Below are 57,671 nucleotides of genomic sequence, written 5' to 3' on the forward strand. Positions count from 1 at the left end.
AGAATATGAACAATCTGAGAATTATATTTGGCTTACTCATCGGTTTGGCAGCAATGTTTGCGCATGCAGACTTATCTGACAATGCTCTTGTTCCAAAAGAAGAAATGGAGTTTGCTAAAGCCTACCTTAGTGAAATTAGGGATAAAAATTATGAATATGTCTTGAGTCATATTGATCCTGAGTTATCGAATCAAGTATCTGAAGAGAAGCTTGCAGAGATAGCGTCCTATTTTCCATCAGGCAAATTGCTTTCAACAGAATTAATTGGTTCACAAATAAATACAATTAATGAAACATGGCAAGGAAACTTTACCTTCGAATGCCAATTTGAGGCGGGCTGGGCGGTCGCCAACGTAGTTATGAAGCGTATAGCCAGTAAAACTACAGTAATTGGTTTTAATGTATATAGAACTGAAGCATCTCAGAAAGAGCTCAACAAATTTGAGTTAGCGGGGAAATCAGCTCTTCATTATCTTGTCTTATTGTTAGCATGTATTGTCCCTATGTTTATTCTTTTTTCGCTTGTTTACTGCATTAAAACTCCTATACAAAAAAGGAAGTGGTTGTGGGTGCTATTCATCCTAGGAGGCATAGGAACCATAAGCATAAATTGGAGCACTGGTGTATTTGGTTTCAAAATTCTTCAATTTCAACTCTTTGGTGCAGCGGCAATGGCTTCTAATGAGTATGCCCCTTGGGTAATCACAGCAGGCTTTCCTTTAGGGGCAGTAGTTTTTTGGTTCAAACGAAAATCCTTTATCGAGCAGGGCAAGACGAACAAGTCAATCCAGCAGGACACCAGCGAAGCTGGTGCCTCTGCTTGAGGCGTTAGAGGTGACTTCAAGTGAGTCGGAAATGCAAAAAGTGCGGCTGCAAGATTCATCCGATTGAAGTAGAGCTTCGTGGAACTAATTATCCAGGTTACCAGTGCCCAGTGTGTGGTTCTAATATATCAATGGGTAGAACAAAGGCTGTAGTGGTTTTTATTGGCTTAGCATTTATCACATACGCGGTGACATACTTTTATGTACATTATGTCAGGTAAAGTTTTTTCCCTGTGGCTACAGAACATAACAAGCAAATTTTATCGCCAGCAAAAAACGCTGGCTGCGACGTCAACCCGCTGCGCGACTTTCCGCGCTAAATTTGGGCGTTATGTTCTTAGGGTAGTGCAGTGAAAAAAGTATTATTGGTAGTAATATCTATTTTAGTTCTAGCCCCTTTTGGTTTCATGTATTTATATATTTTACTGTCGGTTTTAACTGAATCAGAAAGTCTTAATAATGGTTTTGAGTATATGAATAGCGGCCGATACGATTATTATCATATCAGGAAAAATGAAAAAATTGTCGTTGAGAATGCAGTGGTGGATATAGCCAAGTCTGACATTTATATAGCGGGGATCAGATTGCCAGGATGTTCAAATACACATGAACAAGAAATTGTCCTAAGCAATAAAATATCTTACTTTGTTTTAAACACTGAAACTGGTTTTGTGAGCTATTACTCATCAAGAAACGAATTTGAAAACAACTTAAATAGGCTTGGTATTTTAGAGCGTACAAAGTTGGATTATGAATCTTTATATAGATTAAGGGATAGCTTATACAAGCGTTACAATTCATACTCAAAATTCAAAGAAAAGTTAGAGTACTGCAATAATGTTGAATACCAACACCTCACAAGCAATGTTGCAAGTGTTGGAGCATAACAAACAAATGTTAATCGCCCATGCTTCGCATGAGCTGCGACGGTAAAACGCATGCGCGTTTTACCGCGCTAAATTTGGTAGTTAGGCCTAAAGGAGCTAAGCACCATCAAAACACCGCTTTGCGGCTAGACTCGCAACAAGTTGCTCGCCTGTGATAGTTAAATGCCAAGAGGGAAATGTGCATATATCTAAAAAAACCGCACTCGCGATTTGTGCTTTGATGCTGCCGGGGATTGTTTACGCTAATGCTGGTGTTCCGATGTTATTTTTGGCTATGCCTGCTTTTTTAATATCGATTGTTCCGATCATTGCTATTGAAACATTTTATATATCAAAAGGATTGGGGCTTAGCATTTCTCAATCACTAAAAACGGTAAGTGTTTCCAATATAGTTTCTACCATTGTCGGCATTCCTGTTACCTGGTTTTTGCTTGTTCTCGTTCAAATGCTCACTGGAGGCGGCGGTGCGTACGGACTTGATTCCTACATGGGTAAAGTGTTGGCCGTTACCTGGCAGGCACCATGGCTAATACCATATGAAACAGATCTAAACTGGATGATTCCAGCCGCTGGGCTGGTACTGTTGGTTCCCTTCTTCTTTGCTTCGTGGTGGTCTGAGTACCTGGTATCAAAGGAAATGCTTCAGGCATTGCCGTCAAATATTCTTAAAGTTAAGGTTCGCAACGCAAACTTAATTACTTATTGTATGTTGGCAAGTTGGCCTGTTGGCTTCTGGGTATTAAACAGTGTTATCAAGTAAATATTTAACAAGCGGTTCAATGAAGACGCTCACAATTTTGCGCTTAAGTGGGAAGTTATACGGGAGTCTCTAATTTGAGTTCGATAAAATTATCCAGACATGTTTTTTGACTGTGTTTTATTTTGTGCTTTCAGATTTTATTGCTATGGCAGCATTCTTTCCTGTATTTAATAAAACGCCGTTCGGTATGCTTGGTTTATTATGTATGGCAACTGCAATATTTTTAATGGGCTTGCAAAGAACCCGTCGGTTTTCCATCGCTAAGGTCCATTTTGAACATGGTATGCGGTTGTTATCTCTGGCTGCAGGGATATGTGCAGCTGGTACTATTATCTATGCTGCTTACATATAAAAGCCAATACACCGCGCCTGCTGGCTCTGCTTGCAGAAAATTGTCCGCCTGTGTGGCGGACCCTGTATTATTTAACCATTGGAGTGTAAATGTTAAGTTCCTTTAAAATATTAATGTTTTTATTGATTTTATTTTTTGTTTCCGGATGCGCCAGCACAGCAGCATTCGTAGAAAGGAAAAACTATTTTCCCTGGGAAAATGATGTTGGTTATTCCCAGGTCGTTAAACATGGCAATATTTTATATATCTCTGGCATTCCCAGTGAGAAGGCGACTTTTGATGAGCAAGTCGATGATATTTACACTCAGATCAAAAAAATTCTGGCGGACTATGATGTTGGTACAGAAGCTATTGTAAAAGAAGTTATTTTCACTACAGATATTGAAGCTTTAAAAACAGCTATTCCAGCACGTAAGGTGCACTTTAACGGCAAATATCCAGCTGCAAGTTGGGTTGAAGTGAAAAGGCTTTGGAGTAAATCAAACTTACTCGAAGTTGAAGTTATTGTTGCCTTACCTTAGCTATCACAATTTTAGATATCCGGCATGGTTTTTCGCTGCACTTTCAATAAATCGCAGGTGTAAGTCTGGAGTAAGAAGGTAAATATTGTTTATGGAAGAACTGTTTAATCATTATGCTGCTGCATTTGATGGGTTAAAGCCGGAGCTCATTGCAGCTTTATATCGCTTGCCCTGTGCTATCTCAGATGCAGATGGTGTACAGGTATTTACTGATACAACTTCTTTGCTGAGTAAATTTACAAAAAATTGTGATTCATTGCGAAACCTTGGTTACCAAAAAGCGTTATTTAATATTCTTAGTGTTGAGCCGCTTGGTCAAAAAGAATTGTTAGTTCATGTTGGTTGGCGGGTACATACAATAAATTCGGCAATTGACTTTCGTGCTTTGTATATTTGCCACCATATTGCACAAGATTGGTTTATCTACAGTGCCAATGTTTATCCTGGTACATTTGGCCATATTTAATCATAAAATATGGCTGTTGCCGCCAGTTGTCATTGTGGTTTTCCCTGGTTCAAACCCTTAACCTTAGGAGTATTTATCATAAGCCTGGTAAATCTAAAATCAGCGGTTGTGCAGTCTGAAGCCTGGAAATCCACTGTGCTTGCTCAGGTTGGCGGCGCTAACCTGAAAGTTATGCGGATGGACGAAACGCCTTACCCAGAAGAATGCCACCATTATCCGGAGGGTCTGTTGGTGATTGATGGCCAGCTTAACCTCACAGTGGGAGCAGATGTTATTACTGTGCGTGCCGGTGAGATATTTATAGTTCCTGTGGGGGTGTTACATGCCGTGGCGCCGGGCAGTTGTGGCACTCTGGTTATTTTTGACGTGTAAAACCAAACAAAATTTGTGAAAGCCAGCGCCGCTTCGCGATCTGGTTTTATTCAGCTTTAGAGTACTCAATGAACAGATTCAAGATTTCAACAACCATTATTGCGATGGTTTTTTCGCTCAGCAGTTATGCAGGCTCAGGTAGTTTTGTCGATCTCACTCAGTATCAATGGCAACCTGAGCAATCATATTTTGGCCGGACGCCATTTGAGTTTTGCAAAATTACCATCAGCAAAAACACCATTGCCTTTTCCGACGCTGCACAAACACTTTTAACTTATCGTCTCGCTCATTCGGCGCCAGACTTTATTGTGCTTGAGGTAGATGCCCATAAAACTGACAAAACACAATGTATTCATCCGCGGGCAAGTGGAAAGGCCTATTGGCGGTTTGACACAAAAAGCTATTGGTTATGTGAGGCCTGGAAGCCAGATGCCAAAAATTGCCCACAAGCCTTTGGTGGCTGGGACAGCCGGAAGTTTGAGATTAGCATCTTCGGCAATATCAATAACGCAATCAACTATGCAACTGAACCACTTGATGTTCATGGATATTATCAATACAAAGAAGAGAAGGAATAGCACTCACAAGGTGCTGTTGTCGGGCAAAGGTTCTGTCTGGCTGCATTATCGATGACCAGCATAACGTTATATTTGGGGCTTTTTGCCTTATTGTATCGTTGAACATTCTGCAGTAGCAGAGACTGAGTGCTATTACCTTTTAAACAGTCGTTGTGAACGTTGGAGACAACCAATTACAAAAACCAGAGTTGCACTCCGGCGGCTCTTTTGTTGCTGTTTATCGCAGGCGGCTGTTAAATGATCTGCTGACATGGCGGAAAGTATCAAACAAGAAGGGCTATGGTTATGTGGCAAGAGGTATGGAATACAGTGGTGTTGGAGTTTTCTGACATACCCGATGCAGCGCAAGTCACAAGGATCACATTGCGCTTGTTGGTGGCTGCCATCCTTGGCGGTTTATTGGGATATCAGCGTGAGCGGCAGGGGAAAAGTGCCGGCGTGCGAACGCATATGCTGGTTGCCATCGGTGCGGCGCTTTTTGTGTTGATTCCGCAGCAGGCCGGTGCATCAAGCGCAGATTTAAGCAGGGTGTTGCAGGGGTTAATTGCAGGTGTGGGCTTTTTAGGTGCCGGAGCCATTATTATGGGCACTAAAGACGTCGAAACCCGCGGCCTGACAACAGCCGCAGGTATTTGGGTAACGGCGGCAATAGGGATGGCGGCAGGCATGGGTCGCGAATCAACGGCTGTGCTGAGTACGGTGATCGCCCTTATTGTCCTTTCTGTGGTGCCCTGGGTTTACCGGGCTAAAAAAGTCAACAAAGAGTGAAGCACAACCAACATGGCCGCTACTCCTGCGAACAAGGAGCAATAAAATGATTTCCTGCGAGCTGCACGACCATATTGAAATTGTTTGTCTGTATCGTTACAGCGTTAAATTAACGCTGAAATCGGGTGAGGAAGTTGCAGGCATAGCGCTGGATACCAGGCGTAATGCGCAGCGGGAAGAATGCCTGGTGCTGAGCCACATCGACCATCTGATAGTGCTGGACTCCATTGCCAAAATGGAAGTATTGGTGGAAAACCCACATTTTAAACAAGTTATTTTTTGATAAAAGCCAACAAACGAGGTTGTTGGTGCTGTGCGCGCAACAAGTGGTCCGTTTTTCCGGCGGGCTTAAAATCACAAAAATACATGGAGGCTATTTTGAAAAAGGTATTACTGTTGCTGATGCTGTTGTGCTCTCAGTTCACTTTTGCTCAGCAAACAACAAAACCATCCACCTTTCATCGTTTGTTGGTATTTAATGACAAAAATGAATTGCTGGTGGTTAAAGTCAAAAATTCAGAGCGCTGGGTGACGCCGGGTTGGTATCAGGACAACAATCTGACCATCAAAGATGGACTGGATCAACTTGCGCTCAGTTATGGCTTAACAATTACCACGCCAACTTTAAGAGGGGTATTTACCCTCAAAACTGAGCAAAATAACGAACTCTCAACACGGTTGGTTTACAGCACCAACATTAAAAGCGGTGAGATAAAAACACCTGAAATGATTGAAGAAATCAGATGGTTGAGCACAGAACAAGCGGTGAAACTTATCACTTTTCCGCACATTAATGCACAAATAGAACAACTGACGAGGTTCCCCGGCACCTTATGGGGTGGCTCGCAGCTGATGTATCAGGAAGCCGGTGTTTATAAAGCTAAATTTATTGAAAATTTTTATCCATTAACCCCAGCGCCGATATGAAATAAAGCCTGCACACCGAGACATTTGCTTTGTAGTTTCAGCATTAAAATAACCCGACGCCTGCCCTGGCGCGGCTTTATGCTGGTTTTTGCTGCCATCAGCAGCTTTAGTAGCGCCATACCCGCCGCCCGAATTGATAACAAAAGCAGGCGGCTGTTAAACGAAAATTTGTTGGCTGTTACACCAATAAGCCCCAATCGTTATAAGCATCTCTGGCCAGCTGTTCGCGAAATTGCGGGGCAGCGATGTTTATCAGCGCTTTAGCACGTTCAGTTAAACTTCTGGCACGCAGGTTGGCCACGCCATATTCGGTGACCACATAATGCACATGAGCACGGGTGGTCACTACGCCGGCGCCTGGTGCCAATAATGAGCTGATGCGCGACACTGTGCCGCCTGCCGCTGTTGCCGGTAGGGCTATCACAGCACGGCCGCTTTCAGATAAAGCTGCGCCACGGACAAAATCCATCTGGCCGCCAACGCCGGAATAAATTTTGGTGCCTAAAGAATCAGCACAGACCTGGCCGGATAAATCCACCTGCAAAGCGCTGTTAATCGCCATCACCTGCGGGTTTTGCCTAATCACGCTGGTGTCGTTGGTGTAAGCCACATCCAAAAACACCACTTCAGGGTTGTCGTCGACAAAGTCGTACAAAGCCTGACTGCCCATGGCAAAAGTGGTGACTATTTTGCCCGGGTGTTTACGTTTATTGCGGTTGCTAAATACCCCTTTAGCCAGTAGCGGCAACACACCATCAGAAAACATTTCGGTATGAATCCCCAGGTTTTGCCGGTCACCCAGGCAAGCTAAGGTTGCATCAGGTATAGCGCCTATGCCCATTTGCAGGCAGTCGCCGTCGCGCACTAAGCTCGCCACATTACGGCCAATCTGGGCTGTGATGGGGTCTTGTGGCGCTGGTAAATGCAAAGGAATGTCGCTTTCCAGCTCGACATAAGCGTCAAAGTCACTCAGGTGCACAAAAGAGTCGCCATGGGTGCGCGGCATTTTTGGGTTAATTTGCGCGATAATTTTTTTCGCCGATTGCATAGCGGCTCGGGTGGCTTCCACCGAAATACCTAAACTGCATAAACCATGTTTGTCCGGTGGTGACACCTGAATAATGGCGGTGTCGACTAGCTGCTCACCACTTCGGAACATTTTTGGAATTTCCGATAAAAAAGCCGGCACATAATCGGCCAAACCACATTGCACTGCAGGGCGGGTCGGGCTACCCACAAAAAACACTCTCTGGCGTAAATGGCCTTGTAACTCTGCGGCGCACAAGGCCTGGCTATGTTCAGTGTGCAGGCTGAGTAAAGTTAAATCGCGTTTTTCCAGCGCAACGATGGCCAAGGCGTTGAGCATGGAATAAGGGGTGGCCGCCATCGAATGGCACCATAAGGTTTCACCGTTTTGAATCAGGGCTAAAGCTTGTTCCGCAGTTTGAAATTTCATCTATTGCTCTCAGTCACATCTGTTGTTCTCAGCCTAAGGGGTTTTGGCGTTTGCCAGGCTGATGCGGATCAATGAAACCGCAAAAACAGTGGCTGGCACTGCTTTTGTGGTGAGTCAGGTTGCAGGACAGTGCAGGCGCTGCAGTAAAGCGGCAACAACACTAAAAACGGTATGTTGTTAATGTTGCTGCTGATTGAGTTTGCCAAGGGTGTCGGCCAGGCTACGTAATAAGGTTTGGTTCTGACTGACAACTGAGTTAATTTCACCGGCCGAAGCACCCGCTTTGGACGCCAGATTACGCACCTCGTCGGCCACCACCGAAAAACCACGGCCAGCGTCACCGGCCCGAGCTGCTTCTATGGCGGCATTCAGCGCCAGCAAATTAGTCTGGTCGGCAATTGCATTAATGCTGGACACCATATTGTTAATACTCTGGCCTGAACTCATTAGCGCCGACATCATGGTTTCGCTGTGTTGCACCACTTGCTGGCGGCTGGTGATATCGGCGCCATATAAAAAGATTTTTTGAATTTTGCCGTAAGGATCTTTAATCACACTAAAAGTGGCGGCTACCACTATAGTTTTATCCCCCAGCTCAAGCAGCAGCTCTTTGCTGACACTATTGCCTTTGTTCAGCTGTTGTTGCTGCTCAGCTGTTAAATACTGTTGCCATGGGCTTAGCAGACTGCGGAATTTTTCGTTGGGTATTTTCAGCACCTGTTCCGGGAACTGATTGATATCACAAAGTTCGCCATTTACATGCCATTCCAGCAGCAGGTTGGTTTGGCTAATGGTGTCAAAACGGGTTTTAAATTCCAGAGCGGCTGATTTAACTTTGGTGATATCAGCCAGAATGGCGATATAACTCTGGTGTTGCCCTTTTTCATCCCGCACCGGGTTGCTGGTCACCGAAATCCATAACGAGCTGCCGTCGCGGCGGTGAATTTCAATTTCATCATAAAAAGCATTAGGCGCAGCCAGTTCAGCTTCAATTCTGCTTTTGGTGTCAGGGTCGGTTTTTGGCCCCACCAGCACTTCACAGGCGCTATGCCCTAACATTTCTTCCAGCTGATAACCTGTCATGCGACTAAAACCTTTGTTTATATACTGAATTTTTCGCTCGCTGCTGGAAATAATCACTGCATTGTCGGTTTCGTTTGCCACCATAGATAACAGCTTAAACTCTTGTTTTTGCAACACATCTTTGGTGATGTCGTTGGCAAATTTGACAATTTTCAGCACAGTGCCGTCCGGCGCTTTAATAGGGTTGTAAGTGGCGTGGATCCACACCGGCAACCCTTGTTTGGTGATCCTTTTATATTCAGCAGTCTGATAATGACCCTGACGTAATTGCACCCAGAACTGCTGATAAGCCGGGCTTTTAGCTTCGTTGCCTTCAACAAAAATACTGTGATGTTTACCCTGAACTTCATTGAGCTGATAACCCATCAGGCCTAAAAAGTTACTATTGGCGGTTAAAATATGGCCTGCCAAATCAAACTCAATCACCGCCTGAGCGCGGTGAATAGCAGCCAGCTGTGATTCTATATTGGCGCGGCTGAGCACCTGAGCTGTGACATCAGTGGCAAATTTGATAATTCTCTCCACTTTACCTTTGTGCATAATGGGGGTGTAAGAAGCCTGGATCCACACTGACTGGCCAGTTTTGGTGATACGTTTAAATTCCGCCGTTTGTGGTTTGCCGCGGCGTAAATCGTCCCAAAATGCCTGATATCCGGCTGAGCGGGCTTCGTTGTCGTCGACAAAAATACGGTGATGTTTGCCGACCACCTCGCCAAGCTGATAACCCAGTAGCTGCAAAAAGTTTTGGTTGGCGTGTTCTATGCTGCCGTCCAGCGCAAACTGGATCACCGCCTGCGTCTGATGAATAGCTTTAATAACATCGTCTGCTTTGGCTTTGGCCTGGAAACTGAACATGGACTGCTCCTTTGTCTCTTTATTAGGTCTGGAGCAAAGCGTAGTCAGCAGTTGGATGCTTTTCAATGAAGGGCACAGCATAAAAACATCAGTGATGAGAATAGTTTAAGTGGCGCTGTTGGCAGCCAGAAGGCTCTGGCTGCGGGCGGCACCGGTCACAATCTGCTTAGCGTTTTTGCAATACCAGATAAATAAAGGCCTGTTCGGTACCAAAGGGAGTGGGGTGCAATTCTTCATATTGTTGTTTTGTCGCAAAAGCTGCGCCAAATTCGGCCGCCAGACTTTGCGGGTTATAACGCACCACCGGCAGGCCACTGCATTTTTCCGGCCCTTGTTCGGCAAAACAGGAGATCAGTAAATAAGCACCTTGTTTCAGACTGTGCCGGACGCGCTCAACATAAGCCGCGCGGTCAGCTTTTTCCGTTAAAAAATGAAACACTGCCCTGTCATGCCACAAATCATAAGCCTGCGCCGGCAGCTCAACGCTGGTGATATCGGCCACCAACCAGTTGACCGTTGTTGCCTGAGCACCAAGGCGTTGTTTACTGACCTCAAGTGCCGCTGCTGAAATATCCAGCACTGTCAGCCGCTGGTAACCCAGTGCCAGCAAATCATCGATTAGTCTGGACGCGCCACTGCCCACATCAATCAGGCTGGCATTTGGCGTGGTCAGCTGCTTGATCAGTTGTAAAGACAAACTTGCTTCCCGCTGATACCAGCTCACCTGATCCGGTTGTTTTTGCTGATAAACCTGTTCCCAATGTTGTTTGTTTTTCACTGTTGTTGCCCTTGTACTGCGGTGATGTCAGCCACCTTGTCATCTGCTTTGAACAAAGGCAAAAAAATATCACTTTCTGCCAAATGTGCCGCCACTTCAGGGAAAAAGCTTTTGCGTTGAATAAAAATAGGGAAATCAGCCAGTTGTTCACCGGATCCTGGTAACCAGTCGCCATACAAATATTGCACCAGCGCACCCAGCTGCTGATCGTCACCACAAAAATTCAAACGGGCACAACGTAGCTGCGGGATTTGATGTTGCACAAAACCCCCGGGCAAATCGGGTGGTGTGGCGAACGATGCTGGTAAAGCGACCGCCAAACCAAAACGAAAATCCGCAGCTGGTGTGTGATGAGGGTCGTTATACAAAAAATTAAAGGTGGCATAACGGTTTGGCGGCAGCTGCTGGCTTTTGCGAAATTCAATAAAACGCCGGATGCTGTCACCAAGGCGCGCTGGCGGGCCCTGATGTAGTAGTTCAATCACCGGGGTGGCCGGAAAATTTATAATCTCTACTTTGGGCTCCATGATTTGCATCCTGTGTTTGAGCTGATTGACCTGTAGCAGCTGTTGCTGCTGCGCCTGCCATTGTTGCCAGTCGGGGTTTTGCCGGAATTCGCCGGGACTTTGTTGCATCAGCGCATTAAAAGCGCGGCTAAAAGATTCACTGTTCTGATAACCACTTAAAGCACTGATGTCAGTAAGTTTTGTGTCCCGAAACGCCAACTGGCTGCTTGAACGCAACAAACGGCGTAAACGGATATAACTTTGCACCGTTAAACCACAATGTTGTTGAAACTGGCGCTGAAAATGAAATTTTGACCAGCAGGCCACTTCGCTCAAAGCTTCAACCGACAAAGGGTTGGATTGTTTTGCTGCCGCCGAATTGTCACCAATAGACGCCGCCTCAGCAGGCGCTTCTGCCAGCTGCTGGTCTATATAATGCAGTACTTTGCCAAGCTGAATAAAAAAACGCATTGTTGTAATTCTATCTGAATGGAATAACCCAGCCTAAAGCAGCCGCCGCCTGTTTGTCCTGACCAAAAATGCTGTTTTTTATTCAGACTTTATTTTCAGGCTGCCATTTTTGGGCAATACAAACTTCCGGCGCAAAATAGCATCCAGTAAAAATTCAGGTAACAAAGCCGCCAATAGCGGCAGCACCACACTGCCGTAACCGGCGCGAATCCGTCTTGGTGGCGGGTTTTGTTGCAGTTTTTTCACCACCTTGTGGGCAAATTGATGGGCAGGGGTAGGTTTTTGCTGCGAAGCGGCCGCCCTTAACCGAATACCTTCACGCAGTGGCCACCAGGGGGATTGTTCCGACAATAACTGCTCGGCATGCGAAATAGCGGTATTGCCAAAAGACGAAGCAATAGCGCCGGGTTGCACCAGCACAGTGTGAATGCCAAAAGGCGCCAGTTCCAACCGAAGTGCGGTGTTGAGCGCATGTAAAGCCGCTTTTGAAGCGCAATAGACACCGGCAAAAGGCGTGACAAAATCGGCTGACACACTGCCAATATTCGCCACAGTGCCGCCGCTTTTTGCCAGCAAAGGCAAACAACGGCGGGTCAGGCTCACAATACTGAAGACGTTGGTTTGAAATTGTTGTTGCAGCTCTGCCTCGCTGCAATCCAGCACTGGCCCCATAGCGCCAAAACCGGCGTTGTTGATCAATAAATCCAGCTGCTGTTGTTCCTGTTCTATCTGGCTGATGGCAAGGTGCACGGCGTTTTGGTCATTCACATCCAGCAGCAGCGGCGATAAACCCAAAGCTTGTTGTTCTGCCAGCTGGTTTTGACGGCGCACTGTGACATACACCTTAAAGTTGCTGGCCTGCAGCTCCAGCGCCAAAGCCCGGCCAATACCTGAGCCGGCACCTGTCACCAAAGCAACTTTAGTTGTTGTGTTCATCTGGGATCCAAAACGCTGAAAAGGCAAATCATGACCGGCATCACCTTGTTTGACCAGCTATTTTTTGGCTGAGTTCAGGTTGCATCCTGGCCAGTTCAGCTACACTTTTGCATCATCTTGTGGCGTTGGAGCTTGCCATGGAAACACTATTGCAGAGCCTGATTGAAGGGGTATCGAACACCAGAGGTCATGATTTTTTTCAGCGTATAGTGCAGTTGTTAAATTCAGTGATTGGTGCCGATTACACTTTTATCGCCAGGTTAGATGCGCATAGTCACAGCGCCAATACCATCGCTTTAGTTGCTAAAGGCAAGTTGGTGGATAACATCAGTTATTCACTGGAGCACACCCCTTGTGCCAATGTAAGCGACGACAGTTTTTGTTGTTACCCCAGTAATGTTTGTGCGGCTTATCCACAAGACGAGCTGTTGGTGCAAATGGGGGTGGAAGGTTATCTGGGCACCCCACTACATGATTTAACGGGCCGGGTGATTGGCATTATTGTCGCTTTGTATCAAAAGCCTATCCACAATCCACAGCTGGTGAAAAACCTGTTTGAGCTGTTTTCCGGCCGTATTGAAGCAGAGCTGGAGCGGGTGGAATATGAAGACAGGTTACAGGCGTTAAATGTGCAGCTGGAGCAAAAAGTTGCGGCCCGTACCGAGCAGTTACAACAAACGTTGGCTGATTTACAGCAGATGCAACATCAGCTGGTGGAGTCGGAAAAAATGGCGGCGTTAGGTCATCTGGTGGCTGGCATTGCCCATGAAGTCAATACACCGCTGGGCGTGGCTATTACCACCCAGAGTGTGATTGCCGATGAGTTTGCCCATTTTGCCGCTTTGCTGGCCAGTGACCGCCTGACCAAAACCGATTTACGTAGCTTTTGTCAGGTACTGGCGCAGGCTTTGCCGCTGCTGCAGGTGAACCTTGGGCGGGCTGATGAGCTTATTCAGAACTTTAAACGCACAGCGGCCGATCAGCACAGTGCAGAACAAGGACAGATGAAAGTGGCGCAATATTATCAACAGATTTTGTCCACTTTATCGCCGCTGTTAAAAAAAGCCGGAGTCCGGTTGGAGCTGGATATTCCGTTAGATTGGCAACTGCAAACTTACCCCGGCAGTCATGTGCATATTCTGACTAATCTGGTGGTGAACAGTGTGCAACATGGTTTTGTTGCCACAGGCGCTGGCCATCAGATTTGGCTGACCGGAGAAAAGCTGGCGGAAGATTTATATTGTATTCATTATCGCGATAACGGTGCAGGTTTATCTACTTTAAGCAAACAACATATTTTTGAGCCTTTTTTTACCACAGCGCGCAATCATGGTGGTGTTGGCCTTGGCATGTCGATTTTATATAACCTGGTCACCCAACAATTGGGTGGGCAAGTGCGGTTGCCGGAAGGGGAAGGTTTTAGGTTAAGTTATAGTTTCCGCGATAAACCAGGGGTTTAGCCGCGTTTTTACAACAGCAGCGTTGTGTAAAAACGCTGCCTGGTGTTGAAATTGTGTGTTGAAGTACTGTATCGAAACCCTGCGGTTAAAACCCAGTGTTAAAACCGCAACTGCAGACCAGAATTGCCGGTCGGTGCTGTTACCTAAATGCCTTCACCCAAAAATACTCTGCTGTATCTTGGTTTTAAAAAGGCCTGTTGGCCAACGGCCAGTCCGAGTTTTTTAAACTGCTCTTTGTTCAGTTCCACATGCACTATACGGTCCGAGTTGTCGGTTTGCAGTTCAAGCCGCACTGTTGGGCCAACTACGGTTACCAGCTCGAGTTTTGCCGCTATGCTGTCTTCTTCCTGCTGATGTGACACATCAATTTCATGTGGGCGCACATAAGCAAAACCAGGCAAAGTCACTTCTTCGGCGCTGGCCTGGCTGTCGGCGGTTTTTGGATTAACAAGCGTGTCACCCTGGCGCACTCTGGCGTGGAATAAATTGACTGTGCCTAAAAATTCATAGACAAAAGGGTTGGCCGGGTTGTCGTACACTTCTTCCGGCGTGCCTTGTTGTTCAATACGGCCTTTGTTCATCACCACAATACGGTCGGCTACTTCCAGCGCTTCTTCCTGATCATGAGTGACAAACACACTGGTGACATGAATTTCGTCATGTAAACGGCGTAACCAACGGCGTAACTCAGCCCGTACTTTAGCGTCCAGCGCGCCAAAAGGTTCATCCAGCAGCAACACTTTTGGTTCCACCGCCAAAGCGCGCGCCAACGCAATACGCTGACGCTGGCCACCGGACAGTTGTGAAGGGTAACGCTCTGCCGTCCAGTCCAGCTGCACCAGCTCTAATAATCTGTGCACCCGTTTTTTAATTTCGGCTGTATTGGGCCTTTGTTTACGGGGTTTGACGGTCAGGCCAAAAGCCACGTTGTCAAACACCGTCATATTTTTAAATAAAGCGTAATGCTGAAACACAAAACCAACACCGCGTTCGCTGACGTGCTGATGGCTGATATCTTCACCATGAAACAAAATGCGGCCGGCGTCGGCTTGTTCCAGACCAGCGATCAGACGTAATAAGGTGGTTTTGCCAGAGCCGGAAGGGCCAAGCAGCGCTGTCAGTTCACCACTGTGTATAGATAAATCCACCTTATCCACAGCAACAAAATCACCAAAATTTTTCTGAACCTGTTCTATCTGAATACTCATTGTGACCTCGTGCCGGTGCCATGCTGGGCTGCCGTCATGCTGTAAATTGGGTTGTCTGCACGCTTATGTTGTTGAATGCCGGACGGAAAAATTTAGCTGTTGGCAGCAGAGGCTTGTTCACAGCAGTTGCTTGTTGGCGGTGTTGCGCTCTGGCCAAATTCGGCTTGCGCCATGCGCTGTTCAAATTGATCCAGCAAAAAAAGTAATAATGCTGCGGCTTGCTGTTTCATGTTTATCTCCGTTTAGACATCTATATGCCTGAGATGCATTTAAACAGAGGCTGTTAATAACTTAAAATACTTTTTAGTAGCAAGGTTATAACTAAAAGTGAATTAAGACGGGGGAAGGGCAATCAGGTTTTTATACCAAAGGTTGGCAAAAGGAGTGCAACAATCAAACAAAACTACAGTGCTACATCAGCGGGAATGTGAAGCAAACAAGGTTTTAGTCAAATTTGTTTTTTTGCTGACGCAAAGATTTAGTGGCACTACGTTGTTTTTTGCCTTCCAGCCGACGTTGTTGGCTGCCGTAAGTGGGTTTAGTAGCGTGGCGTTTTTTGGCTTTAAAACCTGCCGACTTCACCAGCTCAATAAACTGAGTAAGCGCAGCTTCGCGGTTCATTTCCTGACTGCGGCTTTGTTGGCTTTTAATAATAATTTTGCCGGAAGCGGTAATGCGGTGGTCGGCTTTTGCCAGCAGCGCTGTTTTGTAATCTTCCGGCAAAGACGACTGGCGGATATCAAAAATTAACTGAATGGCGGTGGAGGTTTTATTCACATGCTGACCACCAGGCCCGCTGGCTCTGATGGCTTGCCAGTCCAGCTCTGATTCATCCAGTGTGATGGTGGGGGTGATGTTAATCATCAGCGGCCTCGGGATAAAAACGGCGTTAGTGTACCTTAGTCCGCTGAAGAAACCGCGGGTAATTTTGCCAAAAAACTGTATAATGCCGCACTTTTTCTAAGGGTATAAGCCACAGGAGCAACCATGAGCCAATTACCACCCTGTCCACAATGTAATTCTGTTTATGCTTATGAAGACGGTAATCAGCTGGTATGCCCTGAATGTGGTCACGAATGGCAACCTGGTGCTGCCAGTGATACCGCTGACAGCGCTAAAGTGGTGCGTGACGCTGCGGGCAATGTGCTGCAGGATGGCGACACTGTGACTGTGATCAAAGACTTAAAAGTCAAAGGTTCGTCTTTGGTGGTTAAAATTGGCACTAAAGTAAAAGCCATCCGTTTAGTGGAAGGTGACCATGATATCGATTGTAAAATTGATGGTTTTGGCGCTATGAAACTGAAGTCTGAGTTTGTGAAAAAAGTTTAAGTTGGGTTTTGCTAAGGTTTAGTCAGGGTTTGACCAGAATTTGATCAAGGTTTGACTGAAAAAACTAAAGGCGCTATATCAGCGCCTTTGTTATTTTTACCTGTTCCGCTTTGACCGGCAGAACTTTGTGCTTACTTTTTTGCTGCTAAAACCGGCGTCTGGTGGTAAAAGTTGCTGCGTCAATAATGGCCCATAAATGCACTAAAGCGGCAATAATCACCGGTACTATCAGCACCCATAAAAAATAACCCACACCACAAACCACAAAAAACAAAATAGCGGCCATTAAACGGCCTTGTACCAACTGGCCTAAACCCGGAATAAAAAAGCTGCATAAAGCTGCTATTACATTACCGCCTGAACCTTGTTCTGCCATTGCTGTTCTCCTTTAATGCCTCAGCATAAAAACTGAGATTATCGCAATTTATTGATTAACACAGCATAAATCTGTAACAGCCTGTGTAGCAGCAGATATAAGGCTGAAACAAGGTCACGCAGACTGATGGCTTATTGGGTGGGCTCAGTGACAAAACCCAGTTTTAGTAAACCGGCATTTTGTACCGCGGCCATGGTTTTTACCACATGCTCGTAAGCAACAGTACGATCGCCACGTAAGTGAATTTCCGGCTGAGGTTTAGCCCCGGCAGCTGCTTGCAGTTTGCCGGCAAGTTCAGCTTCCGACACTTTTTGTTCATTCCAGAACACTTCACCTTTGGCATTCACTGCCAGCTGAATAGTGCTTGGTTTGGTTTCACTGGGGCTGTTGCTGGCACGGGGTAAATCTACCTGCACTGAGTGGGTCAGCACCGGCACTGTAATAATAAAAATAATCAGCAGCACCAACATCACGTCGACCAGCGGCGTCATGTTAATTTCGCTGATGACTTCATCCTGATTGTCAAAATCACCACCAAAAGCCATGTTAAGCCCCTGTATTTAAAGTGCGGATCTCAGCGGTTTTGGGCTGATTTTTTCCCTGCGCCGACTTTGGCGCTGCGCCTGTCAGGAAATAAGCATGCAGCTGAAAGGCAAAACGGTTTAATTTGCTGATAATGCCTTTGTTACCCCGACTCAGCGCGTTGTAAGCCAGTACGGCCGGAATAGCCACTGCCAAACCAAAAGCTGTCATGATCAAAGCTTCACCCACAGGGCCCGCCACTTTGTCGATGCTGGCCTGACCGCTGGCGCCAATACCAACCAGCGCATGATAAATACCCCAGACAGTGCCAAATAAACCAACAAAAGGGGAGGTAGAGCCGACTGACGCCAGAATGGCCAGGCCTTTTTGCATTTGTTCAGCACTTTCTTCAATAGCGCCTTTTAAGGTGGAGGTTAACCAGTCTGACAGCGGCAATTTGCCGTGTAAGTCGTCCTGATGGCTGCTGTGATGATCCAGCGCAGCCTGACCTTCGTCGGCCAAAAACCGGAACGGATTACCACGACTGCCCGGCTGGCGGCTGGCTGCCGATAAAATTTGCAGGCCCTGGCCAAAACTTTGGGCATGCCAGAAATCGCGGCTGGCGTGCGCCACTTTTTGTAACTGCCATAAATGCCAGGCGCGGATTAAAATGACACACCAGGACGCCACTGACATGATCAACAAAATCAGCGCTACCGCTTTAATGACACCGTCACCCTGAGCCCAGATACTGGCGACGCCGTAGGGGTTTTGTTCCATTGTTATGCTCCTTATTTCAAACCGCACTGAGAGCGGTTTGTTTGCTGTTAAAAACTGCTCAGCCTGGCTGATTCAGCGCGAATGTCATGGGCATTTCGTACCAAAAATCTATCGATTGGCCTTGTTGTTTGGCCGGTACAAAACGCCAGTGTTTTACCGCTTGCAGCGCTGCCTGATCTAACCTGCTAAAACCACTGCTTTTCAGCACGCTGATATTGCCAACAGTGCCGTCAGCTTTCACCAGCAATTTCAGCAGCACTGTGCCTTGCTCTTTTTTCTTGCGGGACAACTGCGGATATCTAGGCGCGCGGTTTTGCAAACCCTGCGCCTGCGCTGAAGGGGGTTGCACTGCCGGTGCTGCTTGAGGCGCTGTTTTGGCTGGCGCTGTTTTTACCGGTTTTGCCACTTCTGGCTCTGGCGCCGGTGCCTGTATCGCCCGCTCCGATGGCGGCGCTTTGGGCAAAGGCTTGGCTTTTGGTGGCTGGCGTTTTTTCGGTTTGGCTGGTTCAGGCTTGGGCAGCGGTTTTGGTTGTTGTTTTGGCTGTTGTTTAACGACCTGCTCAGGTGCTGGTGGCAATAACAGCCCAACCATAGTAGGTGGTGCCACCGGTTTGGGTGTGGTGGTATCAGCCTGAGTTAACATCACACCAAGACCCAGGCAGTGGCCAGCAACAACCAGGACGGCGATCAGCCAATGTGATTTAAACAGTTTCAAAATGTGAGATCCGGCACCAGGCAAAGCACAAATGCAAAGCTATATGAGAATTATTCGCATTATTTCATTTTTTGCTGAGTCTGACCAGATGTGAAGGGAAAAAAGCCACAGAAAAAGCGTTGTTGTTGATGCAGCGCAACAATGCCGGATGACGGGAGATACTTTAAATACCTGAGTTGCTGGCAATCAACCCAATCAGCCCGAGCGGAAGCTGTTGTGATACAACAATGCGGCATTATTGCCAAAAATCGTTGAATTTATTGAACAAAACCGGGCAGGCTTTTGGTTGTGACAGGTGACAGGTGACAGGTGACAGGTGACCCGCTCAGGCCACCTGTTTTTCTGCCAGATGTAATTCCATAGTGGCTTTTAATAAACGGAACAAACGGATAGAAGCGTCAATTTCTTCTTTTCTGTTGGTCAGACTTTCCACGTTTAGCCCCAGCGGAATATCCAGCGCTGCGCAGTGTAATAAAATTTGTTGCAGGTTATCGCGGCAAATTTTAATAGATTCATTCAACGGGTTTGCCGCGTCCAGAATGCGGTATTTACTGGCTTGTGGCACTGAAATCCCCAGCCACTGCATAAAATCCAGCGTTTGTTCACCACCACAAGGAGTGAAAGTGAGGATAATACGTTGTGGTGTCAGCTGTTGCTGGCGGCAGCTGCGGGCATAACTTGTGATGAGGTCGATAGTGGCCTGAGCGTTGTATACCGCCTGGGAAATAAAAAACTGGCAACCTTGTCCGGTTTTTTCAATTAAACGTTCATGTTCATTGCCTTTTTGCGCATGACGCTCGGCAATGGCAACACCGCCAAGGAAAAACTCAGCTTCATGATTAGCCAGTTGCTGATAAGCGTTACTCAGGCTCAATTTAATAGTGCCGTTAGAAGAAGGGCTGCCCACCAGCACCAGGTTTTCTAACTGATACTGCTCGCGGCTTTCGCTGAGCCACTGGTTAAATTCAGCGGCATCACGCTGCGCCACACTTTTATAGGTAATGACATCGCGTCTGGCTTGTTCACGCAGAATGCAGCTGTAGTCGCGTGGGTCTAAAGTGCTGTGAAAAGCAAAAGGCCGCTCTGCTGCCACTCTGCTGCTTTCATCCTGAATGTCGTATACCACCAGGCCGTCGTATTCCACTTCGTTCAGCCGCGCCAGTAGTTTTTTGGCGATACGCCGGGTTTTGTCTTCGGCAGTACCAGCTTTAGGTGGTGTGGTGCCAATCAGATAAACACCCTGATTCGGATCAGCAATTTTCTGTTGCAGCGTTAACGGCATAATACAAACCTCAAAGAATAATACGGCTAAGTATACAGATGTTTGGATGGCTGGCCATCCGTGTTTAAATGAATTTTTTCGATGAAGCAGATGAATAACATTCAAGTTGTGGTGATTTTGCGTCGATCTATGCGCAGGAGCTGCAGCAACAGATGCAGGGAAATGCCTGGTTTCAAAGGCAAAATCAGGCTTATGTTGCCGTGGTTATTTGTTGCCGAAAGGGCACAAAAATAAAGAAGATCTGTAAAGTGAATTGACATCTTTGCTGTGCTGACATAAATGTGTCACACAACTGGCATACCTTGTCGGTTCACGGATCTCAGGTGGTTGGTTATGTCAGGGCGTATTTATTCAGTGCCTTTACTGTTGTTGCTACTGCTGAGCGCTTTAAGTGTGGCGCTTGCTTCGTACACCCGTCTGATAGAGCAAAACGCTAATCATGGCAAAGCCAGCGTTATTGCCCAACAAATCAGTAATAATCTTGAAGTTTTTTCGGCAGACCGGCTCAGAGCTGTCGACGATTTAAGGCAGAACTGGCCGGTTTATCATGCCAATCCGGTGGACTGGTTTAATGTGCGGGCCACCACTTTAAGCAAGGTGTTGCCCGGTTTACATGACATTTTGTTATTGGATGCACAACAGCAAATCCGCTGGAGTATTAACGCCAGTGAACGTTCAGCTTTGGTTGGCACTTCATTACAATCGCTTGAGCTGACAGAGCTTAGTAGTGCTGCCGGTGGTTTTAACACCGGTTTTTACCTGCGACAGGGCCAGCCTTTTACTTTGGTCAACAAAGCGATAGACCCACAACAGCCCGCCAAAGGTTTTATCGCCGCCAGTTTTGATATTCAGCAAATTCTGACGGTGCTGGTGGGTGAGCTTGCCAGCGACGATTTAAGTTTTTATCTGCAGGATGGCTCACATCAGTTGTTCCGTCATGGCCAAATTAATCCCAATGCGCCGGCGGTGAAACAACAACTCAGTTTTGCCGGCCGGGACTGGCTTTTTGTGATCCAGTCACAACAACATGGTCTGAACAGCGCAGCGCTGGTGTTGTTTGCCGGTTTGTTATCGGCTTTTTTGGTCAGTGCCATGTTGTTTCGTAAGTTATACCGTGAACAGCAACTGCAGTTGCAACAACAAATGTTTTTGGCGGCAGCCGATGCTTCGCCTGATGCTATCGCTTTATATGTGCCGGATCCGGCCCAAAATGATGATTTTGTGCTGCAGCATGCCAACTTGCGGGTGGCTGAATTATTCCGCCCGGGTTTCGACCAGTTGCAGGCGCTGAGTCTAAAACAACTGTGCCATAGCCTTTGCGCCAGCTCGTTCTGGCCGCTGTGTCTGCGGGTATATCAGCAGAATAAATCTTTTGACGGCATAGTGGCGGTAGACTCACCGGCGCTGACCCCGGCCTGGTTGCAGTTGCAGCTGGTAAAAGCTGGTGCTGGTCTGGTCATTTCATTACGTGATGTATCCAGCAGTAAAATGCACGAACAACAACTGCAAGCCAATGAAGAAAAATATCGCCGGCTGGTGGAAGGTATAGATGGTCATTTTATTTACCGGTTAAATCAGGCCGGTGAAGTGGATTTTATCAGTCACAGTGTGCAGCAGATTTTAGGTTATAGTCCGGCCGAATTTACCGCCAATCACCGCAGTTATATCAAGCATGAACCTGAACAAATGGCGCAGATCCGGGCGCAGTATAAACAGGGCATAGCACCACAACCTTATCAGATTGAATACAAAGCCAAAGACGGCAGCGACCGCCAGATTGAGTTTAGGGAAAGGCCGGTGTTGGACGAGCAGGGCAAGGTTCTGGCCATTGAAGGTATTGGCCGCGATGTCACCAGCGAACTGTTGCTGCAGCATAAAATCCGTTATCAGGCCGATCACGACCAGTTGACCGGTTTGCTCAACCGTTATGCTTTTGACAGCAGGCTGCAGCAGCTACTGGCCTCACAGCAGCAAGCTATTTTGTGTTACATCGATATGGACCAGTTTAAGCTGGTGAATGACTCTTGTGGTCATCTGGCCGGCGACGAATTATTACGCCATGTTGCCAACATTCTGGCGACTGATTTAGCAGAGCAGGATGTACTGGCGCGTATTGGCGGTGACGAATTTTGCCTGATTTATATTGGTTGCAGCCTGTTGCAAGCCACCAACAAATTGCAGCAGTTATTTGGCCGTATCAGCGCTTTTCGTTTTCGCTGGGAACAGAAAATTTTTACTGTGGCGGCCAGTATCGGCGTGCTGGAATTGTCTGGCCAGCACCTGAACACAGTAGATGTATTAAAAGCGGCCGACAGTGCCTGTTATTTTGCCAAGTCGGCCGGGCGCAACAGATACCATATAGTCAACGCCGGTGCCGCTGAGCTGAACCACAGACAGAATGAACTGGATTTAGTCAGCCTTATTCAGCAGGCGATAGATCAGCATCAGTTTGAGTTGTATTACCAGCTGATAGTGCCGTTGCAGGCGCAGGGCGGTGGTGTCCATTATGAAATGTTGCTGCGGCTGAAAGATAATCAGGGCAAGGCGGTGAGCCCGGCGGTGTTTATTCCGCTGGCCGAAAGGTTTGGTTTAATGCAACACATTGACCGCTGGGTATTTAATCAGGTGCTGGACAGTCTGGAAGCCCACCCGGCCCATCTGGATGAACTGGAAAAAGTGGCCATTAACCTGTCGGGTTTGTCATTGGGGGATGAGCAGTTGCTCAGCCATATACTGCAGCGTTTTGCCGGCAGCAGAGTGCCACCTGCCAAAATTTGTTTTGAAATTACCGAAACTGCGGCTGTTACCAATATGGCCAGTGCCGGTCGTTTTATTCAGGCGTTAAAACAAATAGGTTGCCGTTTTGCGCTGGATGATTTTGGCGCCGGTATGTCGTCATTTAGTTATCTGAAAAATATGGCGGTCGATTTTGTCAAAATAGACGGTTCTTTTGTCCGTAATATGGCACTTGATGCGACAGATTACGCCATGGTGAAAGCCATAGCCGAAATTGCCGTCAGTCTTGGTAAAACCACCATAGCGGAATTTGTTACAGACCAGCAGGTGAGTCAGCTGCTGACCGAACTTGGGGTGGCTTATGGTCAGGGTTATGCACTGCACCAACCGCAGCCCTGGCTGGCGTTATTAACTGCCGCACCGGCACCACCCCCACTGAATACAACAGCCGGAATGGCGCTTTGTTAACAGCGTAACTTGATGATCGCCGGCAAGTTTAACTAGTAAGCCGCAATCTAAAGCTTCGCCAAGTGGCATGTATTTCCGGCCACTTAGCTGCAAGGCCTGAATAAATCCAGCTTCGGCTGGTATAACGCCGTTTGCACTGCAAAGTGGCCCAGCAGGCTGTGGAATAAGTTGTCATGGCTGGCGCTTTGCTGGCTGCGTTGCAACAGGCAGTTGTGCTGAAGTTGTAACGCCTGTTGGCTCTGAGCAGATAACCACCAGATCATCGGCACCTGAGTCTGGGCTTTGGGTGCCAGCCAATAAGGCAAACCATGCAGATAAACGCCGTTTTCGCCTAAAGATTCACCATGATCAGACAGGTACAACATGGTGCTTTGGTAATGCTGCTGTTGTTCTAACTGCTTGATAAGCGCAGCTAACAACAGATCGGTAGCCACTATGCTGTTGTCATAAGCATTAATAACCTGTTGCTGCGGGCAGAGTTGCAATTGTTTGTCCCGGCATTCCGGCAAAAATTGTTTTTCGTGGTTGCTGCTGCGACGGTAATACTCAGGGCCATGGCTGCCAAGCTGATGCAATACAATCAGGCGGTCTTGCTGCTGCGGACCGGCCGACAACTGTTGTGCCAGCGCCTGCAGCAAAATATTGTCCGGACAGGGGCTGGCGGCACATAAAGGGTGTTGCTGAAATAAAAACTGATGCTCCACTCTGTCACATACACCTTTGCAACCAGAGTTATTGTCCAGCCAACTGACCTGTACCCCGGCAAATTGCAGGATATCCAGGACATTACTGCTGTTTTTGGCCACGGCTTCTTCATAATGTTCACGACCCATGCCGGAAAACATACAAGGTACAGAATGTGCTGTTGCGGTGCCACAGGCACTGACATCCCGGAAACTGTAAACTGCGGCCTGGCTGAGCTTTGGATTGGTTGGGCGTTGATAACCGTTCAGCTGAAAATGATCTGCCCTGGCCGTTTCACCTAATACCAGCACCAGCAGCCGGGCTTTAGCGGTTTTTGCAGTCTTTTGCTTTGCATCCAGCCCAAGTCTGCTGAATTTATCCGGGAACCTTGTTTTCAGCAGTTGTCCGGACACAGCTGCAGCGGCGCTGATCGGGCTTATGGGTAATGCCAGATGCTTCACTTCACGAAAATTGCGAAAAAATGGCGCCAGCTCGGCATAAGCAGTACCAACCAATAGCAGTTGGGACAACAACACCAGCGTGACAGCCAGCGCCCAGTGTTTCAGATAGGTTTTGAGTGGCAGTGCACGCAGCCTGATCAGGCCGCAAAGCAACAGCGGAAATACCATCAGGGTAATGACAGTCCAGCCAAGGTTTAAGCTTAATAAAGCAGTGGCTTCAGCAGTGTCGGTTTCCAGTGCATTCTGCAGCATGCTTTTGTCAATCAGCACCCCAAAACTATCCATAAAATAAAGACTTAATGCACCACAAAAAAATAGCAGCAGCAATACGGGTTTTTGCAGTTGGCCTATGCCAAAGACCAGCAACAATAACAGGTTCAGGCTAAACAGCAGCCAGGCTAAACTGAGCTGCAGTATGGTTTGTCCCGGGATTCTGTCCGCCACAGCGTGGAAAAACGGGCCGTTCAGCAGTATTGTCATACCAAAAGCGGCCAGCACGGCAAATAACAACGGATGCCAGTGCCGCCAACCTTGATGAGTTTTGTTTATGGTGATGGATTGAGCCGGTGCCGATAAAAAAAGTGGTAAAAACCTGAACATGGCGATATTCCGGATTGTTATCAATCCGTGCAGTCTGTAGCCTTGGCCTTAACAGAGTCTTAAATTGATCACTTTGGGACTGGACAAAATCTTGTGCCGAACTTTGGCTGCACATCAAAGCATCGATTTAACTGCTGGGAGACAAATGAATGAAACTACAACAATTTGGCTGGTATAGCGCGGCTATGGCCAGCACAGTGGTAACTTTATTACTGCTGATTTGGTTAAGTCTGGGCGTTGGCATTATTGGCGGCGATGGTGATATGGCCAATCTGCTTTACGCCCTGGTGTTGGTGGCGATCACAGTAGTGGCGGTACGCGGGCGTTTTCAGTCAAAGGCCATGATGTGGGCTTTAGTGGCTGCCGCCCTGGTGCAGGCGCTGATTGCATTATTGGCGGTTTATACCGGCCTGGGTTTGCCTTTTAGCGGCCCGGTTGAACTGATTTTACTCAATGGATTTTTTGTATTGTTGTATCTGGGCGCAGCTTTGATGTTTCGCCGGGCTTTCAAACAGTCGGCATAAATCTTTTTTCCAGCAACAGCACCCTGCACAGCCACCGCCCGCGCTTTGACCTGTGGTGTTTTCATAAAAAAATCTTCTGAGCCAACTTTTTCAGCCCCGACCAAGACCAATAGAACCTTTGTCTGCTGCCCTTTTGCTGGAGTGCCTGTGATCAGGCTGAATTTTTAACCCGGGTGCAGAGCCATGTGCTGGTGCTGCAAGGTGGCAAAGATGTACAGGTTCCGGCAACCGCCAATCTGCAGCGGATCCGCGAAGCGCTGGGGAATGTGGCTCAGCAAAACAATGTTTCACTGCAGGACGACAACCATAAAGTGAAAGTGCTGTTGTTGCCAGAACTGAATCATCTGTTAAAACAGGCCAAAACAGGGGGTATTCACGAATATTTGTTGCTTGAACAAACCATAGCACCGCTGGCGCTGGACCATATCTCAAGCTGGATGCAGCAGCTGACAAAAACCAGCCCAAAACGGCACTGAAGCCACAACACTGCAAACAAAAAAATAACAAGCCCTGAACACCTAAAAGGTTGTTCAGGGCCACTGCAGTGGCGGTTTAAGTTTATCTCAGCGTGACAAACTCTTCCGCCGACGTTGGATGTATGGCCACACAGTTATCAAAATCGGCTTTGGTGGCGCCCATTTTTATTGCCACGGCAAAACCCTGCAGCATTTCGTCGGCGCCAAAACCTATTACATGTAAACCCACTATTTTTTCGTTGGCGCCCTGGCAAATCAGTTTCATTTTTGTTGGCTGGCGGTGTGAAGTGAGGGCGCTGTACATCGCAGTAAATTCACTTTGATACACTTTAATGCTGTCGCCAAACTGGGTTCTGGCCTCACTTTCAGTCAGGCCAATGGTGCCAATGGCCGGGTGTGAAAACACCACTGTTGGCACCAGGTTGTAATCCAGATGCAAATCGGTTTTGCCGTTAAAAAGCCGCTCGGCTAAACGTCTGCCTGCCGCTACTGCCACCGGCGTTAATGCCAGCCGGCCTGTGTTGTCGCCTATGGCATAAATGTCGGGCACATTGGTGTTCTGGAATTTGTCGGTTGTAATAAAACCCTGCTCATCCAGTGCTACACCAGCGGCTGCTAAATTGAGATTATCTGTGGCCGGGCTTCGGCCTATCGCCCAGATCAAACAATCAACTTCGAGCATGCCGCCGTTGTTCAGGCTCAAGCGCAAACTGCCATCCGGGTTTTGCGTAACTGCCTGTACCTGAGTGTGTGGGTGCAAAGTTAAACCATCACGTGCCATTTGTTCGGCAAGGGTGGTGGATAACATCTCGTCAAAATAACGCAAAGGCTTGTCGTGGCGTACCAATAAATGGGTCTGGCTGCCCAGTGCGTTTAGTACCCCGGCAATTTCGACAGCGATATAACCGGCGCCCACCACGGCCACTCTTTTGGGTTGTTGTTGCAAAGCAAAAAAACCATCACTGTCGATACCCAATTCGGCTCCCGGAATATCGGGCCAGCTGGGTTTGCCACCAGTGGCAATACTGATGTGATCCGCACTGTAGAGTTTGCCGTTTACTTCCACAGTGTTAGGACTTACAAAACGGCCAAAACCCTGAATGACAGTGACATTATTTTTGGCAAGCACTCTGTCGTATGAAGCGTGAATGCGGCCAATATAAGCTTCGCGGCTTTGAATTAAGGTGCCCCAGTCGAGTGGCGGTGTATTGGTATGAAAACCATAATCGGGCGCCAGTTTAAAAGCTTCGGCCACTTGTCCGGCAAACCACATGGCTTTTTTTGGCACACAACCTACATTGACGCAGGTGCCACCCAGCGCTTTGGCTTCAATAATGGCGCATTTTTTACCATGGCTGGCCGCTCTGTTGGCGCTGGCAATACCGCCGCTGCCACCGCCAATGGCGATATAGTCAAAATGTTCAGTCATTTGATGATCCCGGATAAGGTGCCAGTTGAGGCGCTGTTTGATAATCTGAACCTGTTATATGGTGTCGGCACAACAATTACAAGGCAGCAGGGCTTTGGGTAGTGGATTTGGTAAAAGCGCTGTATAGTAATACAGTTATTTACCGCTAAATTTTTAATAAAAGACGATAAAACTCAGGAGCTTAGCATGGATTTGTTTTTTGCCGGCAGCCACCTCTGGCCCATGCTGACATTGGGGCTACTGTTGTTGTTGGGGCTAAGCAGCTGGCGTTTTTTATTAAAACGTCAGGCGCAGGCGCTTGAACTGATGCGGCTACAAACCGAGTTGATGGCCAGTACCACCCAGTTGCAACAACAAAAACAACTGACCAACGAAGCTTTACAACAGCAGGCACAACAACAACAACATTATCAGCAGCTTAAAGAAAAATACGACCGGCTAACTGTGACTTTGCAAGAGCGCCAGCAACATTTTCACAGCCAGCTGGCTTTGTTGCAGGACAATAAAGCTCAGCTAAAACAAGAGTTTGAGCTATTGGCCAATGAAATTCTGCAACGTAAGGGTGAAGACTTTAAACAACAAAGCAGCCAGAGCCTGTTGCAGTTATTGCAGCCATTACAGGCCGATATGAAAGGTTTTCGCGACAAAGTTGAGTCTATTCACACCGAAGAGCTGAAACAGCGGGCTGAATTAAAAACCGAACTGGTGAATTTGCAAAAACTAAATTTTGCCATTACCGATCAGGCCGCCCGTTTAACCAATGCCTTACAGGGCCAGAAAAAGACTCAGGGCAACTGGGGCGAGCTGATGTTGGAAAATGTGCTGGAAAACTCCGGTTTAAGGGCCGGGGTGGATTATCAGCGTGAAGTCAGTTTTCACACCGATGAAGGCAGGCGCCGGCCGGATGTGATTGTGTATCTGCCACAACAAAAACATCTGGTGATAGATGCCAAAACCTCGCTGGCGGCTTACACCCGTTATGTCAATGCTGAGCAGGATGAGGAACGGCAACTGGCGCTGCGTCAGCATTGTCAGGCGGTGCAGGATCGTATTCTGGAGCTGGCGGATCGTAATTATTATCAGCTTCATGGCCTGAATTCACCTGAAGTGGTGTTTATGTTTATTCCCATAGAGTCGGCTTATGTGGAAGCGCTGAAACAACAACCTTTGTTGTATCAACAGGCGCTGGAGCGTAATGTGCTGGTGGCAACACCCACCACCTTACTCACCAGCCTGAATATAGTGCGGCAATTGTGGCGGTTTGAAGATCAAAACAAACATAGTGCTGAACTTGCCAGCAGGGCAGAGAAGTTTTACGCCAAACTGACAGGCTTTCTGGAAAGTATGCAAGGGGTTGGCAAACAACTGGACCGTGCCCGCGAAAGTTACGACAAAGCTTTTAGCCAGCTTTACAGCGGCAAAGGCAATTTAATTAAACAAGCCGCTGAGTTTAAAGATTTAGGCGTCGCGGTCAAAACCGAAATGGCGGCCGATTTATTGGAAAAAGCCCATTTAGAGTTACCAGTGGTTGCAGACGAATGATGACGAAGCTAAGGCTGTATCCCAAGATATTCTTGCTGCTGCTTTGTGTTCTGCCCAATCAGCTGCTGGCAGCTGCCCAGACGGCAACACCAGCCTCAAAGGCTGAACCCTGTTTTTTGGTGGCACATCTGAATGAATCTAAAGCTGACACTGCAGCCGAAGGTTTATCTTTGCCACGCTGGTACGATTTACATGCCCGTTTATTGCATTTATTAACAGATGCTGCCGGTTGTCAGTTGAAGGTAGTAGGCAGCCCCTGGCCACGTTCACTGACGTTATTACAACAAGGCAAAATTGACCTGATGTTAACCATGTCTTACACAGCGGAACGGGCGCAATATGCTGATTTTATTGGCGTGCACTATATGGAAGAGTCGGTGCTGGTGCTGCATAAAAACTACCTGAATCAGGTGCACCAGCTGAGCGATATTAACTTATTGCCCGGCAGTATTGGTGTGCTCAGGGACGCTTATTATGGCGAAGCTTTTGAGCAGCTGCGGCATGAAAAAAATTATCAGCCCTTTTTGTTATATGCCAACAGCCTGACCCAAAAACTGAATATGCTGAAAAAAGGCCGGGTGCTTGGCATGATTGAAGATAAAACCCAGTATATGGAATGGAGTCAGCTGTATCCTGAGTTAAAACAGCAATACCGCCTGAGTCTGAGTTTGCATAAAGCACCGGTTTATATAGTAGCCAGTAAGGTTGGTGTGTCGCCCAGGTTACGGCAGCGACTGCATCAGGCGTGGCAGCAGGTTTATGGCAAAGAAAAACACCGGGCTATTCTGGCCGAATTTGGCTGGGCGTTAGAGTAGGTTATGATGGCAACAGCAGCTGCAGCTCAGACCACTCAGCAGAGACCTCAGCGTGACGCTTTGCAGCATGCTGAGCAGACGGCTGAACACACAACTAAGCACACAGCTAAGCACACAATTAAGCAGGCATCGGGACCAATCACGGACAGCGCAGCACAACCACTGGTGGTGTGGGTGGGGGGCGCGCTGGATAAATACACCCATTTGCTCAAACAGTTTGTTGGCCCGAATCAGCAGTATTTTCAGTGGTTTGAATATGCTGCTTTGGCCCGCTGGCTAAAGCAGCATCAACAGCAGCCTGTAGTGCTGATAGGTCACAGTTATGGTGCCAGCACTGCAGCAGCTGTGGTTGCGGCCGGCCATCCGGTGCAGCAGTTGATCACTATAGACCCTGTCAGTTGGCGTAAACCCGACGGCTGGGCGGTCAGGCAATATGCCAGCCAGTGGCAGAACTATCTGGCCAGCGACGCCAGGCTGAATTTTGCCAATCTGGTGGCCAGATGTGGTGGTCAGTGGCAACAATGGCCAGCCTCTTTTGCTCACCAGCATCAGTTGTTGCAGGCCGACCATGCCACTGTGGTTGCCAGAGCTTTGCTGGACTGGCGGGCTCAGCAACAAATAACACAAACACTCAACAGCAGGCCATCGGTCTGATGTTGGCGAAAAACATCAGCTTTGACACTTAAAGCGAAACAATAAACGGAACCTCCTGATGAATTCAGCTGCTGTAACTTCTGATGAATGGCCAGGCCTGTGGCGTATGCTGGTGGCTATGTTGTTATCCGGCACTATAGGTTGGTTTGTGGTCGAAAGTGGCCAGAATACGGCCACTGTGGTGTTTTACCGTTGCCTGATTGGTGGTTTTGCTTTGTTGTTGTATCTGAGCTGGCAGGGCGGCTGGCAAAAGTTAAATAAAACACAAAGTGGTTATCTGGTGCTGGGGGGGTTGGCTTTGGTGGCCAACTGGTTTTGTTTATTTGGTGCTTATCATTTAAGTTCTATTTCTATTGCCACTCTGGTGTATCACACCCAGCCGTTTTTTTTGTTGTTGATCACCGCCTTGTTGCAACGTCAGGCACCATCGGCTGCGCGCTGGGGTTGGCTGGCTGTGGCATTTTGTGGTGTGGCGCTGACCACCGGGCTGCAGTTTGGTGACAATCATCAGCAGTTATGGCTTGGGGTTGGTCTGGCGGCACTGGCCGCTTGTTTATATGCGGTGGCAACCTTAACCACCCGCCAGTTAACCGGAGTGCAACCAGCGCAAATTGCCGGTTTGCAGATGATGTTGGGTGTGGTGCTGATGTTGCCGCTCGACAAAACCAGTCTGACAGAATTGGCTTTGCCGTCGCTGGCGGCTTTGTGCACGCTTGGTCTGGTGCATACCGGGTTGATGTACAACCTGATGTATAGCGCCTTTCAGCGTTTGCCGGTCAGCAGCATTGCGTTTTTATCTTTTGTTTATCCGTTGGTGGCGGTGTTGATTGATTTATGGTTTTACCAGGTGACGTTGTCCTTGTTACAGGTATCAGGCATGCTGCTGATTTTACTGGCAATAGTGGCTAACCAACGGCAATGGGCTTTTTGGCCTTTTGCCGTGCTGCGGCGTTAGCTTGTTATTGGTTCAGGCTCAACTGCCGGCTGTGCTCCTGCAGCTGTTTACAAAGTTGCAGTACCTGTGGCGCTACTGTACTGGCCGGTTGTTTTAACTGTTGTTCCAGTTCGGCGGCAAGCAGGCTTAAGTCGGTAAAACCAAATAACGCTGCCGTGCCTTTGAGGGCATGCGCCTGATAACGGGCGGCCGGCCAGTCGGCTGCGTTGCAATACTGATGCAGTTCGGTCATTTGTGCCGGCAATGCCTGCACAAATCTGTTGGTCATGGCGCGTAGTTCTGCCTGGGGCAGTTGCAATTGTTGCTGATGATGACGTCCGGCTAAAAAATGATTCAGCACAGCGGCAAATTTGTACCTGTCTACCGGTTTAGCCAAATGGCTGACAAAACCAGCCGCCAGATAACTCTGCACTTCATGGGTCATGGTATTGGCGGTCAATGCCACACAAGGGGTGTCGATGCCGGCGGCGCGTAACAGGCTGATCGCCGCAACACCATCCATCTTCGGCATCTGAATATCCGACAAAATTAAATCAAAATCGTCCATCAGCGCCGCTTCAACCAGCTGCTCGCCATTTTCGACCGCCAGCACCTCAATGCCGGCATGTTGCAACATACGTTGTAACAACTGCCTGGTGTCGGCTTGATCTTCAGCCAGCAACACCCGGCCTTGTATCTGTTGTCGTGGTAATGGCGCCGGCACCTGCCTTTGTTGTTGCAGCACTATTTCAGCTTCAGTCTGTAATTCGCTGCTTTGTGCTGCGGCCACAAAAGCAATGCTGGCGACAAAACAACAGCCCTGACCTTCAACTGCACTTTGCAGATACAAAGAACCACCCATTTTTTCACACAGCTGCCTTGCTATCACCAGCCCAAGGCCGGTGCCGCCAAACTGACGTTGTACTGACACATCGGCCTGACTAAAAGCCTGAAATAACTTTTGCTGTTGTTCAGCACTAATGCCTATACCACTATCCTGCACCGCAAAAATCAGCTGGTTGTGCTGGCGGCTGATAGTGATCCGGACAAAACCCTGTTCGGTAAATTTGATAGCGTTATTACATAAATTCAGCAAAATCTGTTTTAGCCGCGTTGGGTCGGTTTGTAACTGGGAAGGCAGCGGCAATTGATAATGTAAGGAAAACTCCAGCCCTTTTTGCACAGCGCGTTCTTTTACCAGCAATTCCAGATCCAGCATCAGCTGACACAGATTCACCGGCAGTACTTCTAAATCCAGTTTGTTGGCGGAGATTTTTGATAAATCGAGTAAATCGTTTAACAAGGCCTGCAGATGTTTACCGTTGCGGCAAATGGTCTGAATGGCCTCTTGTTGATCAGCCTGATCAAACTCACCTGCCAGAATAGCTTCGGCATACCCAATCACAGAAGCGAGTGGGGTGCGGATTTCATGGCTGATGGTGGCAAGAAAACGGCTTTTGGCTTCATTGGCCTGTAACAGCTGTTCTGTCAGCAGTTGCAGTTCGTGACGTTGGCGCACCAGCCGCAACTGGGTGGACACCCTGGCCTTAACAACCTCAGCGTGGAAAGGTTTATGGATATAATCCTGCGCCCCCAGTTGCAAACCCCGTTGTTCATGGTCGGCCGACTGCAGGCCGGTAATAAAAATCACCGGAATTTGGCAGGTCAGGGTATTGGCGCGCAGCGCCCTTAAGGTGTCAAAACCATCTAACCCCGGCATCAGTACATCCATCAGGATCAGATCGGGTTTAAGCTCCAGACATTTGTCCAGCGCCTGCTGGCCGTTTTGCGCCAGCCTGATGGCATAATCAGGGCGCAATAAATCAGCCAAAACCTTCAGATTGGTTTTTTCGTCATCCACCAGCAACAGGCTGGCCCGCTCCGACATCACTGTCTCTACTCCTCCAGTGTCGGGTCTTTACTCCACAACACCCGGTTTTTGCCTTCCCGTTTGGCCTGATACAGCATATCGTCGGCCTGTTTTAATGCCTGCTCCGCAGAGTCTGCAGCTGCAGCCCTGACAGTACAGCCACCGGCGCTGATGGTTAACACCCCTTGGGTTGGCTGATGCGGAATTTGCAGGTTAACAATGGCCTGACGACAGTTTTCAATCATCTGCCAGCTGGCTTGTGGTGGTGTTTCCGGCAGGATGATAACAAATTCTTCACCACCATATCGGGCGATAAAATCAAAAGGACGTTTTAATTCGGCCGAAAGGGTTTTTGCCACAGCTTGCAGCACTCTGTCGCCGGCAGCATGGCCATAAAAGTCGTTATAGAGCTTAAAGTTATCTACATCCAGCATCACCAGCGACACCAGGCTTTGTTTGCGGCTGGCGGCACGCCATTCCTGCGACAGAATTTCTTCATATTTTCGTCTGTTGGCGACAGTGGTCAGCGGGTCTATATTGGCCAGTTGTTCCAACAACAGCCGTTGCCTTGCCAACTGCAGGTGCAGTTTGATTCTTGCCAGCACTATGGCGGCGTGGAAAGGTTTGTTGATGTAATCACAGGCGCCCAGCAGCAAACCTTGTTCTTCATGGCTGACGTCGTTCAGTGAGGTAATAAAAATAACCGGAATAGCACAGGTATTGGCGTCGTGTTTGAGCCTGCTGATCACTTCAAAACCATCAATACCAGGCATCACTACATCCAGTAATATCAGATCAGGCTGGTATTCAGCGGCCTTACGAATGCCCTGTTCACCATCCTGAGCCAGAATGACGTCCACTTCATCCCGCAGAATATCGCTGAGGATTTTGAGGTTGGATTTTTTATCATCCACTATCAAAACCCGTTGTTTTTGCGGTTTAGTGCGCATAATACTCCGGCATTTTCAGATCCTTACGCCAACTGCAGCTTGAAGGCCGTGACTGTGTTACAGCGTTCAGTTTTTGCAATAAAGCTATGCTTGTCAAATCAGCTTTGGGCTTTTTGCAGCTGTTGCAACAATTGCTGACAGTGTACTGCAGCTCTTTCGTATTCCACATCACTGATTTCATCGGTGATCTGACACAGTTGCGGCCAACATTGTTGTGAACGGCCCAGTTCAAGTAAGGCTGGCACCAGTTCTTCAGCGGCAAAATCAGACTCCCGCAACAAAGGTAATAATGCCTGCAACACAGCTTCCAGACTAACAAAACCGGTTTTTTGCGCTTGCGCCGGCATTAATCTGCTGAGCTGGTTTTGCAGTTGGGCTAACTGCTGCAGCATCAGTTCAAAGGCCTCGGCTTCTGCGCCTCCTTCAGCCAACATGGTTTCCAGTTTCTGGCAACTTTGTGACAAGGTAAAAGCACCAATATAAGCACTGGTGGACTTCAGCGAATGTATATCCAGATGCAGCTGTTGCCATTGTTGCTGCTGGTACAGTTGTTGTAGTGTCGCCACCTGGCTGCGGTGCTCCTGTTCAAAATCACGCAGCAGATTCAGATACAACGAGGTTTTGCCGCCCAGATTTTTCTGTGCTTGCACAGTATCCAGATCCGGCACTATTGCCAGTTGCGTTAACAACAATTGTTCGTCCGGGCTTAGTGCCATATCCCCTTCTTTTTGGGCAGGGCTTGTCACCGGGGTTAAATAAGTCAGCAGGGTGCGGTACAACTGTTCCGGGTCAATAGGTTTGGTTAAATGTTCGTTCATACCAGCCACTTTGCTCTGTGCTATGTCGCTTTGCATGGCATGCGCCGTCATGGCGATAATCGGCAAATCGGTCAGCATCAGCTGCTGGCGGATTTGCCGGGTAGCGGTCAGACCGTCCATTTGTGGCATCTGAATATCCATCAGTACCAAATCGTATTTTTGCTGTTGCAGCCGGCGAATGGCCAGCAGACCGTTTTCTGCGATATCGACCTGCACCTTACTGTCTTTTAATAATCCCAGCGCCACCTGACGGTTGATAGGGTGATCTTCCACCAGCAGGATGCGGTAAGGTGATAAATTGGGGATCTGACTGTCTTGTGCCACCATCCGCCGTGCAGCAGGCTGTTCATGCTGTTGCATGTTGTAAATAGCGTCCAGCAACATCGAATGGTTCACCGGTTTTTCAATAAACTGGTGAATTTTCACCCCTTGCAGATTGGCTTTGGCCTGCTCTTTGTCATAAGCAGAGACCATCAGAATATGTGGGGCGTTATCAAGTTGCTGAATGCGGCGCGAAGTTTCAATACCGTCGAGCCCCGGCATACGCCAGTCCATCAACACAAAATCATAAGGGCGGTTGATATTGCGGGCTTGCTGCACCAGTTCAATGGCCTGATAACCATTGTCGGTTTCGTCGGCTGAAATACCAAGTTCAGACAACAGGCTAAGCAGCACAGTGCGGGCCAGGCTGATATCATCGACCACCAGCGCACGCAATTTGCCAAAATCGAGCGGCAGGTTGCTGTGATTTGCTGCAGGTAAAGCCGGGGCTTTGCCCAGCATAATGCTGAAATAAAAAGTACTGCCAACATCAGGTGTACTTTCCAGCCAAATTTCACCTTGCATCAGTTCGCACAACTGTTTGCAGATAGCCAAGCCTAAACCTGAACCGCCATATTTGCGGGTAATAGAATCATCGGCCTGGCTGAATGACTGAAACAAACTGCGTTGTTGGTCAGGTGAAATGCCAATGCCGTTGTCGCTGACCGAACCCTGAATTTTCAGCTGTTCACCTTGATCGGACACCAGTTGTAATTTAATACCAATGGCACCCTGATCACTGAATTTCACTGCATTGCTGATCAAATTCACCAGCACCTGCTGAATACGCAGTGGGTCGCCTAACAAAGCCGACGGAATTTGTGGATCTATGTCACACACCAGTTCCAGCCCTTTGGCATGGGCTTTGAGCGCATTCAGATTCACAGCACGGCGTACCACTTTTTCCAGCGGGAAGCGGGTTTGTTCCAGTTCCAGTTTGCCGGCCTCAATTTTGGAAAAATCCAGAATGTCGTTAACCAGGCTCAGCAGCACTTCACCGGATTCCTGAATTTTGCCAATATAATCCTGTTGTTCGCTGTTCAGTTCGGTTTTGATCGCCAGCCGGCTTAAACCTATCACCGCATTGATGGGAGTGCGGATCTCGTGGCTCATTCTGGCTAAAAAGGACGATTTGGCGGCAGTGGCATCTTCAGCACGGATTTTGGCCGACGCCAGCTCCTGAGTACGCTCCCAGACTTTTTGTTCCAGGTTTTTATTGGCGGCCATCACCTGATGGTACAACCTGGTGTTTTCAAACAATATGGCGGTCTGGTTTGCCAGCAGCTGTAGCAGATTAATACGTTGTTCGGTAAAAGCGCCGGTCAGTTCAAAATGTTCCAGATAAAGCAAACCATACAACTGACCGCTGACAATCACCGGAATACACAAAATGGCCGCTGGCAGGGGCTGTTGTGCTGTGCTGCTGACTAAATCCTGCAATAAATGAGTGGCAGTGCTGGTGTCGTTGATGAGCCTCGGCTGCAGACTGCGACAGACCAGCGCCTGCAGCTGGCCAGACAATAAACGTCCTGTTGTGTTTTGTGGTGAACAGGCTTTGGGTTGTAGTTGTTGTTCATCATCAAGCAGTAACAGATGTCCGGCTTGGGCTCCGGCATTTTCAACAATTAAATCAATCATTTGCTGCAGGAAGGCAGCCAAATCTATCTGGCCGCTTAAAGTTTCGGCTGCCTTGAGCACTGACGCCATATCCAGCAGCTGACTTTGTGGTTTGTGCTGTTGTTTCAGCTGAGGCTGTTGCTGTTGCATCAGGGCCACTTTGTTATGTGCCTGCCATTGCTGATAACTTTGTTGTGCTTTGTGTTGATACAATGCGGCAAAATCGGTTTTATCCTGACTTTGCCAATAAGCGGCGGCCAGCTCCTGGCTGATAGCCAGATGTTGAGTAAAACCACTGTTTTCGGCCAGTTCTATTGCTCTGTCATAAGCCTGCCAGGCTGTTGCTTCTTTATTAATGGCGCTGAGTTCGGCCATCAGCAATGCAACTTTATGCCGGTGATTGGCGCCACCCCGTATTGACCATTTGTGTAACAACGTCAGATATTGTTCTGCCAGCGGTCGCCACTGTGCTTCAAGTTTGCTGTTTTGTTTACAAAGCCGGGTGGCAAGCAAAGCAGCAAAAAAATAAAACTCGGTCTGGTGATATAACGACATGGCAACACCGACCAGTGGCAATGCCGCCTGGTAATGCCGGATGGCGCTTTCATCATCAGCGGCCAGAAAGGCCAGCATTAGTTTGATGCTGTGATAACAAAATAAAATGGTGACGTTCTGGCTTTGTTCCAGCAGCGGAACTTCCACATCTTCGTCAAAAGCGGTTCCGGACAACAACAGCAAGTTGCCGTCGTTTTGTTGCAGCGTCAGCACAAATTGTTGCCATAACCGGATAAATTGCAGGTTGTAGGCAAAACGTTTGTCCGCAATAAACTGGTGGTATTTGCTCAGGTTTGCCGCCACTTCATCCAGTGGCGTGCCGCTTAGCACCTGATAAAAACTGAAAAACAGCGCTGAATGCACTGCGTATTCCAGATTGCTGTGTTGCAGTGCCACAAAGACGTTTTGTTCAAGCGACTCTAAACTGTCGGCCAGAGGGGCATTCCATGGCAATACAGTAGCGGCCCGCTGGAAATTCAGCTCTGGCGCAAACTTGCCCTGATATTGCTGATTGACTGCCAGCGCCAAATCGGCAAAATCCAGCGCTTCTTTGTATTGATCAAAAGCACCACAAAGATTCTGTGCATAAGTGGAATAAGCTTTACTGGCGGCGGCGCAGTGGCCATGGCGGATAGCCAGTGTCACCAGCGCATAGCTGACCGCCAGGTAATGCTGAGGGCTGACGATATAAGCCACACTTAATAAAGAGTTCAGAATTTCCAGCGCCAGCAGTTGTTCAGGCGCGGTCAAGGCCGGGCGTTGATATAAATCGGCAATATGTTCTTTGTTATACAAATTTTCCAGTTGCAGGTAGCGCGTTGCTATATCGTCACGTTGTGTCAGGTCGATGCCAAGCGGCAACAACACAGACTCGGCCAGACTAAAAGCGGCGACAAAATCATTACGGGCAAACAACAGCAAAATTTGCAGTTTGGCCACCTGCATCCGGCTCAGGGTGTCGGCGGCCTGTTCAGCCAGCAACTGACAACGCATCCCTGCTTCTTCATATTGTTGCGTCAGATACTGACAACTGGCCAGTCCAAGTTCAGCTTCAAACAACAAAGCTTGTTGTCCGGCCGGACATAAAGCCGCGGCACGCTGATAATAAGCGCTGGCGTCATGCCAGGCATTGCTGGCTTGCGCCTGTTGTCCGGCCTGTAAATTAAGTCTGGCGACCTGGTCAGCACCAAAATGGCTGACCGCAAGTTCCGAAGCTGCGTTCAGATGGTCAATAAAAGCAAATAACTGCTGATTTGGTGCACTTTGCTGCAGATAATAAGCCGCTATCGCAAAGTGTAATTCGGCTTCATCTGCGGCCGCAGTGGCAAAAGCGGCCTGTTGCAGTCTGTCATGTACAAATCGCAACATGCTGATACTGCCGGCGCTGTTGCTATAGGCCGTCATAATACCGGCGTCCACCACTTCGGCGATCAAGGGTTCAATTGCGGCATAACTGACTTTCAGCACAGACTGTAACAGCTGGGTCTCGGCTTTTTCACCTAATAAAGCCGAAACTTTCAGCAGTTGTCGCGCCGCTTCAGACAGTTTTTCAAAACGTTGTGCTGTCAGCTCTACCAGATTATCGGTGATATTCTGTCGGGCTATCTGCGACAGATCCCAGTGCCAGTGACCGTTTAAGTCACAGCTGAGCAGTTGTTCCTGTTGCAAAGTTAATAAAAATTGCCGGACAAAAAACGGGTTGCCGCTGGTTTTGCTGATCAGCAGGCTGGCAAAATCTGTCATGCTGGCAGCGTTTTGTTGCAGGGTGTCGGCCAACAAAGCAGTGACTGCAGGTAAATCCAACGACGACAACTGCAGATGCTGGGCCTGGATGCCGGCATCATCAAGCTGGGTTAATAAATGCCGGACCGGATGTACCACATCCATTTCGTTGTCGCGATAAGACAACAATAACAACACTCCACTGATTTGATCATCGGTCATCAGGCTGTGCAATAACCGCAAGCTGGATAAATCAGCCCATTGCAGGTCGTCCAATAACAAGACCAGAGGCCGCTTTTCACTGGCGCTTTGTGCTGCGACCACCCGGAAAAACCGCAATAACAGTTGGTCAAAATTGCTATCTGCCCTTGGTTTTGCTGCCATCAGCGGTGCTGTACTGTCCGGCAACAAAGGTTGTAATGCTGGCACCAGGCTTAACAATAAAGCGGCATCATGGCCTACTGCCTGTTGCAGCTGTTGTTGCCAGTGGCGCAATTGCTGTTCGCTTTCCTGTAGCAGCTGTTCGGCCAGTTCAGTCAGAATTTGTTGTAAAGCGCTGTACAGTTGGTTGCGTTGATACTGGTCAAATTTACCACGGCAAAAATGCGGCCGCTCCGCCAGAGTCTGGCGATACAGCTGTTCTATTAATGCACTTTTGCCAACACCGGAATAACCTTCGATCAGCACCAGCTGGTTTTTTGCTTGTTTGCGCACCGAACTGTACCAGGCCAGTAGTTGTGCCTGCTGTAATTCACGGCCATATAACTGACCGGAAAACTGCAATTGTTGATGGCCAAGCCGCAGTGACAAAGCCGGTAATTCAATTTGCTTCAGCTGCTGCCATTGTTGCAGCATCAGCGCCAGATCATGCAGTACACCGTTAATATGGCTATAACGCTGGTTTGGGTTCTTCTGCAATAACGTCAGGATAAGGCCGGACAGGCTGGTGGGCAGCATCGTTAAGGGGGCCGGCGGCAGTGCAATATGGGCATACACCAGTTCCAGCGGTTGCTGCTGCGCAAAAGGATAAAACCCGGCAACAATACGGTAAAACAATACCCCAAGGCTGTATAAATCGGTGCGCTGATCTAAAGGTGCATTCACCCGGCCTGTGGCTTCAGGTGCCAGAGTGCGCAGCATGTTTAAGTCACTTTGACTGTGTAAACGCAAACCCTGCACTGTTTTAATGGCAGCGACCTGGCTGGTATCCAGCAAAACCAGCTCCGGACTGTTGGCTTTTTGATAAATGGCGTTTGGTCTTAAAGCGCCAATCACCAGTTGTTGCTGGTGAAATCTGGCCAATAGCCGTGCCAGTTGTAACATCAGCTGCAGCTGCGCTGTTAAATCAGCCTGAGGCAAGTTCTGACAGAGTTGTTCAAAATGAAAGGGCAAGTCGCTTTTGGCATAACAGAAATAATCTGCCTGATTGTCAGACCATTGTTGTAAAGGCGCAGGCAAAGCCGAAGGGAATTGTTGCAGTTGCAGCGACAATTGTGGCCGGTTTTTATCCAACTGTTTGACCAGCACCTCTTGTTGATTTAACCGGGCACTGTATAGTCTGGCATAAGCTGATAAAGGCGCTAACTCGGCAACTTGTTGCAGCTGTTTTGATGACAACATAAATGAAATTCCGTCTTTAAGCGGGAAATGGCGGATGCTGCTTCCAGCTTATGCATTTACGTGGAAAGAATAAAGGGAAACACTGCAGCATTTTCATCTTGTTAGTCGCAAATATCAGTCATTTTTGCGCTTGGCTGCCGCGACAACTACAATGTCAGCTTATTTCTCTTTTATTTCAGTGCACAACAGGATGTGTTCAGTGGCAAGTGACTGCCAGTTTGCTTGATAAATTTGGACTTGCAATGAATAATCCGACGCTTTTTACCATGGCGCCAGCCATGTTTTTTGTGTTCGCTGCCACCGCAGCAGAAGCACCCCTTGTTGCTACGGATGACAACAAAACCGCTGATGAACTGGAAGTCATCAAAGTTTATGCCCAAAGACGCGCGCAGGATAAAACTGAAGTCAGTGTGGCTGTGACCAGTCTTGCTGGTGAAGACATCGCCGGACGTCGTTTACAAAGCAGCACCGAACTCAGTGGACTGGCACCAAATTTTGTTGCTTCAACAGTGTCAGGTGAAGGTACTACACCTTCCTTTAACATTCGTGGTGTTGGCATGTTTGATTACAACACCTCAACTGTGTCACCCATTTCCATTTACAGCGATGATGTGGTCAGCGGCGGCGCCAACTTCTTAAGCAGCAGCCTGTTTGATTTGCAGCAAGTTGATGTGTTGCGTGGGCCTCAGGGCACATTATTTGGCCGCAATACCACAGGTGGCGCCATTTTATTGATGTCACGCCAGCCCGAATCTGAATTTGGCGGTTATGTCAGCCTTGATGTGGCAGAGCACAACAGTCGTCAACTGACGGCCGCGGTCAATGCACCGCTTGGCGAACAAACCTCAGCAAGGCTGGCGGTAAATCATCAGGATTATCAATACAGTATGCAAAACCTGTTTCCTCTGGGGCAGGATGGCGGCATGCGGCACAATAATGCCAGGCTGATTATACAAAGTGATTTTGACCAGTTCAGCCTGAACCTGAAGTTGCACAGTGAAAATGTACAAGGTGCACCCAAACCTATATACAGCGCTGGTATTTTGCAGGATGCCGCCAGCCGCGCGCCTTGCCCGCTGGCGGATGTTGGCAGCAGAAGTTGTGTGGATGCTTTTGGTTATGCCGTACCCAGTGATGATTATTGGCAGACAGTAGCAGACACCTTTGACAAAAAACACGATACCGAAAGTTATGGCGGCAGTCTGAAGTTAACGGCTGAGCCGGCATCAGGTTATCAGCTGAAATCTGTCACTGCTTATAAAAGCCTGCAAAGGTTTCATTCTTTTGATTCAGATGGTCCGGGCAACTTTATTGAAGGCAGTTTTGACTCCGACAACAGTTTTTTTTCACAGGAGCTGAGTCTGGCGGTGCAGGGCGACAACAGTTTCTGGACTTCAGGCCTGTTTTATCTGGATGAAAGTTTAACGCAACTGAACGACCTGGATTTGTTCCGCGATTTTCGGCTGGTGCCTGAGCTGGCGGCCATTCCGGCGCAGTTTTTTTATCACAACAAACTCGATAACAGCTCCTGGTCGGCTTACAGCCAATGGGAACAAACACTCAATCAAACATTTAGTCTGCTGCTTGGTGGGCGTTATACCCGCGAAAAAAACCAATATCAGGCGCGCTCCGACTTAGATTTGGTGCCGGTGTTTATCCCTTCTTTGTGGGACTTAACCGGTGAAATAAAAGACAATGAGTGGTCCGGCAAAGTAGCGCTGCTGCAAAAACTCAGTGAAAGGCACAGTCTCTATTACAGCTTGTCACGCGGTTTTAAGGCCGGTGGTTATAACGCAGGTTATGCCACCAGTCCGGCGCAGGCGGCAGATTCAGCTTATGCACCGGAACGGCTGAATGCATGGGAAATTGGTGGTCATTGGCAGTCTGAAAAAACAACCTTGAGTTTTGACTGGGCGGCTTTTTATTATGACTATCAGGACCAGCAGGTTTTTGTGAATCAAACCTCAGGACCAGCCCCTTATCATGTGCTGAAAAATGCAGGTGATTCACAGATTTATGGTGTGGAAGCTGAGCTGAACTGGCGCATTGACCCTGCCATGCAACTGGAGCTGACCTTAGGTCACCTGCCAAAAGCTAATTTGGGTAAATATCAGACTGAAGCTGTGCTGGTGCCGGAAAACCGCTTGCCTTTTACTTCAGAGTGGATGGCCAGTGGCCAGTTTAGTTATGACTTTGCCGGCATGCTGAACAACCTGCAATTCCAGCTTGGTTTTGTGTATTTATCCGATTTTTATTTTGACCAGTACGAAAATCCTTATACCGAACAACGGGGTTACACTTTGTGGCATAGCAGATTGTCGTATCAGCCTATGCCTGAACTTGAAGTGTCTGTGTTTGGTAAAAACCTGTTGAATAAAGAATATACCGAGCTTAGATTTGATTCTATTGCTGCTTTGGCAGCAGTCACCGAATTGCGTGGTGAAACCCGTCAGCTGGGACTGGGGGTCACTTATCAGTTTTAACTGAAGCGCAGTTCATGGAAGGTCTTATTCAAATAACAAGGAAATACCGATGCGCTTCCAATTGCTCTGGCCGGTGCTGGCAACTTTATTGTTGCCATTGCTGGTGTCCTGGTTTGTGTACCCAACTCATTTACCTCCCGGTTTTGGCGAGTTCCCGCCGCAGTTTGTGGCACAAGCACCGGGTTTTAACCTCTGGTATTTTATTGCCGTTGCTATAGGCGCTGTCTGGATCAGCTGCATGATGTTTGTGCCAAAGCTGATGGGTTTTAAAGGTGCAGAGCCTAAACCTGCAGCGGCCAAAAAACCTTTGCCATGGTGGTTTTACGCTGGTCTGGTGGTCAACCTGTTTTTCTGGGGTTTAATGTGGAGCCATTCCACTGCTTTTGGCGATCTGGTGTTCTGGTCTTTTACTCCAATGTGGTGGGGTTTTATTCTGGTGCTGGATGGCCTGGTGTATCAGCGTAATAACGGTGCTTCGATGTGTTCCCGTCAGCCGATGTTGGTGCTGATGTCAGCGCTGGTCTCTATTGGTGGTTGGGCTTATTTTGAATATTACGATTATTTTGTGCTCGCCAACTGGTATTACCCCAATTCGGCAGCTGCGCCTTGGTCACATACTGTGTTGGTGGTGGAGTTTTTGCTGACCTACAGCACCGTAACGCCTGTGATCTTAGAGTGGTATTGCCTGCTGAACACTTTCCCTAAACTGGTGGCCCGTTATAAAAATGGCCCGGCCTGGAATTTAAACGGCAACTGGCTGATTGGGATTGGTGCTTTGCTGATTGGCTTGATGGTGTTGTTGCCTTATCCGCTGTTTTGGGTGGTCTGGATTGGGCCTTTTGCCGTGATGACAGGGGTGCTGCTGCGCCTTGGCATCTGGAACCCTTTTACAGATATTAAACAAGGCGACTGGAGCGCTGGTTTATTAATAGGTATGGCGTCTTTGCTTAATGGTTTGTTTTGGGAATTCTGGAATCATGGCAGTGTGTATTTTGTACAGGAACCTGTGACCAACCCTAACTTTTGGGTGTACAACATTCCTTATGTTGATGTGATTCATCTGTTCTCCGAAATGCCGTTGCTGGGTTATTTTGGTTATATCCCTTTTGGTGTGCTGGTGTGGCAGGTGTTTATCTGGTGTGGCAAGTTATTTGGTTTTAATACCGATTTAAAACTGTTCCCAGCTGAATAACCGCAGTGTCCAAAAATTGGCATTGGTCGTTATTTTTACGGTGCCAATCGCAATGTTTTGTCTGCAGTAGCAACTTTGGTATGCTCCGGTTCTTACTATTAGAAAGAACCGGAGAATCTGATGAAGTATGTTGCCCTGAGTGCCTTGTCTTTGGCGCTGTTAACTGCCTGTAATCCTCAAACCAACACACCTGCCAATACTGACGTTGCTGCCACTCAGGCTGCACCCGTTGCCAAACTACAATATGCCAGCAGTAAAAAAGGTGATGTAGTGGACACTTATTTTGAGACCCAGGTGGCCGATCCTTACCGCTGGCTGGAAGATGATCGTAGCGCCGAAACCGGCGATTGGGTGAAAGCACAAAACAAAGTCACTTTTGATTATCTGGCGCAAATCAGCTACCGCGAGCAAATTAAACAACGTCTGACTGAGCTTTGGAATTACGAAAAAATCGGCACGCCAAGTAAAGAAGGCGCTTACAACTACTTCTCTAAAAACAACGGCCTGCAAAATCAATCTGTGATTTATCGCCAGAAAGAAGGTGCTGAGCCAGAAGTGTTTTTAGACCCTAATACCTTCTCAGCCGACGGCACCACTTCTTTGGCTGATTTACAGTTTACCGAAGACGGCACCTTAGCCGCTTATGCCATTTCTGAAGGCGGCAGCGACTGGCGCAAAGTGCGTATTATCAATGCAGAAAGCAAAGAACAGCTGGAAGCTGAGCTGGTGGATGTGAAGTTTTCCGGTATTGCCTGGAAAGGCAACGAAGGCTTTTTTTACTCCAGTTATGACAAACCAACCGGCAGTGAATTGTCGGCCAAAACCGATCAGCACAAACTGTATTACCACAAATTAGGTACAGCGCAAAAAGACGATCAAGTGTTATTTGGCGCCACTGAAGCGGAAAAACACCGTTATGTGGGTGCTCAGGTGACAGACGACGGTAAATATCTGGTGGTGTCAGCTGCCAATGCAACTTCGGGCAATAAGCTGTTTATCAAAGACTTAACCAAAGCAGACAGCACTTTTGTGACTTTAGATGCTGAAGGCAGTGCCGATTACCAACTGGTAACCAGTGTCGGTGACAAGCTGTATTTCGAAACCAACTTTAAAGCGCCGAATAACCGCCTCATTATGATTGATGCCACAAAACCTTCGCAGGATCAGTGGCTGGATATTATTCCTGAAACAAAAAATGTATTAAGTGTCAGCAAAGGCGCAGGTGCACTTTTTGCAAACTATATGGTGGATGCTGTTTCTAAAGTGCAGCAATATGATTTAGACGGCAAGCTGGTGCGTGATGTGCAATTGCCAGGTGTAGGTTCTGTCAGTGGTTTTGATGGCAAAACCAAAGATGAAGTATTGTATTACAGCTTTACCAATTACAGCACACCAGGCACCAGCTACAGCTATAACCCGGCAACAGGTGAGTCTGCGGTTTATTTTAAACCTGCAGTGAAGTTTAACAGCGACGACTATGAGTCGAAGCAGGTGTTTTACACCAGCAAAGACGGCACCAAAGTGCCGATGATCATCACCCATAAAAAAGGCCTGCAACTGGACGGCAGCAACCCAACCATGTTGTATGGTTATGGCGGTTTTAACGTCAGCCTGACCCCAAGATTTAGCGTGGCGAATCTGGTGTGGATGGAAATGGGCGGCATTTATGCGGTGCCTAACCTGCGTGGTGGTGGTGAATACGGCAAAGCATGGCATAACGCCGGTATTCAGCTGAAAAAACAAAATGTGTTTGATGACTTTATTGCGGCAGGTGAATATCTGGTAACCAATAAATACACTTCAAACAACAAGTTAGCTATCAGCGGTGGTTCAAACGGCGGCCTGTTAGTGGGCGCAGTAATGACACAAAGACCAGATTTAATGCAAGTGGCGCTGCCGGCAGTAGGTGTACTGGATATGCTGCGTTACCACACTTTTACCGCTGGTGCTGGCTGGGCTTATGACTACGGCACTGCAGATCAGTCCAAAGAAATGTTTGAATACCTCAAAGGGTATTCACCAGTGCACAACGTCAAAGCAGGTGTGGCTTATCCTGCCACTATGGTCACCACTGGCGACCACGATGACCGTGTGGTGCCGGCGCACAGCTTTAAGTTTGCCGCTGAACTGCAGGCCAAAGCCGGGGGTAATAACCCGCAGTTGATCCGCATTGAAACCAATGCTGGTCATGGTGCTGGTACGCCTGTGTCAAAAACCATTGAACAAGCGGCCGATGCTTTTGGTTTTACGCTGTTTAATATGGGGGTCACAGCCTTACCTGCTGCAAAATAATCAGAGGGTAAAATTACAGCACTGTTTTAGCCGCAGTGCTGTAACACTCAGAAATAAAGGTGGTTTTTCCACCTTTTTTTGTTTTTTGCAAATTGCATGTAAAGCCTGCTTTGCAACTTCAACCCCTTCTGCTGATCCAAATCAAGCCTGGCACTTTATCCTCAGCTATAGTTAAAACCCAATTCTGATGGAGGTGATGCAATGGCTACAGTTTCTGAAAATGCACTTCGGCTTATTCGTTCGCATGCAATTGACCCGCAACAAGCGGAGCAGTTTTACCAACAAGGATTAGCTTATTTTGGTTCGGATCAGCTGTTTGCCCAATGGCTCACCAGCACCAATGCTTATACTATGGGGCAAACGCCCTTGTCAGCACTTTCGGCAGAAAACGGTGTGCAATATCTGACAGATTTGATGTACCGCATGCAAGACGATTACGGCGGATAATAAAAAGAAAGCAGACAAACAGCAGAGGGGCAGAAGTATAAAGGCGGCAATTGCCGCCTTTATCATAAAAAAAACCGGCAGCAGGCCGGTTTTTTATTGCCTCCTCTGCACCCAAGGTGCTGAGGGTTTATGAAGGTTCAGCGAACAGTGAGTGACACTGTAATTGTTGCACCGAACCAGCTCTCAGGGAGGGTTACAACTTTCAGGCGCTGGCCAGATCAAGCATATTCAGTAAAGTTGGTGCTTTTTCAATTTGCACCGGCGCTATATGCAGTCTGGCGGTAATGTCCCGCGCTGAAATAATACCGCGGATCTGATGGTTTTCGTGATCAATCACCACGGCGTAAGGTTCGCCGGCTTTTTGCAAGGTATTAAGCACATCACCAACAGTGCAGTGTTGCAGTTGCTGATATGACAATCCCATCACTTCGGCTCTGGCATGCATCACGTCTTTGACCGTTAGGTCTTTTGCTTTGACGTCTTTATTCACCAACCGCATCAGATTCTGACTGCTGAACTGATCGCTGCTTAATACACCCACCATTTCACGGGCTGCATCGACCACCAGTTTCAGCTGGCTGTGTTCATGGCGCATCATTTCTTCAGCTTCAAGTGCGGGGGTGTTTTCATCCAGTAGCATAGGGTTGCTGCTACGAAAATCAGTAAAAATGCTGAGGGCAGGCGATTTTAATGTCGAATCCTGAAATTCAGCAGGTTGCACTAAGTGATCGATCTGGTCCAGCGTATAAGCAGTTAATGTTCTCATTGTATACCTCACAGACAATGACCCAGAGGCAGTCATTGTAAATTCATGTCATGGGTTATTTTGCGCACTTAGGGTGCGGCAAAATTTAAACAAACAGATGAATGAGTGATCAGTATAACGAAGGGGGGGCGCGTGGCTGAGCGGCCAGAGCTCTGGCTACCGGAGCTTGGGCAGCGATAAAAACCGGCGCAGCATGTAACACGCTGTTGATATTGAGGCTGGAGTGGTGATTGAGGGCAAGGTCATCAGGGCTATCGTTATGCTCAACACTGCCGGATGCAAGGTGTTGCGACAAGGGCATAATGGCTTGTTGGGTGGTGATGCCACTGCCAATCACATCCACACGGCTGGCAGTCACAGCTTTCACCGAAGGCGAAAACAGCATGCTCAGATAGATGATTGTGATGAAAAGGTGGAACCAACGCATAACCTGACGTCCCGGAAAATTGGCGGTACAGCACTGCCATAAGCTGACTATAGCAGCGGCCAATTTAAAATAGCAATCGGCAAAGCGGCCGGTGGCGCTAAATAAAGTCAAGCACCGGCAGCGGGAAAAGCCTGATCCAGGTCAAAAAAGTTGACAAAAACCTCAGGCAAAACCGGAGTTGTGCCTGAGTTATTTTCGTTGATTCAGAGGAATTTAATAACTAATTTCAGTAAAAATACGACAATTAGTAAAAAGCTTATACCAACAAGGTACAACAGAAAAAACCATTGGGTAGCCGTTAATTTTTTATTGAGTTTGCAATACAAACTGCGACCAGCTGCGATAAATTTCTGCTCAAAAGCGGCGATTTTTAGCTGTAACATTTAATAACCCTCTTCAAAATCTTCTACTTTGCCGGCAAAAATACGATAGCCCCACAAGGTATAAGCCAGAATAAGCGGCACAAAAATCAGCACGCCAGGCAACATAAACCACAAGCTATGGTCGGGTGCGACTGCTTGTTGGTAACTCAGCTGGCGCGGTAATAAATAAGGAAACAGACTGACCAGCAAACCAACAAACGCCAGCACAAACAAGCTGACGGCAAGCCAGAATGGTCTGTCTTCATGTTTTACCACCACCTGCTCAGCCAGATGATGGCTTTTCCGCACCCGGCCAAGGTCGCGATACAACAATCTGGCAGCCGCCAATGCCAGCAACGGCAAAGGTAACAGCAACAGCGTATGCCAGCCGCCAAACCAACGTTGCCAAATCAGCGGGTCGGCCAGTACCGTATAAAGGCTGACCAATGCCATCGCAATCATCACCAGCCAGAGCAATAAACGGCCACGTTGCGCCGCTTTATGCTGAATAGCGCCACGGCTTTTCATCACCAGATAAGCACAACCCAACAGAGCATAACCGGCCACCACCGACAAAGCCGTGAGCAGTGAAAAGGGAGTTAACAATTGCAGGCTACTGCCTTGTACTGCATCTGAAGGCACACCTTGTACCACTACGCCGAGCATCAGCCCCTGACAAAAAGCCGCCAAAGTTGAGCCTATGGCAAAAGCGCGGCTCCACCACATTTTGGAGCTATGTGACTTAAACCTGTATTCAAACGCAACACCGCGGAAAATTAAGCCAATCAGCATCAGCATAATGGGCAGATACAAACTTGATAACAACAAAGCATAAGCCGACGGAAAGGCGCCAAATAAAATCACACCTCCAAACACTAACCAGGTTTCGTTGCCATCCCAGACGTGAGAAACAGAACGCATCAGATGGTCGTGTTCAGCGTCTGAGTTAAACCAGGGGTACAAAATGCCAATACCCAAATCAAAACCATCCAGCAGCACATACATCAGAATGGCAAAGCCCAATAACAGGAAATAAAACAAACTGATATCCATTAGTTTGCTCCTTGGTGTTGTGTTTCATCAGCCAGATTTTTGGTAAAAGCAACGGCATAACCTGAAGCTTTCACCCCCACTTTTAACTGCTGCAAATCGGCAAGTGCAGGCGGGCCTTTTTTAATCAGTTTGCCCAAAAAATACAGGTAAACGCCAAACAGCAGACTGTAAGTCAGTACAAATAAACTCAGCGATAAGGCCACCCGCTCAGCAGGCAGCGGCGACACCACATCCATAGTGCGTACTAAACCTTGCACCAGCCAGGGCTGACGACCCACTTCCACCACGTACCAACCGGCCAGCACTGCAATAACCCCGCTTGGCGCCATCAGGCTGCAAAGCCGTAAAAACCAGCGGCTTTGGTACAAAGTGCCACGCAGTCTGAGCCACAAACCCGCCGCAGCAATGAACATCATCAACAGGCCAATGCCAACCATGATGCGAAAGGAAAAAAATACCAACGGCACATTGGGTCTGTCGGCTTTAGGCACAGATTTTAAGCCTTGTAATTCACCATGCCATTGGTGGGTCAGAATAAGGCTGGCAAGACCAGGCACTTTGACTTCAAACAGATTTTTTTCGTTGGCAGGGTCCGGTATGGCAAATAACAACATAGGCACATTGGCTTCCCGCGCTGGCCAAATACCTTCCATTGCGGCCAGTTTAACCGGCTGATGTTCTTTCACATTCAGGCCGTGGAAGTCACCGATCAGAATTTGCAGCGGCGTCAGCAGCAGCGCCAGCCATAAGGTCAAAGACAAAGCTTTGCGGGCAAAAGCCTGATGTTGTTGTTTCAGCAGATACCAGGCACTTGTGGCCATCACCAGAAAAGTGGCGGTGAGTAAAGTTGCCAGCAACATATGGGATAACCGGTAGGGCATCGAAGGGTTAAAAATAACTTCAAACCAGCTTTCTACTTCAAAACGGCCATTGACTATTTTGTGGCCGGCTGGTGTTTGCATCCAGCTATTGGCGGCGATGATCCAAAAAGCCGAGATCCAGGTGCCAACAGCCACAGTACAGCTGGCGAAGAAGTGCATACGCTCGCTGACTCTTTGCCAGCCAAATAACATCACCCCTAAAAAACCGGCTTCCAGAAAAAATGCCGTCAGCACTTCGTAAGCCATTAATGGCCCAAGCACTGCGCCTGTCAGTTCAGAAAATTTAGAAAAGTTAGTGCCAAATTCATAAGATAAAACAATGCCGGACACCACACCCATACCAAAGGTAATGGCAAAAGGTTTGATCCAGAATTTCGCCAGTTGCAGGTAAACAGGGTTGCGGGTTTTTAACCACAAACCCTCCCACAGGGCTATTAAAGTAGCGAGACCGATGGTGATAGAAGGGAAAATAATGTGGAAACTGACGGTAAAAGCAAATTGTAAACGCGATAAAATGGCCGAAAGTTGTGTGCTGTCTATGTCCATTTCAGCAGTCCTTCTCAACACTGAGCAACAGCAGATACTGTGGTAACTGCCATAACAGAGCACTGAGCAACAGCAGTAAGAACACCACACCCAGTTCCACCATAAAAATCATCATATCCATCAACAACTCCGGCTATTTATTTATGCTGTTGTGGTAGTGCCAGAATCAGGCCAGCCGGTATTTTTATAAAACAATATTGATCTATATCAGTTTTTTTTGAAAAACTTGCGGTAGCTGTGAACTTGCTTTACGCTCTTGTCGCAACTGCCTGTCAACGTTGTAGACAGCTGCTTCTGAACACCAGCGCCGGAGTCTGACCGTGGATTTAACCTTGTTGTTTGAGCTGATGCTTGTATTAACCTGCTGTTGTGCTGGCTGGACTGCACTCTGGTTATGGTGGCATGCGCGTTTTCAGCCTGTGTTATCGCCGCTCAGCGCTTTTTGTCTGATGCTGATGTTATGGAGTCTCGGCCATCTGGCGCTACAGCATCAGTTGTTGCTGGCGGGTAAAGCTTTGATTTTGGCAAGCCCTTTAATGCCCACTTTTTACCTGCAATTTGCGTTGTATTTTGTTGCTGATGGCAAAAAGGCCGGGGTTGCATCTGGCATCTCAAAACTCAGATCTTTGTTGCCGTTGCTGTTTTTAACTTCAATTGTGGTCATTTTATTAAGCTGGTCGCAGTCATCGGCAACTGTAGCGCCAGCAGCGCAGTTACCGCAGTTTTTCCTGTTTAGTGGTTTTGGCTGGGTGAATCTGCTGTACACAGTTGCGCTTGGGGTATTGGCACATGGGGTGTTATGGCAAGGCTGGTGTCAAAGTCAGGGCAACAAACGCCGTACTATTGCCGCCATTAGTGTCAGTGCCGGTTTAGGCTTATTGCTGGCCAGTAGTTTTGTGTTGCCGTCGTTGGGGTTGGATTGGTATCCGTACCCTATGTTGTTATTGCCCGGGTATTTGTTGCTGCTGGTTTATAGTGTGGTGCGTTACCAGATGCTGGCGGTAAACGCTTTTGCCAGCAGAGCGCTTTTTGTGCTGGTGATGGGGCTGGTATTGCTACTGCTGATGGGGCTGATTAGCGCACTTTTTGGTCAGCTGGGTATGCCAGCGCTGGCGGCCGTGCCTGGCTGGCAACTCTGGTTATATTCGTCGTTGTTATTATTGCTTGCTGCTGGCTGTTACCGCCCGCTGAGCCGTTTGGCTGAGCGGCTGATTTACCCTGGTGTGGCGCTGAATCAGCAAATGGTCAGTCACTGGCTCAGTGAATTATCCAAACCGCAACAATGGCATGGGCTGGCTGAGGTTGCGGCCGCTCTTATCAGTAAACCGCTGAAACAACCTTTGCAAATTCTGCTGCAACAAGGTGAGTTGGTGCTGGCGCAAAGTGGCCCGGTCGATGCCGGGTTGCAACTCTGTTGTAAAGCGCAGCATGACGGCTGGCATTTTGTTTACAGCCCGCAGACAGAATTGACACCCGGCATGCGGCTAACCACCGAAGTTTTTGGCTCCTTGTTACAGAGTAGCTGTACTAATTTACAACGTGCTTTGGCGCTGGCTGAAGCTGAAACCAGCAGACTGAGTCAACAACATCTGGTGGAGCTGGGGGCGCTGGCGGCATCAATGGCGCATGAACTGCGAAACCCGCTGAATATTATTTCGATGGCATCAGCCGCAGTGGATGCTGAGCTCAAAGGCCATATTCAAACCCAGCTGAAAAGAGCAGACAGACTGATTGCCGATATGCTGGTGTACGCCGGTAACTTACAGTTGCAGCGGCAACAGGTGCAGCTGCAAGGGCTGTTACAAGGTTTGCTGGCGCAATGTGATCTGGCTGATGTGAAGCTTGAGCTGCGAGTGCCTGCAGATGTCACTCTGGATGCCGACCCAATGCGTTTGCAGCAGGTGTTGATCAACCTGATTGACAACGCTTTGGCGTTTTTACGCAACCAGGCTTTAGCCACTCTGTGTATTGAAGCGCAACAACACCAGACAGAGACAGTATTGCTGTTACATAACAACGGTCCTGTGCTGGATGAAGCCATTAAAAGCCGGTTATTCCGGCCCTTTGTCAGTAAAAGGGCAGGGGGCAGTGGTTTGGGTCTTGCCATAGTGCAACGTATAGTTGCAGCCCATGGCGGAACCATACGTCACCGCACTGATTTAGGTTGGCCGGTCAGTTTTGAAATTTGTATACCAAGGAGTAAAGCATGACGCTGGAGCGTTTTGATATAGCGCGCATTTTGCTGGTGGATGATGAACCGGCCTTTCGCTTATTAGCCGAGCGTTTTTTAAGCCAACAAGGTCATCAGGTGGTATCGGTCGCCGATTTAACTGCCGCCAGAGCGCAGCTGGGCAGCCAGAGTTTTGATTTAATGTTGCTGGATTTATCTTTGCCACCGGCTTTTGACCCTCAAGCCACGCTGGCGGTTTTACCTGAGTTTGCCGCCCAACCTGTCATTATTATGACAGGCCATGCCGAGCGTGAGCTGGCGCTCAAAGCCATCAGCCTTGGCGCCTGGGATTTTCTGGCCAAGCCTGTGGATCCCGACATGCTGGCGGTGGTGGTAAAAAGAGCCATCAGCAAACATCAGCTGGCCCGCGAGCTGAGTTTATTAAAACGGCACCATCAACCTACCGATGTGTTGTCGCAGCTGGTGGGAGTGTCCAGGCAAATGGACAATATCCGTACTCTGGTGCAGCGTATAGCCCCCACCGAAGTGCGGGTGCTGGTGACTGGCCCATCCGGCACCGGCAAAGAAGTGGTGTCGCGGGTGTTGCATCAGCTTAGCCTGCGCAGCAAAGGGCCTTTTGTGTCTGTGCATTGTGGTGCTATTCCGGCTGAACTTTTGGAAAGTGAACTCTTTGGTTATGTCAAAGGTGCTTTTACCGGTGCCGACAAAGACCGGCAGGGGCTGTTAAGCCTGGCCAATGGCGGTACTTTGTTTCTCGATGAAATAGGCGAAATGCCTTTGCCGATGCAGGTAAAAATGCTCAGGGTATTGCAGGAGGGTACTTTTTACCCTGTGGGCGGGCGGGAGCAAAAACGTATTGATGTGCGGCTGATCAGCGCCACCAACGCGGTGTTGCCTGAGCTGGTGCGCCTTGGCAAATTCCGCGAAGATTTATATTACCGCATTAAAGGCATTACGCTGGAGACGCCGGCACTTTCCGAGCGCCGTGACGATATTCCATTGTTAATTCAGCACTTTTTGCAACAACAATCGCATAAAACCCAGCTGTCGCCAGAAGCCATGTTGTGGTTTTTACAACAACCATTCCCGGGCAATGTGCGGGAGCTGAAAAACACACTGGAAAGTGTCTTGGCTATAGCACAACAGGGGGTGGTGACGTTGGCCGACATTCAGCTGCTGCATCTGGAGTCGCAGCAGCTGCAAAGGGTGCAGCCGCAGTCTTATGCGCCGGGCGCTTCAATGGATGAACAGGTACGGCAGCTGGAAATCAGTTTATTAACTCAGGCTTTGCTGGAGTCCCAGGGCAACCGCAGCCAGGCCGCAAGGGTATTGGGTTTGTCGCGCCAGGGTTTACTGAAAAAAATTGAACGTTATGGTTTGCAACAAATGGGAGTTGAGGGTTAGGGCGCAGCTTGTGGCTGTGCCCTGAGCCGGTGACGTCTGACTGTTATTCGGCTAAACCGGCGTAATATTGCTCAAATAACACTTTTTCCAATGCCTGACGCATGGCTTCGTTAATAGGGAAATTTAAACCACCCAGTTCGTAGTCAATCTGGCGGATTTGTTCTTTGCCGTTGCGGATCATCGGTGGCGGGTCAGATTCCAGCGCTATTAAAGTGTCGGCATAAGCCACCGGATGGTCGGCTTTAATGTTTTTACAGACCGACAACTGCACTTCACCTTCACGGCCGTTATAACCGGCGGCGCCGAATAAACGGCAAATACCGGGGCGTTTTAAATAGACACTACATTGGCCCATTTTGCCATCTGCGGAGTGGCGCTGATAAAAAAAGCAGCCGTCTTGTGTATGGTTCGCTAAAGCATCCAAGGTTGATTCGGCTTTGCCTTCGTCCAGCAGGCTATAAGCCAGCGGCAACATTTCCAGCACTGTGGCTTCAATGCCCGGATGCAAACAACATTCACCACAACCTGAGCGGCAGAATAAACCCCGGTCACGCTGATATTGGGCATAAGACTGGCCAATTTCGGCGAACACCTGTTCTACCTCAAGAGACAATTGTTTTAAACGTTGCATAGGGCTACCTCAGTTAGGGCGCGTATTGTACTGAGGTCACACAGGGAACAGCAAGAGGCTCAGAGATCACTCAGCGGTTTAGGTTTGGCGATACCATAACCCTGAGCGTAATCCACCCCCATCTCCCGGAGTTGTTGCAGTATGTCGATGCTTTCAACATATTCAGCCACTGTCATAATGCCCATAGCGGCGGCCACATCGTGAATGGAATTGACAATAGCGCGGTCGAATTTGTCGGTTAATAAATCGCGCACAAAGTTACCGTCAATTTTGATGTAATCCACCGGGAAGTTTTTCAGATAACCATAAGATGAAAAACCACTGCCAAAATCATCCAGCGCAAAACGACAACCTAAGTTTCTGAAATGATGGATAAAATCCAGGGTATTTTGCAGGTTCAGAATGGCCATACTTTCGGTAATTTCAAAACAGATATGGCGTGGTGGAATTTTGTATTCGTTAAACAACGCGGACACATAAGCTTTAAACAAAGGGTCGACCAGCGAGGCGCCGGACAAATTAATGCTGCAATGGCCTAAATTTTGTAAATGTTGTGGATGTTGTGCCAGCCAGCGGAAATAGTTGCGGATCACCCAGCGGTCTATCTGGGGCATCAGACCATAACGTTCGGCCGAACTTAAAAAGTTGCCAGGCGCAATAATGCTGTTGTCTTCGCCTTTCAGACGCAACAATAACTCATAATTGCTCACGTTTTCAGGCAGTTGAATTGCCTGAATCGGCTGCATATAAAGCACAAAACTGTCTTGCTCTAATGCCCGTTGTAAAATTTGTACCCACTGAATTTCCGCTTGTTGTTTTTGTAACTCATCATCGTCCGGATGGAACAAATGAATGCGGTTGCGGCCTTTTTCTTTGGCGACAAAACAGGCGGAGTCGGCCTTTTTAATAGTTTGTTCGGCAGAAAGATCGTCGCGGGTGATTTCACTCATGCCAATACTGACACTGATGCTGAATAAACTGTCTTGCCAGAAAAAACGGAATTCTTTGACCACTTCCAGCAGGTTATAGGCAATAGCAAAAGCTTCCTGTGCTGTTTTGCCCGGCAATAACACGGCAAACTCATCACCACCCAATCTTGCCAGTACCCCATGGCTGCCAAGTGCACGTTTCAGTTGATCGCTGATTTGCAACAACAAAGCGTCACCAGCTGTATGGTTGCAGGTGCTGTTGACCAGCTTAAACTGGTCGATGTCGATATATAAAATAGCGCTGGTTTGATGTTCGGTTTGTAATCTGTGCCAGGCTTGTTGCGCCAGCAAGGCAAAATGATGGCGGTTATAAAGGCCGGTTAACGGATCGTGTGAGGCCAGATAAGCCAGTTGTTCATGGTTAATTTTTTGTTCGGTAATATCGACCACTGAACCATGGATAAAAGCTTCGGCATTGCTGTTTTGTGCCAGTCTGGCCGACATCAAAGCCCAGAACGGCGTGCCGTCAGCACGCAGGCCGCGCAGCTCAAAACTCTGGTTATTGCTGTGTTGCAGCTGACGCACCATATGCAGTCGGTCGTCCGGGTTGGCGTAAAACTTTGCCATACCGTATTTTTTGACATCCAGCTCCATCTGACTCAGTTGCTGGTAACCCAGAATATTCAACAATGAGCGGTTGGCGGCAATCAGCTGGCCATCCAGTGTGGTGGTAAACATGCCTTCTACCGCATTGTGGTAAATATCGTAATACTGTTTCAGGGTATTAATAGCTTGTTGATGCGCGACCGTACTCTCTTCACTAACCTGTTGCATACGCTGGGCTAAACCGTAACTCATCAAAGCCATACTGCACACCACAGAACCAATCAGCAGGTATTGCCAGACTTTGGTGTCAGTAACATAACCCAGCTGCGCCAGTATCAACACCAGGCTGGCGGCAAAAAATAACACCCAGCTTAAACTAAAAGTGCGGGCTCTTGGTTTGCCACTAAAGGTATGAGCCAGCACTTGCAGCAAATTGCTGCCCATCACCAGCGT

Annotated in this window: 50 protein-coding genes (1 of these 50 running past the window's edge); 26 read left to right on the forward strand and 24 right to left on the reverse strand. The window is 48.2% G+C overall.

The genetic code is table 11. The features are described 5' to 3' along the window. From RCH83_RS05690 to RCH83_RS05740, 11 genes are all read left to right on the forward strand, one after another. Nucleotides 1-824, forward strand: an 824-nt coding sequence (locus RCH83_RS05690) for a hypothetical protein (protein ID WP_306519917.1), incomplete at its 5' end; no start/stop codon positions are given. Between the two features lie 350 nt (nt 825-1,174). Beyond that, nucleotides 1,175-1,711 (forward strand): hypothetical protein, encoded by a 537-nt coding sequence (locus RCH83_RS05695; protein WP_306519919.1) that lies wholly within the window; start codon nt 1,175-1,177, stop codon nt 1,709-1,711. A 178-nt stretch (nt 1,712-1,889) separates the two neighbouring features. Beyond that, nucleotides 1,890-2,471 (forward strand): hypothetical protein, encoded by a 582-nt coding sequence (locus RCH83_RS05700; RefSeq protein ID WP_306519921.1) that lies wholly within the window; start codon nt 1,890-1,892, stop codon nt 2,469-2,471. 106 nt (nt 2,472-2,577) lie between these two features. After that, on the forward strand, nt 2,578-2,823 hold the full coding sequence (locus RCH83_RS05705) for a hypothetical protein (RefSeq protein ID WP_306519923.1): 246 nt from the start codon (nt 2,578-2,580) through the stop codon (nt 2,821-2,823). Nucleotides 2,824-2,912: 89 nt separating this feature from the next. Further along, nucleotides 2,913-3,344 carry a RidA family protein gene (locus tag RCH83_RS05710; protein WP_306519925.1) on the forward strand — a complete coding sequence of 144 codons (432 nt, stop codon included), beginning with the start codon at nt 2,913-2,915 and terminating at the stop codon, nt 3,342-3,344. 91 nt (nt 3,345-3,435) lie between these two features. Beyond that, nucleotides 3,436-3,810, forward strand: a complete 375-nt coding sequence (locus RCH83_RS05715; protein WP_306519927.1) for a hypothetical protein — start codon at nt 3,436-3,438, stop codon at nt 3,808-3,810. Nucleotides 3,811-3,918: 108 nt separating this feature from the next. Next, nucleotides 3,919-4,182 (forward strand): cupin domain-containing protein, encoded by a 264-nt coding sequence (locus tag RCH83_RS05720; protein ID WP_306519929.1) that lies wholly within the window; start codon nt 3,919-3,921, stop codon nt 4,180-4,182. Between the two features lie 68 nt (nt 4,183-4,250). Beyond that, the gene (locus tag RCH83_RS05725; RefSeq protein ID WP_306519931.1) at nt 4,251-4,760 is read left to right on the forward strand and encodes a hypothetical protein; all 510 of its coding nucleotides are present in this window, start codon (nt 4,251-4,253) and stop codon (nt 4,758-4,760) included. Between the two features lie 285 nt (nt 4,761-5,045). Further along, nucleotides 5,046-5,528, forward strand: coding sequence for an MgtC/SapB family protein (locus RCH83_RS05730; RefSeq protein WP_306519933.1), 483 nt, complete (start codon nt 5,046-5,048; stop codon nt 5,526-5,528). Between the two features lie 46 nt (nt 5,529-5,574). Next, a complete protein-coding gene (locus RCH83_RS05735) occupies nt 5,575-5,811 on the forward strand; it encodes a Rho-binding antiterminator (RefSeq protein ID WP_306519935.1) in 237 nt (78 codons plus the stop codon). Nucleotides 5,812-5,906: 95 nt separating this feature from the next. After that, entirely contained in the window at nt 5,907-6,455 is a 549-nt protein-coding gene (locus RCH83_RS05740) for a hypothetical protein (protein WP_306519937.1), read from the forward strand. A 178-nt stretch (nt 6,456-6,633) separates the two neighbouring features. On the opposite strand, the gene RCH83_RS05745 is transcribed toward RCH83_RS05740, so the two are convergent. The 5 genes from RCH83_RS05745 to RCH83_RS05765 form a co-directional block, all read right to left on the reverse strand. Continuing rightward, complete coding sequence (locus tag RCH83_RS05745; RefSeq protein WP_306519939.1) at nt 6,634-7,911, reverse strand: acetyl-CoA hydrolase/transferase family protein; 1,278 nt, start codon at nt 7,909-7,911, stop codon at nt 6,634-6,636. Between the two features lie 177 nt (nt 7,912-8,088). After that, a complete protein-coding gene (locus RCH83_RS05750; RefSeq protein WP_373689750.1) occupies nt 8,089-9,930 on the reverse strand; it encodes a PAS domain S-box protein in 1,842 nt (613 codons plus the stop codon). 85 nt (nt 9,931-10,015) lie between these two features. Further along, entirely contained in the window at nt 10,016-10,627 is a 612-nt protein-coding gene (locus RCH83_RS05755) for a class I SAM-dependent methyltransferase (protein ID WP_306519943.1), read from the reverse strand. Beyond that, entirely contained in the window at nt 10,624-11,604 is a 981-nt protein-coding gene (locus tag RCH83_RS05760; RefSeq protein WP_306519945.1) for a GyrI-like domain-containing protein, read from the reverse strand. The genes RCH83_RS05755 and RCH83_RS05760 overlap by 4 nt, the downstream gene beginning before the upstream one ends. Nucleotides 11,605-11,682: 78 nt before the next feature. Beyond that, nucleotides 11,683-12,540 carry an SDR family oxidoreductase gene (locus RCH83_RS05765; RefSeq protein ID WP_306519947.1) on the reverse strand — a complete coding sequence of 286 codons (858 nt, stop codon included), beginning with the start codon at nt 12,538-12,540 and terminating at the stop codon, nt 11,683-11,685. A 137-nt stretch (nt 12,541-12,677) separates the two neighbouring features. Between RCH83_RS05765 and RCH83_RS05770 the strand changes: the two genes are divergently transcribed. Next, nucleotides 12,678-14,000, forward strand: coding sequence for an ATP-binding protein (locus RCH83_RS05770; RefSeq protein ID WP_306519949.1), 1,323 nt, complete (start codon nt 12,678-12,680; stop codon nt 13,998-14,000). Between the two features lie 143 nt (nt 14,001-14,143). Here RCH83_RS05770 and RCH83_RS05775 read toward each other — a convergent pair whose 3' ends face one another. From RCH83_RS05775 to arfB, 3 genes are all read right to left on the reverse strand, one after another. Continuing rightward, nucleotides 14,144-15,208: a sulfate/molybdate ABC transporter ATP-binding protein gene (locus tag RCH83_RS05775; RefSeq protein ID WP_306519951.1), complete on the reverse strand. Its 1,065-nt coding sequence runs from the start codon at nt 15,206-15,208 to the stop codon at nt 14,144-14,146. Nucleotides 15,209-15,300: 92 nt separating this feature from the next. Continuing rightward, nucleotides 15,301-15,438 carry a hypothetical protein gene (locus RCH83_RS05780; RefSeq protein WP_306519953.1) on the reverse strand — a complete coding sequence of 46 codons (138 nt, stop codon included), beginning with the start codon at nt 15,436-15,438 and terminating at the stop codon, nt 15,301-15,303. A gap of 214 nt (nt 15,439-15,652) precedes the next feature. Further along, nucleotides 15,653-16,072 carry an alternative ribosome rescue aminoacyl-tRNA hydrolase ArfB gene (arfB, locus tag RCH83_RS05785; RefSeq protein ID WP_306519955.1) on the reverse strand — a complete coding sequence of 140 codons (420 nt, stop codon included), beginning with the start codon at nt 16,070-16,072 and terminating at the stop codon, nt 15,653-15,655. A gap of 123 nt (nt 16,073-16,195) precedes the next feature. On the opposite strand from arfB, the gene RCH83_RS05790 reads away from it, so the two are divergent. Beyond that, a complete protein-coding gene (locus RCH83_RS05790) occupies nt 16,196-16,537 on the forward strand; it encodes a zinc ribbon domain-containing protein YjdM (protein ID WP_306519957.1) in 342 nt (113 codons plus the stop codon). 145 nt (nt 16,538-16,682) lie between these two features. Here RCH83_RS05790 and RCH83_RS05795 read toward each other — a convergent pair whose 3' ends face one another. The 5 genes from RCH83_RS05795 to RCH83_RS05815 all read right to left on the reverse strand — a co-directional run bounded on the left by RCH83_RS05795 (nt 16,683) and on the right by RCH83_RS05815 (nt 20,212). Next, nucleotides 16,683-16,913: a hypothetical protein gene (locus tag RCH83_RS05795; RefSeq protein WP_306519959.1), complete on the reverse strand. Its 231-nt coding sequence runs from the start codon at nt 16,911-16,913 to the stop codon at nt 16,683-16,685. 131 nt (nt 16,914-17,044) lie between these two features. Continuing rightward, on the reverse strand, nt 17,045-17,458 hold the full coding sequence (locus tag RCH83_RS05800) for a biopolymer transporter ExbD (protein WP_306519961.1): 414 nt from the start codon (nt 17,456-17,458) through the stop codon (nt 17,045-17,047). A 1-nt stretch (nt 17,459) separates the two neighbouring features. Then, nucleotides 17,460-18,215, reverse strand: a complete 756-nt coding sequence (locus RCH83_RS05805; RefSeq protein WP_306519963.1) for a MotA/TolQ/ExbB proton channel family protein — start codon at nt 18,213-18,215, stop codon at nt 17,460-17,462. Between the two features lie 58 nt (nt 18,216-18,273). Then, entirely contained in the window at nt 18,274-18,930 is a 657-nt protein-coding gene (locus RCH83_RS05810; RefSeq protein WP_306519965.1) for an energy transducer TonB, read from the reverse strand. Nucleotides 18,931-19,255: 325 nt separating this feature from the next. Next, complete coding sequence (locus RCH83_RS05815) at nt 19,256-20,212, reverse strand: hypothetical protein (protein WP_306519967.1); 957 nt, start codon at nt 20,210-20,212, stop codon at nt 19,256-19,258. Between the two features lie 333 nt (nt 20,213-20,545). Between RCH83_RS05815 and RCH83_RS05820 the strand changes: the two genes are divergently transcribed. After that, nucleotides 20,546-23,416 (forward strand): bifunctional diguanylate cyclase/phosphodiesterase, encoded by a 2,871-nt coding sequence (locus tag RCH83_RS05820; RefSeq protein ID WP_306519969.1) that lies wholly within the window; start codon nt 20,546-20,548, stop codon nt 23,414-23,416. Nucleotides 23,417-23,499: 83 nt separating this feature from the next. On the opposite strand, the gene RCH83_RS05825 is transcribed toward RCH83_RS05820, so the two are convergent. After that, on the reverse strand, nt 23,500-25,161 hold the full coding sequence (locus tag RCH83_RS05825) for a phosphoethanolamine transferase (RefSeq protein WP_306519971.1): 1,662 nt from the start codon (nt 25,159-25,161) through the stop codon (nt 23,500-23,502). A gap of 149 nt (nt 25,162-25,310) precedes the next feature. Here RCH83_RS05825 and RCH83_RS05830 point away from each other — a divergent pair, with 149 nt between their 5' ends. Together RCH83_RS05830 and RCH83_RS05835 are read left to right on the forward strand one after the other, a co-directional pair. Further along, a complete protein-coding gene (locus RCH83_RS05830; protein ID WP_306519973.1) occupies nt 25,311-25,685 on the forward strand; it encodes a hypothetical protein in 375 nt (124 codons plus the stop codon). Between the two features lie 173 nt (nt 25,686-25,858). Continuing rightward, nucleotides 25,859-26,161 carry a hypothetical protein gene (locus tag RCH83_RS05835; protein ID WP_306519975.1) on the forward strand — a complete coding sequence of 101 codons (303 nt, stop codon included), beginning with the start codon at nt 25,859-25,861 and terminating at the stop codon, nt 26,159-26,161. An 82-nt stretch (nt 26,162-26,243) separates the two neighbouring features. Here RCH83_RS05835 and gorA read toward each other — a convergent pair whose 3' ends face one another. After that, nucleotides 26,244-27,590: a glutathione-disulfide reductase gene (gorA, locus tag RCH83_RS05840; protein WP_306519977.1), complete on the reverse strand. Its 1,347-nt coding sequence runs from the start codon at nt 27,588-27,590 to the stop codon at nt 26,244-26,246. A 186-nt stretch (nt 27,591-27,776) separates the two neighbouring features. On the opposite strand from gorA, the gene RCH83_RS05845 reads away from it, so the two are divergent. The 4 genes from RCH83_RS05845 (at nt 27,777) to RCH83_RS05860 (ending at nt 31,556) form a co-directional block, all read left to right on the forward strand. Continuing rightward, entirely contained in the window at nt 27,777-29,132 is a 1,356-nt protein-coding gene (locus tag RCH83_RS05845; RefSeq protein ID WP_306519979.1) for a DNA recombination protein RmuC, read from the forward strand. 119 nt (nt 29,133-29,251) lie between these two features. Continuing rightward, nucleotides 29,252-29,947, forward strand: a complete 696-nt coding sequence (locus RCH83_RS05850; RefSeq protein ID WP_306519981.1) for an ABC transporter substrate-binding protein — start codon at nt 29,252-29,254, stop codon at nt 29,945-29,947. A gap of 165 nt (nt 29,948-30,112) precedes the next feature. Next, complete coding sequence (locus tag RCH83_RS05855) at nt 30,113-30,601, forward strand: alpha/beta fold hydrolase (RefSeq protein WP_306519983.1); 489 nt, start codon at nt 30,113-30,115, stop codon at nt 30,599-30,601. A 58-nt stretch (nt 30,602-30,659) separates the two neighbouring features. Further along, nucleotides 30,660-31,556, forward strand: coding sequence for a DMT family transporter (locus RCH83_RS05860; RefSeq protein WP_306519985.1), 897 nt, complete (start codon nt 30,660-30,662; stop codon nt 31,554-31,556). 4 nt (nt 31,557-31,560) lie between these two features. Here the strand turns inward: RCH83_RS05860 and RCH83_RS05865 are convergent, their stop codons facing one another. The 3 genes from RCH83_RS05865 to RCH83_RS05875 all read right to left on the reverse strand — a co-directional run bounded on the left by RCH83_RS05865 (nt 31,561) and on the right by RCH83_RS05875 (nt 41,008). Then, complete coding sequence (locus RCH83_RS05865) at nt 31,561-33,423, reverse strand: response regulator (protein WP_306519987.1); 1,863 nt, start codon at nt 33,421-33,423, stop codon at nt 31,561-31,563. A gap of 8 nt (nt 33,424-33,431) precedes the next feature. Next, complete coding sequence (locus tag RCH83_RS05870; RefSeq protein WP_306519989.1) at nt 33,432-34,355, reverse strand: diguanylate cyclase; 924 nt, start codon at nt 34,353-34,355, stop codon at nt 33,432-33,434. Nucleotides 34,356-34,453: 98 nt separating this feature from the next. Next, a complete protein-coding gene (locus RCH83_RS05875) occupies nt 34,454-41,008 on the reverse strand; it encodes a response regulator (protein ID WP_306519991.1) in 6,555 nt (2,184 codons plus the stop codon). A 242-nt stretch (nt 41,009-41,250) separates the two neighbouring features. On the opposite strand from RCH83_RS05875, the gene RCH83_RS05880 reads away from it, so the two are divergent. The 4 genes from RCH83_RS05880 (at nt 41,251) to RCH83_RS05895 (ending at nt 47,422) form a co-directional block, all read left to right on the forward strand. Then, a complete protein-coding gene (locus RCH83_RS05880) occupies nt 41,251-43,491 on the forward strand; it encodes a TonB-dependent receptor (protein ID WP_306519993.1) in 2,241 nt (746 codons plus the stop codon). Nucleotides 43,492-43,540: 49 nt separating this feature from the next. Then, nucleotides 43,541-44,683: a hypothetical protein gene (locus tag RCH83_RS05885; RefSeq protein WP_306519995.1), complete on the forward strand. Its 1,143-nt coding sequence runs from the start codon at nt 43,541-43,543 to the stop codon at nt 44,681-44,683. 120 nt (nt 44,684-44,803) lie between these two features. Next, on the forward strand, nt 44,804-46,975 hold the full coding sequence (locus RCH83_RS05890; protein WP_306519997.1) for a prolyl oligopeptidase family protein: 2,172 nt from the start codon (nt 44,804-44,806) through the stop codon (nt 46,973-46,975). Nucleotides 46,976-47,176: 201 nt separating this feature from the next. After that, entirely contained in the window at nt 47,177-47,422 is a 246-nt protein-coding gene (locus RCH83_RS05895; protein WP_260656929.1) for an MbcA/ParS/Xre antitoxin family protein, read from the forward strand. A 202-nt stretch (nt 47,423-47,624) separates the two neighbouring features. On the opposite strand, the gene RCH83_RS05900 is transcribed toward RCH83_RS05895, so the two are convergent. The 4 genes from RCH83_RS05900 to RCH83_RS05915 form a co-directional block, all read right to left on the reverse strand. After that, on the reverse strand, nt 47,625-48,188 hold the full coding sequence (locus tag RCH83_RS05900; RefSeq protein ID WP_306519999.1) for a CBS domain-containing protein: 564 nt from the start codon (nt 48,186-48,188) through the stop codon (nt 47,625-47,627). A 109-nt stretch (nt 48,189-48,297) separates the two neighbouring features. Next, entirely contained in the window at nt 48,298-48,546 is a 249-nt protein-coding gene (locus tag RCH83_RS05905; protein WP_306520001.1) for a hypothetical protein, read from the reverse strand. A gap of 452 nt (nt 48,547-48,998) precedes the next feature. Then, entirely contained in the window at nt 48,999-50,030 is a 1,032-nt protein-coding gene (gene cydB / locus RCH83_RS05910; RefSeq protein WP_306520003.1) for a cytochrome d ubiquinol oxidase subunit II, read from the reverse strand. Continuing rightward, on the reverse strand, nt 50,030-51,457 hold the full coding sequence (locus tag RCH83_RS05915) for a cytochrome ubiquinol oxidase subunit I (protein ID WP_306520005.1): 1,428 nt from the start codon (nt 51,455-51,457) through the stop codon (nt 50,030-50,032). Before RCH83_RS05915 ends, cydB begins: the two co-directional genes overlap by 1 nt. Before the next feature lie 320 nt (nt 51,458-51,777). Between RCH83_RS05915 and RCH83_RS05920 the strand changes: the two genes are divergently transcribed. Continuing rightward, entirely contained in the window at nt 51,778-53,667 is a 1,890-nt protein-coding gene (locus RCH83_RS05920) for a sensor histidine kinase (protein WP_306520007.1), read from the forward strand. Beyond that, nucleotides 53,664-55,052, forward strand: a complete 1,389-nt coding sequence (locus RCH83_RS05925) for a sigma-54 dependent transcriptional regulator (protein WP_306520009.1) — start codon at nt 53,664-53,666, stop codon at nt 55,050-55,052. Before RCH83_RS05920 ends, RCH83_RS05925 begins: the two co-directional genes overlap by 4 nt. Before the next feature lie 43 nt (nt 55,053-55,095). Here RCH83_RS05925 and RCH83_RS05930 read toward each other — a convergent pair whose 3' ends face one another. Then, entirely contained in the window at nt 55,096-55,683 is a 588-nt protein-coding gene (locus RCH83_RS05930) for a YkgJ family cysteine cluster protein (protein WP_306520011.1), read from the reverse strand. A gap of 59 nt (nt 55,684-55,742) precedes the next feature. Then, nucleotides 55,743-57,671 carry the 3' portion of an EAL domain-containing protein gene (locus tag RCH83_RS05935; protein ID WP_306520013.1) on the reverse strand. The gene runs 936 nt beyond the window's last position, so 1,929 of the gene's 2,865 nt are visible here — the last part of the coding sequence; its start codon lies beyond the right edge, outside the window; it ends in the stop codon at nt 55,743-55,745.

It is taken from the genome of Rheinheimera sp. (assembly GCF_030824435.1).
GTDB lineage: Bacteria > Pseudomonadota > Gammaproteobacteria > Enterobacterales > Alteromonadaceae > Pararheinheimera.

What these genes read in the sequence shown, in the direction of transcription:
- RCH83_RS05895 (WP_260656929.1), top strand. Translation starts at nt 47,177, where the DNA reads ATGGCTACAGTTTCTGAAAATGCACTTCGGCTTATTCGTTCGCATGCA.
- RCH83_RS05930 (WP_306520011.1), bottom strand. Translation starts at nt 55,683, where the DNA reads ATGCAACGTTTAAAACAATTGTCTCTTGAGGTAGAACAGGTGTTCGCC.
- RCH83_RS05800 (WP_306519961.1), bottom strand. Translation starts at nt 17,458, where the DNA reads ATGGCTTTTGGTGGTGATTTTGACAATCAGGATGAAGTCATCAGCGAA.
- RCH83_RS05890 (WP_306519997.1), top strand. Translation starts at nt 44,804, where the DNA reads ATGAAGTATGTTGCCCTGAGTGCCTTGTCTTTGGCGCTGTTAACTGCC.
- RCH83_RS05900 (WP_306519999.1), bottom strand. Translation starts at nt 48,188, where the DNA reads ATGAGAACATTAACTGCTTATACGCTGGACCAGATCGATCACTTAGTG.
- arfB (WP_306519955.1), bottom strand. Translation starts at nt 16,072, where the DNA reads ATGATTAACATCACCCCCACCATCACACTGGATGAATCAGAGCTGGAC.
- RCH83_RS05925 (WP_306520009.1), top strand. Translation starts at nt 53,664, where the DNA reads ATGACGCTGGAGCGTTTTGATATAGCGCGCATTTTGCTGGTGGATGAT.
- RCH83_RS05915 (WP_306520005.1), bottom strand. Translation starts at nt 51,457, where the DNA reads ATGGACATAGACAGCACACAACTTTCGGCCATTTTATCGCGTTTACAA.
- RCH83_RS05780 (WP_306519953.1), bottom strand. Translation starts at nt 15,438, where the DNA reads ATGAAACAGCAAGCCGCAGCATTATTACTTTTTTTGCTGGATCAATTT.
- RCH83_RS05860 (WP_306519985.1), top strand. Translation starts at nt 30,660, where the DNA reads ATGAATTCAGCTGCTGTAACTTCTGATGAATGGCCAGGCCTGTGGCGT.
- RCH83_RS05775 (WP_306519951.1), bottom strand. Translation starts at nt 15,208, where the DNA reads ATGAGTATTCAGATAGAACAGGTTCAGAAAAATTTTGGTGATTTTGTT.
- RCH83_RS05870 (WP_306519989.1), bottom strand. Translation starts at nt 34,355, where the DNA reads ATGCGCACTAAACCGCAAAAACAACGGGTTTTGATAGTGGATGATAAA.
- RCH83_RS05765 (WP_306519947.1), bottom strand. Translation starts at nt 12,540, where the DNA reads ATGAACACAACAACTAAAGTTGCTTTGGTGACAGGTGCCGGCTCAGGT.
- RCH83_RS05770 (WP_306519949.1), top strand. Translation starts at nt 12,678, where the DNA reads ATGGAAACACTATTGCAGAGCCTGATTGAAGGGGTATCGAACACCAGA.
- RCH83_RS05880 (WP_306519993.1), top strand. Translation starts at nt 41,251, where the DNA reads ATGAATAATCCGACGCTTTTTACCATGGCGCCAGCCATGTTTTTTGTG.
- RCH83_RS05745 (WP_306519939.1), bottom strand. Translation starts at nt 7,911, where the DNA reads ATGAAATTTCAAACTGCGGAACAAGCTTTAGCCCTGATTCAAAACGGT.
- RCH83_RS05760 (WP_306519945.1), bottom strand. Translation starts at nt 11,604, where the DNA reads ATGCGTTTTTTTATTCAGCTTGGCAAAGTACTGCATTATATAGACCAG.
- RCH83_RS05825 (WP_306519971.1), bottom strand. Translation starts at nt 25,161, where the DNA reads ATGTTCAGGTTTTTACCACTTTTTTTATCGGCACCGGCTCAATCCATC.
- RCH83_RS05815 (WP_306519967.1), bottom strand. Translation starts at nt 20,212, where the DNA reads ATGCCGTTAACGCTGCAACAGAAAATTGCTGATCCGAATCAGGGTGTT.
- RCH83_RS05845 (WP_306519979.1), top strand. Translation starts at nt 27,777, where the DNA reads ATGGATTTGTTTTTTGCCGGCAGCCACCTCTGGCCCATGCTGACATTG.
- RCH83_RS05820 (WP_306519969.1), top strand. Translation starts at nt 20,546, where the DNA reads ATGTCAGGGCGTATTTATTCAGTGCCTTTACTGTTGTTGCTACTGCTG.
- RCH83_RS05735 (WP_306519935.1), top strand. Translation starts at nt 5,575, where the DNA reads ATGATTTCCTGCGAGCTGCACGACCATATTGAAATTGTTTGTCTGTAT.
- RCH83_RS05790 (WP_306519957.1), top strand. Translation starts at nt 16,196, where the DNA reads ATGAGCCAATTACCACCCTGTCCACAATGTAATTCTGTTTATGCTTAT.
- gorA (WP_306519977.1), bottom strand. Translation starts at nt 27,590, where the DNA reads ATGACTGAACATTTTGACTATATCGCCATTGGCGGTGGCAGCGGCGGT.
- RCH83_RS05875 (WP_306519991.1), bottom strand. Translation starts at nt 41,008, where the DNA reads ATGTTGTCATCAAAACAGCTGCAACAAGTTGCCGAGTTAGCGCCTTTA.
- RCH83_RS05715 (WP_306519927.1), top strand. Translation starts at nt 3,436, where the DNA reads ATGGAAGAACTGTTTAATCATTATGCTGCTGCATTTGATGGGTTAAAG.
- RCH83_RS05725 (WP_306519931.1), top strand. Translation starts at nt 4,251, where the DNA reads ATGAACAGATTCAAGATTTCAACAACCATTATTGCGATGGTTTTTTCG.
- RCH83_RS05795 (WP_306519959.1), bottom strand. Translation starts at nt 16,913, where the DNA reads ATGGCAGAACAAGGTTCAGGCGGTAATGTAATAGCAGCTTTATGCAGC.
- RCH83_RS05710 (WP_306519925.1), top strand. Translation starts at nt 2,913, where the DNA reads ATGTTAAGTTCCTTTAAAATATTAATGTTTTTATTGATTTTATTTTTT.
- RCH83_RS05865 (WP_306519987.1), bottom strand. Translation starts at nt 33,423, where the DNA reads ATGTCGGAGCGGGCCAGCCTGTTGCTGGTGGATGACGAAAAAACCAAT.
- RCH83_RS05750 (WP_373689750.1), bottom strand. Translation starts at nt 9,930, where the DNA reads ATGCTGTGCCCTTCATTGAAAAGCATCCAACTGCTGACTACGCTTTGC.
- RCH83_RS05830 (WP_306519973.1), top strand. Translation starts at nt 25,311, where the DNA reads ATGAAACTACAACAATTTGGCTGGTATAGCGCGGCTATGGCCAGCACA.
- RCH83_RS05885 (WP_306519995.1), top strand. Translation starts at nt 43,541, where the DNA reads ATGCGCTTCCAATTGCTCTGGCCGGTGCTGGCAACTTTATTGTTGCCA.
- RCH83_RS05730 (WP_306519933.1), top strand. Translation starts at nt 5,046, where the DNA reads ATGTGGCAAGAGGTATGGAATACAGTGGTGTTGGAGTTTTCTGACATA.
- cydB (WP_306520003.1), bottom strand. Translation starts at nt 50,030, where the DNA reads ATGGATATCAGTTTGTTTTATTTCCTGTTATTGGGCTTTGCCATTCTG.
- RCH83_RS05805 (WP_306519963.1), bottom strand. Translation starts at nt 18,215, where the DNA reads ATGGAACAAAACCCCTACGGCGTCGCCAGTATCTGGGCTCAGGGTGAC.